The sequence below is a fragment of the Chitinophaga sp. 10T418 genome (assembly GCF_056394125.1).
The window spans coordinates 748,639-806,309 of sequence record NZ_JBFTHG010000002.1 but is presented as its reverse complement, the minus strand read 5'-3'; the positions used below and the strand labels follow the sequence as shown (position 1 = coordinate 806,309).

Below are 57,671 nucleotides of genomic sequence, written 5' to 3'. Positions count from 1 at the left end.
ACTGTTGCTGAAAACGGGGGCATATGGTATTCTTCGTTTTGTATTGCCACTCTTCCCTGCTGCGGCTGTAGAAATAGCACCGATAGCTATGTTGCTGGGTGTAGTGGGCATTCTTTATGGAGGAATGCTGGCATATGCACAAACGGATCTTAAGAGATTAATTGCTTATACGAGTGTAAGTCATATGGGCTTTGTATTGCTGGGTGCTTTTGCATTTAATGAAATTGCTTACCAGGGAGTAGTGATGCAGATGATTACGCATGGCATCAGCACCGGCGCCCTGTTCATTATTGCCGGTGCTTTGTACGAGCGTATTCATACCCGCAACATACGGCAAATGGGCGGCCTCTGGCTGCGTTTACCACTCATGGGCAGTGCTGCTATGATTTTTGTGATGGCTTCGCTGGGATTGCCTGGATTGGGCAATTTTGTGGCAGAATTCCTGGTGTTGCTGGGAAGCTGGCAGGCCAATCATCTGTTGACAGTATTGGCTACGATTGGTTTGGTGGTGGCTACCGCCTATTCATTGCGCATTATGCAGAAAGTTTTTTTCGGGCCCTGCGACCGGCAATATACTATGAAGGATCTCAACGGGCGCGAACTGGTGATTATAGTGGCCCTGGTTATCGTCATTTGCTGGTTGGGATTTCATCCGCAACCGGTACTCAACACTTCCCAAATTATAGATTATGTCGTTCGCTGATTTTTTAAGCCTTGGACCGTTGATTACCCTATGTGCTGCGGCAGTGGGAGCTATGTTGCTGATCGCGATATGGCGTAATCACCGTATTGTATACAGCTTCACCCTCATCGCTTTTATTATGTCGATGATGGCAGTGATACCGGCCATAAAATATATTCCACATGCTTATCCTCCGCTACTGGTGATAGATGAATTCTCCCTGTTTAATACAGGGCTTATTCTGATAGCGGGTTTCATTATCCTGTTGTTGTCGTTTAACTATTTTGAAGAAAGAGAGGAACGTAAGGAAGAATATTATATCCTATTGATATTGGCTACCATCGGCGCATTGGTGTTGGTGGTGAGCCGGCATTTTATGGCATTGTTCCTGGGATTGGAAATACTGAGCATCAGCTTATACGGATTAATTGCGTACCTGCGTGCCCGTGAGCGTTCCGACGAAGCAGGGATTAAATACCTGATGTTGGCAGCGCTGTCTTCTGCCTTCCTGCTCTTCGGTATGGCGCTGGTATATGCTTTTACAGGACATATGGATTTTCCCGGTATAGGTGTGGCTTTGCGGCAGGCGGGTTATTTGCCGGTAAGTGTGATGGCAGGTTTCGGATTGATGCTGATAGGGGTGGGCTTTAAACTCGGTATTGTACCTTTTCATATGTGGGCACCGGATATTTATGAAGGAGCACCATTGCCGGTAGCCGCCTTTATTGCTACTGTTTCAAAAGGCGCCATGCTGGTATTGCTGATCCGTTTTTACCAGGACATTCACGGTAACGACTATCCGATGTTATGGTGGATTGTAGCCATTATTGCGGTGGCCTCTATGTTTGCAGGCAACTGGCTGGCACTGACCCAACAAAATATTAAACGCATACTGGCCTATTCGTCCATAGCTCACATGGGATATATCCTGGTCGCTTTTTTATCGGGTGTACAAACAGGGCTGGAAGCATTGGCCTTTTACCTGGTAGCCTATTTTATTACCAGCATCGGTGCGTTCGGTGTAGTGATTGTGATGTCGAGTAGTTTGCAGGATGCAGAAACGATCGCCGACTATAAAGGGCTGTTCTGGCGCTATCCCTGGGTAGCCACGGTGTTTACCGCTATGCTGCTATCCCTCGCTGGTATACCACTTACTGCCGGATTTATCGGTAAGTTTTATGTGGTGATGGCGGGTGTAAACGGGCATCAATGGTTCCTGTTGTTTATGCTGGTGATCAACAGTGTAATTGGATTATACTATTATATCCGCCTGGTGGCGGCCATGTTTACAGTACCTGCGCAAGGAGAGCAAACAATGGTGGTGCCGGCCCTGCCCATGGCCGGTAATATCACCCTGGTTATTTTAACCATACTTTTAATAGGGCTGGGTGTGTATCCTACTGCTATGATGCAGCTGATACAGCAGATGATGCGGATACTGATTTAACTATCAGCCTGCTCTGTTCTGCTCATCGCTGGTACCTGTTTTTCTTTCCCTGGCGGCTTTGATGCTGGCACTGCCGAATTTATAACTGAAAGAAAGATTCACGGTCCTGAACTGCCAGGTATTAAAAATACTCATGTTCAGGTTGGCAAATTCTGCGGCACCGCGGTAGCTTTCGTTACGTAGTATGTTATTAAAGCTCAGTTTCACAGTAGCATTCTTATCCATGAACATCTTTTGAATGCCCAGGTTCAGGTTATATTGACTGTAGCCCCTGAAAATACCGAAAACAAAGGGAKAATTATAATACCCCATTACTTCCAGCTTAACATCTTTGGGCAGTGTGATCGTGTTGGTACTGCTGATATAGTAATTAACGTTGTAACGGCTATAGGGCTCGTTGGTGGTGGGATCCTCAAATTTGTATTGATTGTAGGAAAGATCCACATTGTTATCGCTGCTCCACCATTTGGTAACCTGTATAGGTAAGGTTAACAGCAGGCTATAGATGTCCGTTTTGTCGTAGTTGCGTTCTGTGCTGATAGAAGCTTTGGTACTGTCATCCTGTGTTATAAATTCTTCCATCATATCTTTTATACGACTGTATCGCAGGGTAGCAATATACTTATCCTTAAAGGTATACGAGACTTCCGCAATGTTGCTGTATTGTGGTTTCAGGTAAGGGTTACCTTTGAAATACGTGTATTTGTCGAGGTAAAACATAAAAGGATTTAACTGTCCGTACTGCGGTCTTTCTATTCTGCGAGACATCGCCAGGCTCACCTTGTTCTTATCATTTATTTTTTGTTCCACATTGATGTTCGGGAAGAAGTCGGTGTAGGAACGTTTTACATAAGTGTCCGTTGTGAACGAATGCCCGGTAGATGCGGTATTCTCTACCCTTAAGCCCAATTGCAGGGCCGTTTTGTGTATTTGTTTTTTATAGGTGGCGTAGGCGGCGTATACATCTTCCTGGTAATTAAACCTGTCACTCAACGTTGGTGATGGCCGGTAAATACCTTTATAGAGAGAATCGAACTGTAATATGTTGGTGGTGGTGACAAAACTTGCTTTGGCACCCGCTTCCAGCTTGCTTTCTTTACCAAGTGGCCAGCTGAGATCGATCTTCAGGCTTTTGATGAGCACCTGGGTACCACCAGTAGTACGGATGCTGTTAGGATTCCGGCTAAGTTTTGAATGTGGATCATACAAGCTGTCGTTCAGTTGCATGAAGCGATGATTATTGAATTGGGCATAATCTGCATCGAAGCTGATTTCGCGGCCTCCGGCAGTGTCAATGATGCCTTTATAGTTCAGGTTAAGGGCTATGTTGTCAAATTTATTGTCATTAACGGTGAGGGAGTTGACAACAGAATCCGGCGGCATGTTGGGTCTGCCCAGGTGGGTGGCGCTATAGATCTGGTTGCTGAAGGCGTTTTTAAAGCCGTTGGCCAGTACCCCGATGGTATGTTTATCGTTGATAAAGTAATCCATACCCACTTTGAGGTAGTTGTTTTTGAAGCGGTTACGCTGAAATACGTCCTGTTGCATGAAAGTGGTGCTGCCATCGCTTTCTTTCACAGAGCGGCTATAGTCGCGGGTTACCTGCCGGGGATAATCGCCCTGGTCGAAATTGCCGAACAGGTTGAATTTTTCGGTTCTCCAGTTAATGTTGCCGGATATGCCATAGCGACCGTATTTCGACTGGGTAAGGGTAGCATTGACGTTGCCGTTTACGCCTGTCATTTTCCCCTTTTTAGTTTTTATGTTGATGATACCGCCATTACCGGAAGCATCATATTTGGCAGAAGGGCTGGTCAGTATTTCTATAGAAGCAATGCTTTCTCCTGGTGTGGTTTTCAGGAGATTGGTCAGCTGTTCACCGCTTAAATAGGTCAGTTTACCATCTATCATCACGGTAACGCTCTGGCCTTTCAGGGTAACATTTTCGTTGTTGTCTACCTGTACGCCGGGGGCTCTTCGGAGCAGGTCCAGGGCGGTATTACCTGCTGCACTTACACTGTTTTCTATATTCATCACTGTTTTACCAGCGGAGCTTTCGATATAAGGCTTTTGGGCGGTTACATTTACTGCCTGCAGGTTTTTGCCCAGCGGTGGCAGTTTCATGCTGCCCAACGCAACGGTTTTGTGGCCGGCATCTACCTGGAATGCGGTACTATAGGAGGTGGTGTATCCCATTTGTGAGGCCTGTATGAAATAGTGTCCGTTAGCAATGCCATCAAAAGCACAGCCGCCATTTTCGGTGCTCATTTCGCCTTTTACGAGGGTGGAGTCTTTTACCTTCCGCAGCATAACGCTGGTAAAGGGGAGGGGCTTACCCGCATTGTCTGTAACTGTTAGTGTAATTTTTCCTGAGGAGTTGGGTTGTTGTGCAAACGCCGTGAAGGTGCAACAAAAAAGCATTCCCAGGGCTACGATGATCGTTTTCATACTATCGTTTCCGTTGTATAAGTTCTCAAAAGCTATAACCAATAAATATGTAGGGGGCCGTACTATTATTTCTTCCTATAGTTATCCTGGATGTATTTAAAAGCCAGGTTCATGACGTCTTTTGCTGTTTCCAGGGGTACTTTTTCTGTTTCATTCGCAATACATGACTGGGTAGCAGGAACGGCAGGTGTTTCCCGGAAATTTCCGAGCGTAATCAGATATATAGGCAGTTCATCCGGGTTTTTGGCCGAAAGGTGGCCATGGCTTGCCATTTTTCCTCCCAATACTAAAATAAGCATCAGAAAGGTACTCAGGCACAAAACGATAGCAACTTTTTTCATACCGCATTTTTACTAAAGACGAACGGGTACAAAAAAAGTTGCATGGGGGAGTCAGATTATTTTGCTGGATAAATTTATTTTTTCCAGAGACGTTGTATGGTAGCGGGAGAACGTTGTTCTAAAAGTATGGTATGCCCATCACTGAGTTCTTCCAGCAGGTTGGTCTGGTAATAACGTACGGTGAGGAGCTCCAGTCCTTCATTATACACGATTTTAAACTGCTGGTGCAGGGTCTTGATCAGGAGTTCTATCTTTTCCGGGTTATTGTCTATACAGCAGGAAAAATTGATCGCTCCGTTCTGCATCAGGTTAATTTTCACCTTCAGTGCGTGGAAGATCTCGTAAATATCACTGATCTTATCTTCTGTAATAAAGGAATAGTCCTTGGAGGTGATATTCAGCAGTACCTGGTTCTTTTTCAGCACAATAATGGGAGGTAGTTGTCTTACATCTGCTGTTTCCTTAATCACGGTGCCGGGCAGGTTTTTATCCAGGAAGCATTTTACCAGCAGTGGTATCTGTTTGTTCTGCAGTGGTTTGATGGTTTTGGGGTGTATGACCTGGGCGCCGTAATAGGCCATTTCAATTACTTCTCCATAGCTGATCTCCGGTATATTCACGGTATTGGGAAACAATTTAGGGTCGGCATTCTTCAGGCCTTCCACGTCTTTCCAGATCGTTTGGCTTTCTGCATCAAGCATATTGGCAAAAACAGCGGCGGAATAATCACTGCCTTCCCTGCCCAGGGTAACGCTTTCGTTTTGGTCGGTAGCGCCAATGAAGCCCTGTGTAATCACGATGCTGATCTTTTCAAAGAGGGGGGCCACTTTTTCAGTTACCTGTCTCTGGGTATATACCCAGTCAATATTAGCATCCCGGAAGTTGTCATCTGTACGGAAAACATCCCGGACATCCAGCCAGGTATTATTCAGGCCGATGCTGTTAAAGAAAGCACTTACAATGGCGGTGCTCAGCAGTTCACCCAGGCCCACCAGCTGATCATAGTAATAATCGTAGGTGCGCAGTGGCTTTTCGCCCAGCGTCCATTCGGCTTCGGTAAAGAATTGCTGGAGTTGCGTAAACAATGGGTGTTCACGGGTACCCAGCAGTGATTCAGCTACATTGATGTGATGTTGCTCGATGTTGAAAAGCAATTGTGCGGCAATTTCCCGTTTCCGGAGAAAAAAGCTTTCTGCTACCTTTTCCAGCTCATTGGTAGTTTTTGCCATGGCAGAAATAACAATGAGGAGTTTTTCGTCCGGAAATGACTGCACTATCTGCGCCACCTGCCGGATACGTTCAACACTTTCTAAACTTGCGCCACCAAACTTGAAAACCTTCATATGATAGTTTATCTTCTTTTAAAAAATTATTTGGCAAAGTAAGACAAGTTTAGAATTGTTTTAAAATCTGTTTATAGATAAATGACAGTTCCCTTAAAATAGTTTCAATTCCTTTAATTTCGTTCGTACAACCTAACGTTATGAATCTTAAGCAAAAAGTAATGACCCTGGATGAATTCACCATTCAGGAGTTGCGGAATTACCCGGGAGCAACCGGTCAGCTATCCGGTTTACTCCGTGATATGGGGCTGGCAGCTAAAAGGGTAAATGTGGAAGTGAATAAGGCAGGTATTGCTGACATCTTGGGAGAAGCCGGCAAGACCAACGTGCAGGGCGAATCCGTAAAGAAACTCGATGAATTTGCCAACGAGCAATTCATCAACTCCCTGGAAACCAGTATTTATTGCTGTGGGGTAGCTTCAGAGGAAAATGAACATTTCATTCCTTTTCGTGATGAGCATTCCAAAAAATCGAAGTACGTGGTACTGATGGACCCATTGGATGGTTCCAGCAATATAGATGTGAATGTATCTATCGGAACAATTTTCTCTGTGTACCGTCGTCTTACACCGGAAGGTACGGAGTGTGAGCTGGAGGACTTCCTGCAGCCGGGCACCCGTCAGATTGCGGCTGGTTATATTATCTATGGCTCTTCTACCATGATGGTATATGCTACCCGTCGCAGTGTGCAGGGCTTTACCCTGGACCCATCTATCGGTGAGTTCTGTTTGTCGCACCCTAACCTGAAATGTCCGCCAGACAGTGATATCTTCTCTATCAATATGGGCTATTATCACTTATATGAAGAAAAGATCCGCAAGTCTGTTGACCATTTTATGGCCAGAAATGAAAACGACCGGATCTACCGCCATCGTTTTGTAGGCTGTATGGTTGCCGAAATACACCGTACTTTAATTCAGGGAGGTATTTTCATGTATCCTGCTTTCGGGAAATATTCATCCGGCCGGTTAAGACTTTGCTATGAATGTAACCCGATGTCTTTTATCATGGAAAAGGCTGGTGGCGTGGCAATGGCCAATGGCAAACAGCGGCTGCTGGAACTGAAGCCGGTACAGCTGCACCAGCGGATGCCTATTTTCATTGGTTCAAAGAACATGATGGAAACCTGGCAGCATATTATGAACGATTAAGAAAGAAAAATATATTACTAAAAACGGTGTATAGGGGATACAAAATATCCACTATACACCGTTTTTAATTTCTGGTATAACAGTTGCTAAACCTATGGTGTATTTAATAGTCTAATTGTTATTCATTATTATTTATTTCTAATTATTAACCATTTTAATTCTATGTTGATTTTGAAGAACCAACGGATCTTTGCGTTATTGGTAGCTGTTTTTGCCTTCTTCCAGGTGAGTGCATGTTCACGTGCCACCACCCGTCAGGCAGATGGCGGTAACACCGGTGGTAGTATGGATGAACAAATCCTTTACTACACCAATAAGTTCCGTCAATCCAAGGGACTGAAGCCTTTGCAGCTGGATGCCACCATCAGCCAGCAGGCCCGCAGTCATAGCCGCGATATGGCTAATGGCAGCACTGGCTTCGGACACGAAGGATTTGAAGAGCGCGTAGCCTACGTTTCCAAGAAAATGGGCCGCGTGGCAGGTGCTGCGGAAAATGTAGCTTATGGTACCCTGGATGCCGAAGCAGTGGTAAATGGCTGGATCAAAAGCCCAGGACACCGTAAAAACATGCTCGGCGATTACACCCTGATCGGCATTGGTACTGCTGGCAAGGGCAGGATCACTTTCTTTACGCAGGTGTTTATTAAGCAATAAAGCATAAAGCTGAAAGCAAAAAGCCATTGAAGCGAATGATAGTAGCGATAACGTAATTAAATAGTCGCTGCTATCATTCGCTTCAATGGCTTTTTGCTTTTTGCCTTCTGCTTTCTGCTCTACTTTTATTAATTTGGCCCCATGGAAAAGAAAAAGATCATTGAGGTAAATAACCTGGTTAAAAAATACGGGGAATTTACCGCGGTAAAAGGAATCAGCTTTGAGGTGTATGAAGGTGAGATCTTTGGCCTGTTAGGCCCTAATGGCGCAGGCAAATCAACGACCCTGGAAATCATTGAAACGCTCCGGGATAAAACGGAAGGGAAAGTGACAGTGGGCGGCTACGACCTCGACAAAGATCCTAATGATATAAAAAAGATTATCGGTGTACAATTGCAAAGCTCCGGTTATTATCCGGGACTGAACCTGATAGAGCTCATCGAAATGTTCGGTGGTCTGTATAATCAGCCCGTATCACCCATGAAACTCCTGGGTATGTTTAACCTGGAAGATAAAGCCAAAGCAAAGTTCAAAGAGCTTTCCGGCGGTCAGAAACAACGTTTTTCCATTGCTACTACGTTGATTAACAAACCACAGATCATATTCCTGGATGAACCGACCACCGGACTGGATCCTCAGGCAAGACGCAATCTCTGGGATCTGATCCTGCAGGTACGCAGCCAGGGTACTACCGTGGTGATCACCACTCACTATATGGATGAAGCTGAGTTCCTGTGTGATCGCTGTGCAATTGTAGATAGTGGCCGTATCATTGCCATCGACTCTCCTGATACGCTGATCGATCAACTGGTATCCTCAGGCTTTGAAAGAGCAAAAGAAGTGAAAAAAGCAAACCTGGAAGATGTATTCATTCATCTCACTGGTAAAGATCTACGGGAAGAATAAATAAACCGGATGGAAGCACTTAAATATCCTATTGGCCGCTTTACAGCATTACCGGAGTATACTCCCGCCATGCTGGAGGGATTCATCAAAGACATTCACTATTTACCCCAGCTGGTGGAAATAGCGGTGCAAGAACTGGATGAATACCAGCTTCAAACGCCTTACCGGCCGGATGGCTGGACGGTAGCACAGGTCGTGCATCACCTGGCAGACAGCCACATGAACGGATATATCCGCATGAAACTCGCCCTCACAGAAGAACAACCTATTATAAAACCATATGAGGAAGGTGAGTGGGCAAAACTGCCGGATGTGAAATTCATACCCATCAATGTGTCTATTACCCTATTACATGCCCTGCATACACGCTGGACGAGCCTGATGGAACATTTAACGGCCACTGACTGGGAACGTACTTTTATACATCCCGCCAACGGTACACAACATAATTTGAAAACCCATGCCGCTAATTATGCCTGGCATGGCAAACACCATCTGGAACATATCCTGCGCCTTAAAGAAAGGATGGATTGGTAAAGCATTGATATTATGAATATGGATTGGAAATTACTGTCTTCGGAATACCTGTTTAAAGACGCCTGGTTAACTGCGCGCGCTGACAAATGTGAAACGCCTGCCGGGAAAATAGTGGAACCTTATTATGTACTGGAATATAATAACTGGGTAAACGGGGTGGCGTTGCGGGAAGACGGACAAGTAATTATGATACGTCAGTACCGGCAGGGTATTGGTAGAACATTACTGGAAATTCCTGGGGGGACTATGGATCCAACTGATCCTTCTCCTTTATTTGCTATGCAACGGGAAATGCTGGAGGAAACCGGCTATGAGTTTAAKGAATGGATATCATTGGGTACCATTGCACCTAACACTGCTTCCAGTAATAACTATACGCATATGTTCCTGGCTACCGGCGGCGTAAAAGTGCAGGAGCAGCAACTGGATCATAATGAAGAAATTGAAGTGGTGATTATGCCGCTGGAAGAACTGCAGCAACTCGTACTTGATAATAAGATTGTACACAGTCTGCATACTACCTGTATCTTCTACGCGTTGCTGCACCTTGGCAAAATGGGGATGAAGTAGTTTACATCACCTCTGCTACCACAAAAAAGCTACCACAAACAAGAATCATATCATCTGGCTGGGCATGTTGCCTGGCTGCTTGCAGCGCCGCCTGCACAGATGCATGCGCGTGACCCTGTAAGCCGCTTGCTGCTCCCATTTCCGCCAATGCTACTTCATCCATGGCACGCGGAATTTGTGCTTTGCAAAAATAATAATGCGCTGTAGGTGGGAATAAAGGCAGTACTTTTTCAACTTCTTTATCTTTTACAAATCCCACTACAATATGTAGCTGCTGATAGTTTACATGGCCCAGTTGCTCCATCACTTCACGGATACCGGCTTCATTATGACCAACATCCAGTACGGTGAGTGGGTGCTGCTGAATCACTTCCCAGCGGCCTCTTAAGCCGGTGAGCTTTTTTACATGTGATAATGCTCCGCTGATATGTTCCCAGGTAATATGCCATCCGTTTTGTTGTAATACTTTGACGGCAGATAATACGCCCATCACATTTTTTTCCTGGTATTGTCCATTCAGGTCCAGCTGTAAACGCCGCATTTGCTGTTGGCGTGTATCCAGTAACGTTATATTCAGATGACTGCCTTCAATAGCGCTGGATGACTCCATCCATTCCTGGTCTGCAAAGTGAATGGGAGCGTTCAGTGAGGCGGCTTTATCTATAAAAACATCCTGTACTTCTGATTGCGTTTCACTGATCACCACCGGTACGCCAGCTTTGATAATGCCTGCTTTTTCTCCGGCAATCAAAGGGAGCGTATCTCCCAGCATATTTTTATGATCAAAGCTGATATTGGTAATCAACGAAAGCTCGGGGGTAATTACGTTGGTACTGTCCAGACGCCCACCCAGTCCCACTTCAATGATGGCAATATCTACTGCTTCCTCCTGGAAGTAGCGGAAGGCCATGGCTACCGTGAGTTCAAAAAAGGAAGGCTGTATGGTGGCAATGTGCGGACGCATCTGCTCCGTAAAACGGATGACAAAATCTTCCGGCACCACTTGTCCGTTTATGCGGATACGTTCCCGGAAATCAAGGAGGTGAGGAGAGGTATACAATCCTGTTTTGTAACCTGCCTGTTGGAAAATGGCGGCCAGCATATGACTGGAAGAGCCTTTCCCATTGGTGCCGGCAACGTGTATGGTTTTAAAAGCATGCTGCGGTTGTTCCAGTAAATCCAGCAATGCAATAGTATTATGCAGATCTGTTTTAAAAGCACTGGCACCCACTTTGGTAAACATGGGTAGCTGTGCATAAAGATAGTCCAGCGTTTCTTTGTAAGAGGCCATATTAGTTATTATTAACGGGGCAGCCCAGTTGGCGCTTACGCATCCGGAAGATGCCACCACCATTGCCATCGCCCCGTTCGAACATGCTTGAATTTAAGCGCAAAGCTACGAAAGCCCCCGCATGATCGACACGTCTTTCAAAAAGGTTGGTAAAAATTGTACTCGAGCCTATCAGCAACGGCCCTATGCGAATACCGGCACCTACATCTGCCTGACCGTTATGATTAATGGTCAGCGGCAGGTAAGCACCAAACACGCGCGTTTCATACCGGGGCGTAATATTGAACTGCGTGAGCGCATAGGTTTTGGTGATATCCCTGCGTCCCGCTGTTAAGGCAATGACCGCATTGGTACTGACGAAAAAACGACCATCTATATTGTAATCACCCATCAGGTTCAGGGCAGTAGGTAAGGTCATGTTAAACGTGGAATCGGTAGCCAGTGGCGTGAAATATTTATTCAGCCGGCGTGCATATTGCTGCAGACTTTCATTTTTCCTGTACTGGATATCATTAGGTACCACATGATCTTTCACCAGGCTGAGATCTGTATTGTTGGCGCCTTTGGTGTATTTGATTTTACCGATATCAGTGATGGAAGCGCCTATACGGAATTTATAATCATCTGCATCAGAACCTTCGTAAGCACCGAAGCCGCCATTGTCAGGGCGGTATTCATAAATCATCCCGATGTCGATTCCAATCCCATTGTTATTAAACAGTTTCAGATTTTTTTGTGCAGGTGATTGCCAGTCATCCAGCTCTTTACTATAGCCATAATACAGTGTGCCGCTGGTGATGCTGGCATCGCGGGAATTATTCAGGCGGAAGTCAGCATTTTTTACGGAAGCATAACCTGCGGCCACACCACTTAACAGTTTCAGCGTAATACCCGCTTTCAAACGGCTGTCGTAGCTTTCTTTTATTACCCGCGCATAGCTGAGCCCCAGCTCATGCCATATGTGAGAGGTAACACCTGCCTGGGGAATACTTAAGTTAACGTTTTTATATCCTGTATTTGGGAAATCTACGCCAAAGAAATTGGCGATAGGAGTGGTTACGTTCCCGCCATTACTGCTGCTCCGCATACGCCATACAAAGGAAAGCGATTGCTTTTCATCAATGGCATACAATACGGAAGGCAATACTATTTCGGCCATTTCCCATCCATTCTGTTTTCTGTTGGCGCCTTCATCAAGAAAGTAATCCTGGTTACGCCGAAGGGTATCCGGCACCTTAAACAGCAATGATTTGGGAACACTTACGTAAGTATTGCCGGCATTGATATCTGCGCCAATAATATTCACATCCCATTTATAACGATAACCGGCTGCACTGGCGGGGTTGGAAAATACGCCATAAATACCTGCATAGTTACTGTTGTTGTAACCCGGGAAAGTTTGTGCCATAGCGGCATACGTCAGTAGTAGCAGTACTGATGTGCTGAAAAGGATACGGTTAAGTCTTACAATCATCGTTGGCGATAAAAAATAGGTTTCTCGAAATGACACAAAATCGTGCTTATATGCTCTTGAAGTCATAGGTAGAGATGTAGGAATTCCTGGTCCGGTTTTCTAAAGCAGGCAGGGGCAGGATAAATTATCTTGCACTCGCCATTTCAAAACGCCGGTTATTGTTGTTACTCTGCTTTGAAATAGAAACGTATGGTCCCGAACTGTTCTTCAGGAGCATCCGGGTTAGCATTGTATTTCAGTTGTCCGCTTCTCGCTGCCTTCTTTGCTATCTCGATCAGTTGTGAATTGCTGATAGTAGACCCTTTCATACTGAAGGTAGCTGATGTCACATTGCCTTGTTGGTCTACTTTTATATTGATGGCTACATAGCCGGTTTCAGTACCATCGTAGGTTACCTGTGGTCTTCCTATCAGGTTTCTGCCATTGAGGTGAAAGTCAGAACGACCTCCACCCAGGCCTCCGCCCGTATATCCTCCACCGTTAGGGTTACCTCCCAGTTGTCCACGATCTCCGGGCTTGCCGGTATTACCTTCTCCGGTAGCATTATTGGAACCATTGGCATTGTTACCACTGTTGGCACTGTTGCCGGTACCACCGGAAAATACGGCTTTGGGCTTGGGAGCAGGGGGGGCTGGTTTCGGCGGCGCTTCTGTTGGTTTTTTTACTGGCTTGACAGGTTTAGGTTCCAGTTTTTTAGGAATCTCTTTTGGTTTCTCTACAGGTTTTTCCGGTTTTTTTATTTCCGGAGCATCCTCTTCATCCTGTGTAGCAATATCTTGTTGTGGTTCACTATTGTCTTTGGCGGCGGTAGCCGGACTTTCTGCCGGTGCGGGCTCTGAGGCTGCGGCACTGGGTGGATTGGGGTTGAGTGGTTGCTCATCACCCATACCATCGTCAGAAGTGCCGAGGTTAACTTCCATCCCCAGATCCTGGTCGGGCAGGGGCGGTGGAGCGGAGAATCCGGTAAATACAAGGGCAACTAACAGCAACGCATGAACGCCGATGGTAATGCCTAATGCCTGAATATTTTTTTTACCGTTTTTTTCCTCCATGATAACCTTATTGAGCGCCTGTTTAGACCAAAGTTAATGTTTTGATCCAGAAAAAATAATCACTCATCAAAAGATGAATTCCGGATCTTTGCAAAAACTGTGCTGTTAATCCGATTTTAAGGAATTTATTTTCGCCAATTTTTTATGAACCTCGTCAGACAAACTATTCGCCTCTATCAGAATGCCTATACAGGTCTTTCACCTGCCACCTGGTGGTTATCACTCGTGTTGCTGATCAACCGGAGTGGTACCATGGTGATTCCATTTATGACGGTGTACCTTACACAACATCTGCACTTCAGCATTGCTCAGGCAGGTTTGGTAATGGCCTGCTTTGGAAGCGGCGCTATTGTAGGCGCATTGCTCGGTGGATGGCTGTCTGATAAAATTGGTTTCTACCAGGTACAGTTCTGGAGTCTTTTCTCTAACGGTTTATTATTCATTTTATTGGGACAGATGCGAACCTTTGAGCAAATATGTGTCTGTGTATTTGTAATGAGCTCTGTGGGGGATGCTTTCCGGCCGGCCAATAGTATTGCTATTGCGGCTTACAGTGCCCCGGAAAACCGTACCCGTTCCTATGCTCTGAACCGTCTGGCCGTGAACCTGGGCTGGTCTGTAGGACCGGCTATAGGAGGAATCCTGGCCAGCTTCAGCTACCAGCTGCTTTTCTGGGTAGATGGGTTTACCTGTATGGCTGCTGCGATATTAATGCGGATTTTCCTGCCGCCGGTAAAGGCACCGGTAAAGGAGGCCAAAACAGTGGTGATAAAGGAAGATAAGGTATGGAAAGATAGCATCTACCTGTGGTTCCTGGCTTTTGCCACTTTAAATGCTATCTGCCTGTTCCAGTTTTCCAGTATTGTGCCTTTGTATTTTAAAGAGGTGATGCACATGGAAGAATGGCTCATTGGGCTGAATATGTCTATCAATGGCATCCTGATCGCAGTGGTGGAAATGGTAATGGTATACCGCCTGGATGGCACCCGGCCTAATCTGGTGTTTGTGGCGCGCGGTGCGCTGATGGTCTGTTCTTCCTATCTGCTGCTTTCTTTCCTGCCACCATTATGGGCAGTAGCTGTTTTATTTATGCTGATCATCACTTTCGGAGAGATGTTTTGCCTGCCTTTCATGAATAGCTTCTGGATTGGCCGGAGCAAAGACCATAACCGTGGGCAGTATGCGGCATTGTACACCATCTCTTATTCATTGGCCAATATTGTGTCCCCGACTACCGGCGCCTTTGTGGTACAGCACCTGGGATTTAAGCCCTGGTGGGCTATTACTGCCGTGGGGTGTATTATATCAGGGAGTGGTTTCTGGTGGTTACAGAAAAAAATAACCGCCGGCAAAGCAACAAGGTCCATATCAGAGCTGGCGTAGGCGGGAAGAGAAGCGGCAAAGAAGGTCCCTGTCATATTCAAAATTGTTAAAGACTTTACAAATATTGTCACCAAAATGCTAATTTCGAGTAAAAATTAGTAAAATTGGTTAATGAAAGTAATTCAATTTACTGTTCCTGTTGCCGATGAAGGAGCTGTAGTTATACAGGAAGACATCCTCCCATACTTCTATAATTACCTGCACAGACATAAAGAGGCACAGGTAACACTCATCATTAAGGGAGAAGGCACCCTGATTGCCGGCAATTACACCCAGCCATTTAAGGCAGGGGAAATTTATGTGATTGGTGCTAACCAGCCCCATATGTTTAAAGGAGATGCCCGGTATTTTGAAAATATACAGGAGAAGAATATTCACGCTATCCATATTTTCTTCGATCATGAACAGGCGTTGCAGGGATTATTTTCATTGAAGGAAATGGAAACGGTCAGGAAGTTTTTACAACTCACCGCCAACAGTCTGCAACTACCATCAGAACATGCAGAAAAAATTGCAACAGACATATTAAAAATCTCCCGTCTCAGCGGTGCAGAGCGATTACTGGCATTTGTAGGAATGCTGGTCTTTTTTTCAAAACAGGTAAAGGAATGGAAGTCATTATCCACGGGCTTCTCCAGGCACTCTTACAGTGAGTCGGAAGGACTGCGGATGAATGATATTTACCAGTATACACTGGAGCATTATGCAGAAAATATTTCCCTTGGACAAATTGCTGCGGTAGCCCATCTTACCACCTACGCATTTTGTAAATACTTTAAGAAACATACCCGTAAAACATACCTGGAGTTTCTGAATGAAATCAGGATCAACGTTGCCTGCAAGAAGATCATCAATGGCGATTTTGATAGCATTGCTGCAGTCGCTTATGCTACTGGTTATAATAACCCAATTACGTTTAACCGGGTGTTCAGAAAGGTAACGGGGATGGCGCCATCGGCTTATGCAAAGCAATATCGGTTCGAAGAAGCGGAAAACTAAAGGCATAAAGCAAAAAGCTATTAAAGCGAATGACCAAAGCGGATATTGATTCCTCGCTTTGGTCATTCGCTTTAATAGCTTTTTGCTTTATGCCTTCAGCCCTTATTAATGGGCGAAGTCGCTCATATAATCTCCTGTAATACGTTCTATCGGTGGATTGAAATAACCGAATTTAAGATCCGGGAATTCCTCCTGTATCAGTTCCTGCAACTGTTTCACGCCTAAGCATTCTCCGGTTTCAGTGACACCCAGTTTACCCAGGTACCAGTCAGGATCAATATTAAAATTACGCCACTGGATCATATTCAGCCCGGTTTCCCTGATCAGTTTACGCAGTGCTTCATACTCATCTGCACTATCTGTCATACCCGGAAATACGAAGTAGTTGATAGAAGTCCAGCCACCAAATTCACGTACTACTTTCAGGCTTTCAACGATGTCGTCAAAAGTATAATTGTTAGGGCGGTAATATGGTGTATAATATTTTTCCTGGGCAGAATTCAAGCTCACGCGGATACTGTTCAATCCTGCTTCACACAAGGCTCTTACCGCATCGGGCTTGCTACCATTGGTGTTGATATTGATGCTGCCTTTAGGTGTATGTTTACGTATTTCAATGATGGATTCGCGGATGGTTTCCCACATCAGTAAAGGCTCGCCTTCGCAACCCTGTCCGAAGCTCACAATAGGGAAGGGGGCTTCTTCAAGGTGTGGTACGGTATATTCCACGATTTCCGCTGCAGTTGGTTTAAAACGCAAACGATCCTGCGTAGAAACAATGCTTTCTTCTTCCGGCTGGAAGGAGATGCATCCTACGCAGTTGGCGTTGCACGCAGGAGAGGAGGGAATAGGGCATTCCCATCTTCCCATAAAATAATTACGTGCAGCAGGGCATTCGTAGGTCAATGCGCAATTTTCTGCCAGGTGCTGTACCAGCCTGTTATGCGGATATGCTTCTACCAGCGTTTTTACGCCTTGTTTCACTTTTTTGTCGTCAAAGCCGGCGCATTCCTGGCGGATATCGGCTTCAATACGGGTGGCAGGAACATAAAACTTACCATCCAGCCAGCCCACTGCAGTATAACAAAACAGCGGCAGGGTAGGCGCATCCGGCATGGTTTCGTAAGCTGCCAGGTAAAAACCGGTATGTGCCGGCGGAATGAAGGCAGCTACAGCCCATCCTTTATCACAAAGCTGCATATCACCAGTGGTAGCGCTGATGCCAATACCACGGCGACCTGGCAACTCATACAAATTGCCTCCTTCCGGTAATTCGATCCACTCCTCTACGTCTACCGGCCACGCATCCCAGCCACTGCGGCCAGTTACGTGCATGCTGGTATCTTCAAAAATATTCCCCTCACCGTCAGAATATAATATGTAAGGTGTTTGTTTTAACATTTTGTGATTTTATGATCTGTTAGGATGAATACTTATTGAACCCTGGTCTGAAAGAAGGTATTTAATACTTCTCTCTGCTCTTTTCCAGGTTCATCCAGTATTTCCAGCTGCAGAATCTTGTTATTCTTAAAGTCTATTGTCAGAAGGTCGTTCCGCAAAATTACGTTATTCAGTTCGTTCCAGCCAACCAGCCTTTTGGAAAAGGTGGTAGGCAGCGTAATACCGGTGATGTCCATCTTTACATACGATGGCTGGAAAATCTTGTATTCCATCCAGCCTACATATGCCAGCCCGCTCCCTGTCAGGAACAACAGCAGACTGGTCAGCGGCTGCAGGTGCGACAGGAAGTATAAGCTGCCGGTAAAGCAGATAAGCGCCTCTATCATACGTGCTACCGTATTTGCTTCACTGAATTGCTTAAACCGCTTCATGGTAAACGGAAAGGCAATTGCCATCAGTCCAACCACCAGGAAAAAKACCACCAGGAACCAGTTAGGCCGCGGACTACGGTATACACCAATCGCATTTATCAGAAACAGTATGCCCGTAAGACCATGCATAACCGGTAATAACCGGATTCTGCTACTGGTATTGGGATGCAGGATGCGCAAACTATGCATGAACCGAAATGTAAGATTAGGAATTAGAACTGATCAACAGATTGCAAAGCTTGAACAACACACGGGCGCCTACGTTGGCATCCCACTCATCGTGTGAAGTGCTTACTTCATTCAGGTCAAATCCAATCAGCTTACGACCACTGGCCAGTACGCGTTTGAAGAGATAATAAATCTGCTCTACTTCAAAACCGCCAGCTACCGGGGTACCGGTATGCGGACATAATTTTGGATCCAGTCCGTCTATATCAAAACTAATGTATACCTGTTGCGGCAAAGTTTCAACAATGCTGTCGCAGATTGCTTTCCAGGTTTCCCCTTCGAATTGTCTTTCTTTGATTTGTTTATCAAAAAAGGTCACTACACGGCCTTCGCTGTTGTTGATATAATCCACTTCTTCTTCGCAGTAGTCGCGGATACCCACCTGTACCAGCTTTGACAGCTGAGGTACTTCTGCCAGGGCATTGTACATAATAGAGGCATGTGAGTATTTGAATCCTTCGTAGGCATCACGTAAATCACAATGTGCATCTATCTGCAGGATACCAAAGTCGCCTTTGTGTTCACCAATTGCCTTAAAGAAGCCCAGCGGGGTGCTGTGATCACCACCTACCAGTCCTACCAGCTTGCCTTTTTCCAGCAGCGCCTTGGTTTGGGTGTATACCCATTCGTTCATGGCCCTGGTGCCGTTGCTTACGTCTACCAGTGTTTTCTTCAGGAATTCATTTTCGGAAATATCTCCCCCTTCAGTCAGGAATTTCAGGTACAGCTCCGCTTCCTTACGCAGGTAATCGCTGCGCAGTAAAAGGTGCTTATCTGGTTCACGCATGTAAAAACCCTGTTTCCAGCCATCTTTCACGTCCGCATCGTAAAGGTCGATTTGGAAGGACGCCCTGAATATACGTTCCGGTCCACGGGCAGTACCATTATTATAGGATACCGTTACTTCCCAGGGCACAGGTAACAATACCAGCCGGGCTTCTTCCTCAGAAAAAGGTAAGCCAAAAACGTTGTTGGACAGCAGGCCAACTGAGTTAGGGTCAAATTGAGATAAATCTGCCATGATAAAATCGTACTTTTCTAAATTCCGCGCAAAGATAGGATTATGTTTACTTACAGCCGTCCTTCTCATAAAAAGAATTGCCTTTTATATAAAAATTGTCCGAAGAAGGTCATTTTGACTTAATTTTGCCGATTAATCGGAAACAAATAAAGTACGGCAAAAAGCAGGGATCGTTAAGGGCGCACTGGTAAAGGGTTTTGCAGCTTGTATCAAATCAATAGGGAAGATAATTTTCATATGAAAAAAACAAATATTATTCTGCTGGTGGTAATTGCGGTAGCAATTGGAGTGATAGTAACAATGGTGGGAGATTTCAGTACCTATGAAACTTTCGCAACGGCCCGTGAAAAGGAAGGAAAAGAATTCCATGTCATCGGGAAACTCGACACTTTAAAGGCGATGAATTACGACCCGATGAAAGATGCTAACTTATTCAGCTTCTACGTCCACGATAAAACCGGTGAATCACATAAAGTGGTATTCTACGGCGCCAAACCTACCGATTTTGAAAAAGCCGAATCTATTGTACTCACGGGTAAAATGGAAAAAGGCGAATTTCATTGCAGCAAAATACTGATGAAATGCCCGTCTAAATACAAGGACGACCAGGTGGCTATCAGCAACAAACAACTTTAATATAATTATTTGAACATTTTGATATTTGGTTATTTATTCCCAGGCAACTGGTAGTAAACGGCTATATCAAAATCGTCAGGTGCCGGAATATTCACATCTCTAGAGGAATTTTATGAAGTTTGTAGGGGAACATTTACTGCCGGGCCAAATAGGCCACTTCTTTGCCATACTGGCGTTTGTAGCATCTATAGTAGCCACTGTAGCTTATTATAATGTAGTTAAATTAAAGGAACCATCCTTACAGGACTCCTGGAAAAGACTGGCACGCTGGTCTTTCATTATACAGTCAGCCGCTGTTATCGGCGTTTTCAGCTGCCTGTACTATATTCTGTATAACCACTTTTTTGAATATAAATACGCGTGGCGCAACACTTCCCGCGACCTGCCTATACAATACTTATTATCCAGTCTCTGGTCCGATCAGGAAGGCAGCTTCCTGCTCTGGAGTATCTGGAACAGTATATTAGGTATTATCCTGATCCGCACTTCCAAAAAATGGGAAGCGCCGGTGATGACTACTTTCTCACTGGCACAGCTGATTATGGCCAGTATGCTGCTTGGTATATTTGTACTGGGCTATAAAGTAGGTAGTAATCCGTTTATGTTACTGAGACAGGCACCTGAAAATCAACTGGCGCCTATTTTCCAGACAGCGGACTATATGCAGCATATCCACGACGGTAATGGTTTGAACGTGACCCTGCAGAACTACTGGATGGTGATTCACCCGCCGGTACTGTTCCTGGGCTTTGCTTCCATGATCATTCCTTTTGCCTTTGCTTTTGCAGGTATCTGGACCCGCGATTATACCGGCTGGGTAAAACCTGTACAACCATGGGGCCTGTTTGCTATTATGATGCTGGGTACCGGTATTATGATGGGAGCTGCCTGGGCTTACGAATCACTCAACTTCGGCGGTTACTGGGCCTGGGATCCCGTAGAAAATGCGTCGCTGGTGCCATGGCTCACCATGGTAGCAGGTGTACACACGCTCCTGGCATATAAAGCTACCGGGCACTCGCTGAAATCTACCATCTTCTTCTTCTTTATCTCCTATGTACTGATTCTCTATTCATCTTTCCTTACCAAGAGCGGTGTTTTAGGAGATACTTCTGTACACTCCTTTACGGATATGGGAATGACCGCACAGCTGCTGTTTGCCATGCTGGTATTTACCGTACCATCTATTGCATTGCTGATCATGCGCAGAAAGGAAATTCCGGCAGTGAAGAAAGAAGAAAACAGCTACTCCCGCGAGTTCTGGCTGTTTGTAGGTTCCCTGATCCTGCTCATCGCAGCCATTCAGATTACCTTCACTACCTCTATTCCGGTATGGAATAAATTGCTGAGTTTCACCGGCCTGAAATCACTGTTCAATATGAACGATATTGCGCCGCCATCAGACAGCATTTTCCACTACAATAAGATTCAGATCTGGATTGCCATCGTACTGGGTGTATTAACAGCAGTTGTGCAATTCATGAGGTACAAGGATACCCCACGTGGAGAGATCACGAAGAAACTTGCGGTTCCCACATTGGTAGCTTTATTATTAACCGGTCTGGTGGCCTGGAAAGGTACTATCACCTATGATAATTATGGCGCCGGCTTCCTGACTGCTATCTACCTGATGCTGTTTGCCAGCATCTATGCGATCGTTGCCAATATCTCTTACATATTCACCGGCCTGAAAGGTAAACTGAAAAATGCAGGTGCTTCTGTAGCACATATCGGTTTTGGAATGGTATTGCTGGGCATCCTGATTTCTTCTGCTAAAATGGAAGTAATATCACTGGATCGTATGAAGATGCTGAACGATGGCTTCTTCAGAAAAGAAAGCAAACAAAATCCGCGTGAAAATATCATGCTGCCAAAGGATGTTCCGGTACAAATGGGTGACTATCATGTAACCTATGCCGGTGACTCCATTGCACAGGGCGATCCTAAAACATATTATAAAGTACTCTACGAGAAAAAAGATAAAGAAAACGGTAATGTGGTGGAGAAATTTACCCTTTATCCGGATGCTTTTGTGAACAGGAAAGAGAATGCGATTTCTTCCAATCCCGCTTCCAGACATTATCTGACCAAGGATATCTTTACCTACGTATCAGCGGCACCTAACAAGGAAGAAGAAGCGAAACAGGATACCACCCCTTATGTAACGCATCTGATGAAACAAGGTGACTCTGTGTTTTTCTCCAGGGGCTTCATTGTACTGAAAGGGTTGAATACCAAACCTGAAAGCCGCAATTACGTTGCACAGAGTGGTGATCTGGCAGTAGGTGCTGAACTGGAAGTGTATACGCAAACAGATGATCACTTTAAATTACAGCCGATTTATTTTATCCGCGACAGCAGTTACCAGTACAGTGTGGAAGATACGCTGGCCCCACTGGGACTGAATGTAAGGTTCTCTAAAATTATGCCTGCGGAAAACAAAATAGAACTGAAGGTAAAAGAAGCCAATGGCTTCAGCGACTATATCGTGATGAAAGCCATGATATTCCCATATATCAACGTATTATGGCTGGGTATCCTCATCACTATACTGGGTACTGCGATGAGCATTTATCAGAAATTGAGAAGAAGATAACTGACAGAAATATTTTAAATGTAGAAATCCTTCAATGGCATCCGCTGTTGAAGGATTTTTTCTTTATTAAATAACCAGGGTGCGCGCAACATCTCAGAATTCTTATCTACATTTAGTGTCATTAAATTTCCTTATAATGCGTAGGTGGTTGCGTATTGCGCTCATCATTATAGCCACACTTTCAGTGGTATACCTCCTTGGACCGAAACCGGCCGATCCGGTATATAATCATCGATTACCGTCCGTACCGGCTACCGGTGCTGCGCTGGATGATTATATCGATGCCAGGGAAGCAAAGCATCACTTGAAGCCAGATAACCAGGCCCGCATTGTATGGTATGATTCCCTGCATCGCAAAACACCTTATGCTGTGGTATACCTGCATGGCTTCTCCGCCAGCCAGGAAGAAGGTAACCCGGTACACCGCAATTTTGCCGCACGCTTTGGTTGCAATCTTTATTTATCGAGATTGGACGGGCATGGAATAGATACTTCAGATCCGCTGTTGCATATGACCGCCGAGGGTTTGTGGAAAGATGCAGAAGAAGCGTTGAGTATAGGCAAAGCGCTGGGCGAAAAGGTGATCCTGATGAGCACTTCTACTGGTGGTACGCTGGCATTGCAGCTGGCTGCCGCTTACCCCAACGATGTTTATGCCCTGATCAATATGTCGCCAAATATTGCTATTAATGATAACCTTGCCTTCCTGGCGAATAATCCATGGGGCCTGCAACTGGCCAGGGCGGTCAGCAAGGGGGATTTCAGGCGTGGCAGTGATAAAGACCCGGAACGGGCAAAATACTGGTACACCGATTATCGCCTGGAAGGGGTGGTACAGCTGGAAAGTCTGCTGGAATCTACCATGACCACACAAACATTTGAAAAGATAAAACAGCCGGTACTGAATCTGTATTATTATAAAGATGAAACACACCAGGACCCTACTGTAAGAGTGGGAGCTATTTTACAGATGCAGGAGGAATTGGGTACCCCTGATATGGAGAAGGAGGCCATCCCCATTCCAGGTGCAGGTGCACACGTGATAGGTTCATCGTTGACTTCGCATGATTTACCGGCGGTTGAAAAGGCGATCAGTGAATTAGCTATCAACAAGTTAAAAATGACCCCGGTACAGTAACATGATTTAGTTAGCGGCAAATCTGAAATCTTTTTTAACTTGTGGTAACATTCTACATTTAAGCAACGTTAAGTAATCTATGCGTCTTCGTTTCAAACAGATCATCGTTTTTGTTTTCCTGGTACTGGGCATATCCCTCTGTCACACAGGTGCGATGGCGCAGGAGGCACATGGTGCGGATGTTATTCCGTTGCATGCAATTGTGGTGGGTAAAGACACCATTCCGGTTATTACGCTCGCTATATTCGATGTGGTGGAAAAAATGCCGAAAGCACTGCGTAAGGAGCGCGAGCGCTGGAGTCGTTTACGAAATGCCGTTTATGTAACATATCCTTATGCCAGATCTGCCGCAAAAGTGCTGAAAGACGTGAACTCCAGCATGGCTAATATGAACAAAAGAGAGCGCAAAGCTTTCCTGGCCACCAAAGAAAAAGAACTCAAAGCCCAGTTTGGCGATAAACTGGAAAATCTCTCCGTATACCAGGGCAAAGTACTCATGAAACTCATCGACCGCGAAACCGGTCAGAATTGCTTTGAAATTATCAAGGAACTCAAAGGCGGATTTAATGCCCGTGTATGGCAAACCGTTGCTTTCTTCTTTGGTGGTAACCTTAAAAGCGAGTATGACAAGCAGGAAGATAAAGACATCGAGGTAATTGTTCAGGAGCTGGAAATGTACCAGCACTACCGCGCCTATAATTAATTCTGCTATCTTCGTAATATTCGCCTGTAAAGAAAAAGGGACTATTATGAAAGCAAGGATCTTACTTATCAGCTTACTGTTTATTTCAATAGGCGCTATGGCGCAATCTGTAGAAGATGATGCCCCGGTGTATGTGCTGGACAGTGTGGTAGTGACCCAGGCAGCCATTGGCCAGGTAACACCGGATCGCATCGGTGTCATCACCATTGCCAAAGGTTCCAAAGCGGTGTTGAAATACGGCAGCCAGGCAGCCAATGGCGTAGTATACATAGAAACCAAACCCTTTGCCCGTAAAAGGGTCAATGCACTGTTAAGCAGCCAATCTCCCGCATACGACAGCCTGTTGCGCAAATACGGCAACGACAGCAGCTTTTATTTTATTGTAAACGGCAAGCCCGTAACGCCCACCAACGAAACCGGTTTAATGACAGTTGACCGCAAAACATTTCGCGCTGTCAGGATCATTGATGAAAAAGAGGTACAGGATAAGTACCAGGTAATGGACCGGAAGGCGGGCGTAGTCATTACCAGCTCAGAAGATTAAATATTTTCCCATCTTTGCACCTCAATTTACAGCATATGAAACTAGATATACTGGCTATAGCTGTGCACCCGGACGATGTGGAACTGGGCTGTGCAGGCACACTGATGGTACATGCGCAACAGGGAATGAAAGTAGGGGTGGTAGATCTTACGCGTGGAGAACTGGGTACCCGCGGTACTCCGGAGCTACGGATACAGGAAGCAGCAGCTGCAGCAAAGATCATGGGACTGGAAGTACGCGAAAATCTCGGTCTGGCGGATGGTTTTTTCAGAAATGACACCATGGAGCAACTGGCGATCATTGCGGCTATCCGTAAGTATCGCCCGGATATTGTACTGGCAAATGCCATTGATGATCGTCATCCGGATCATGGACGGGCCGCCAAACTGATAGCTGACAGCTGTTTTATGGCTGGCTTAAGGAAAATCGAAACATCTTCAGACGGGCAGCCACAGGAAGCCTGGCGTCCAAAGCAGGTATATCACTTCCTGCAGGACCGTTATCATGAACCAGATTTCGTTATAGATATTACACCAGTGATAGACAGGAAACTGGAGGCCATCAAGAGCTTCAGCTCCCAGTTCCTGGCGCCAAAAGACAACGAACCCCAGACTTATATTTCCGGCTCCAATTTTTTTGACAGCGTGGTGTATCGTGCCAAAATGCTGGGCAAAATGGTAGGAGTGGAGTATGCTGAGGGATATACTTCCGCTAAAATGATTGGTGTCCGGAGTTTTGCGGATATGATTAATAAAACTACCTAGCAGTTAGCATTCAGCCGTTAGCTTTTAGCAAAATGCAGCGTATACCAGTCGGGGTACGCTGCATTTTGTTATGTGGCCAGCTTGTCTGGGATCAGGTTGAAAATTTGGTGGATAGTGTAAGTTTTAAGCATAAAACCCTCATCATTATGGTCAACTTACCTTTTCATTATGTACACTCCGCCTAGCCTATGCTTAGCATCCGCTATGCACCTATAGTAGCACTGCAGGGGAGGTGGACTTGACGTGGACTTGACGTGGACTTGACGTGGACTTGATGCGGGGATGACGAAGACCAGATGGAGGTTGGAACCAGCCATAGTGGCTCCGCTAAAGATAATTTAGCGGGTTGAATGGAATATTGAGAAAAGATATTTCCCAATTTTTTAATTTGATCCTTTGTCAGTCCGGTGGGGATATAGAATTTACCTGCTATTTTTTCTATCTTGGTTATATGAAAAAGTTACCCTCCCTGCTACTCCTGCTTCTGGTTGCTTTATCCGCCGGCGCCCAGAAAACCGATAAACGGCTCACTGCTATTTTAGCGCCCCTTCTGGAGGCTTTCCACGGGCAGGCTGGTATTTATGTGCATCACCTTAAAACGGACCGTATAGTGGCTATAAATGCCGATACCACGTTTCCTACAGCCAGTATGATTAAAACAGCGATACAGGTAGGCATTTTTAACAAGTTGGCGAAAGGGGAGCTGCAATATCACCAGCATCTGGTGTACAGGGATTCGTTGTTATACAAGGGGGAAGACATATTAGGGTCTTTCCGGGATAGCGAACAGATTACGCTGGATAAGGCAGTGATGCTGATGCTGACAATGAGTGACAATACGGCCAGTTTGTGGCTGCAGTCACTGGCTGGCGGGGGCCTGGTAATTAATCAGTGGTTGCAGGAGCATGGATTTGAGCATTTGCGGGTTAATTCCCGTACGAAAGGGAGGGAAGCGAACCGGCAGGAATATGGATGGGGGCAGACCAGTCCAAGGGAAATGGCGAGGTTGCTGGAGATGATTTATAAGGGAGAAGTGATTAGCCCTGCCGCAAGTGAGCGGATGTACCGTAATCTCACCCGTAACTACTGGGATGGGGAAGGGGTGTTACAGGTACCCACAAACGTTCGCACCGCGTCAAAAAATGGCGCGGTGGATGAATCACGTTCGGAGGTGATCATGGTAAATGCGCCTCACGGCGATTATGTGTATTGTATTATTACCAAAAACAACAAGGACCAGGGTTGGAACCATGATAATGAGGCATGGCAATTATTGCGGAAGGTGGGTTTTACACTCTGGCAGTATTATGAACCGGCCAGCCAATGGAAACCCGACCCCGCTTTGGGGCAGTTTTAGGAACGGTCAATGGGACCCGCTAAACACTAAATGAACAGATCTCGGGTAGCGTCAAATTCATCGTGTTTGATGATGCTGTTTTTGATAAACGGAATCAAAGCAAGTCCAATCGTTATAACCACCAGTAAAAAGTATTTTTTCTTCATTTCCATGCTATTTGTATTAAAAAAGTCCACTTATATAACTAAATAACGTGCCAAAATGTTACAGAAATAGCATTAAAATGTTAACTCCGGGATATTTTTTTTGATTATATAGGCGATTGTTGTCATACCCCTTGCTGACACAGTGGAAAAGGTGATATATAGAGAAACTCAATGTCACATTTTTAAAATCTATTTGATTACTAATGAATGTAATGTGATCTTTGCGCCGTCAAAGAATAAAAATCATTAGTCTGTAAATCAAAAAGAGAATAGTTATTATGAAAAATGTTATCTTATCCGTAGGGTCAGAGTTTCCCGAATTCAAAAAAACGGCTGTTGTTTCTATCGAAAAAGGTAAAGAATTTTACGAATTGTCTTCTGAAGAACTGAAGAATTCCGGCAAATGGATGGTGATGTTCTGGTGGCCTAAAGACTTTACTTTCGTATGTCCTACTGAAATAGCTGAATTTAACAAACATGCACAGGATTTCGCTGATCGTGATGCTGTATTGATCGGTGCTTCTACTGACAGTGAATTTGTACATGCTGCATGGAGAAGAGATCATGATGATCTGCGTGGATTACAATTTCCAATGCTGGCTGACACTTCCAAATCTCTCGCTACTGAACTGGGTATCCTGGAAGCCAACGAGAAAGTTGCTTACCGTGCTACTTACATTGTAGATCCTCAGGGTATTGTACGTTGGGTTTCTTTATACGACCTGTCTGTAGGCCGTAGCGTAAAAGAAGTTTTGCGTGTACTGGATGCACTGCAAACAGATGAGCTGTGTCCCTGCAACTGGACTAAAGGCGAAGCTACGCTGACTGTTTAATTTATTAAGTCATTTTATTTTATTGTTTGAATATTTTGCTGAGATGGGGTTCCGCTTCGTTCCGGCAAAATATTCAAATAATAAAATCATGGAATAAAAAAAATACATATTATGTTTGCAACTACAAATCAGGATACGGCAGTTCAATTACTGGAAGCAGTGGGTTTGACAGGTGAACAGGTATCCGGCAAATTGCAATCACTGGTAAATGTGGATGCGCGTTACCTGAAAGATTTGAAGATCAATGTATCCAACTCTCTTGCGGCAGCTACGCTGTCAAAGAAAGAGGCTTACCTGATCGGGGTGGCGGTAGCCGTGAATGAGAAGCATACCGACCTGCAGGCGGCTTTTGAAAAGCTGGCTATCCAGGAAGGTGCAGTGGATAAAGATATCGCAGAAGTGATTAGTTGTACTTCCCTCATGAATGCCAATAACGTGTTTTATCGTTTCAGGCATTTTGTGAATAAGGAATTTTACACCACTACACCTGCCGGTATCAGGATGAGCATTATGGCCAACCCGGTATTAGGGAAAGAATTTTTTGAGCTGTTGAGCCTGGTGGTATCTGCACTCAATGGTTGCGAAATGTGCGTTACTTCCCACGAAGAAGCCTTGTTGAAACATGGTACGGATCAGCAAAGGGTGTTGGAAGCGGTAAGATTAGGCGCTGTTTTACGTAGCCTTGTTGTATTATTGTAAAATTATTTTTCAGATAAAAGACAGATGAAAATTTGTCTGATAATCATTTGATTATCAATAATTTGCATTGTGTTCACATTTTAAGTAAAGGCGCTTTATAAGTGACTTTAAATGTACTTGTGAATAAATTCATTTAATAATATTTGCAAAATCCATAAATAAATTGGACTTTTGCATTCCTAAATTTTTAGATCATGGCAAGAGTATGTCAGGTGACAGGAAAGAAGCCGATCACAGGTCACCATGTTTCCTTCTCCAACATTAAGACAAACAGAAGGTTTCTTCCTAACCTGCAAAAGAAGCGTTTTTTCCTGGCAGAAGAAGACAAATGGATATCATTGAAAGTTTCTGCTGATGGTATCAGAACCATCAACAAGAGAGGTTTGTATGCAGTTGTGAAGGAATTGCGTGCAGCTGGTCAGGCAATCTAATTCTAAGACTCACTTAATTTGTAATACACAATGGCAAAAAAAGGCAATAGAGTACAGGTAATTCTGGAGTGCACAGAACATAAGACTTCTGGCAAACCCGGAACTTCCCGTTACATCTCTAACAAGAATAAGAAGAATACTCCTGAGCGTCTGGAGTTGAAAAAGTACAATCCTATTTTAAGGAAAGTAACTGTTCACAAGGAAATTAAATAAGTAATTGTTGATGGTGAATGGCTGTATTTGCATACCAGCCAATTAGCCATTAGACCATAAAAACAATAGATACAATGGCAAAAGTAGCTTCAAAGAACGCGAAAGTCAAAGATACTAAAGCAGCAGCTGAATCAAAAGTATGGACTAAGGTGATCAGAGCAATCCGCTCTCCTAAAACTGGTGCTTATACTTTTAAGGAAGCAATTGTACACAAGGACAAGATCCAGGAGTACATGACACAAAAGTAATTCGGCTTTACTAATAATACTGAAAGGCTGTCCCGTTAAACGGACAGCTTTTTGTGTTGATATAGCTTTTAGCCGTTAGCTTTTAGCTTTTAGCAAAATGCAGCGGGTATATAATTTATGCCCGCTGCATTTTGCTAAAAGCTAAAAGCTAACGGCTAGAAGCTAAAAAGACGTATTTTAGCAACTTGTTGTAAATGATGCTGTGATTAAGCAGCCGGATAACTCAAATAAACCGGGACGACCCGGACCCAATTAAACTAACTATGAGCTTTTTCAATAAACTATTTTCCAGGGAGAAAAAGGAAAATCTGGATCAGGGTTTACAAAAAACCAAAGAGAGCTTCCTGAGTAAAATAGGACGCGCCATTGCAGGGAAGTCAACGGTAGACACCGAAGTATTGGATAACCTGGAAGATGCCCTTATTTCTGCTGATGTAGGCGTAGATACAACTGTAAAAATCATTGACCGGATAGAACAACGTGTGGCGAAGGATAAGTATCTGGGAACCAGTGAATTAAACAGGATGTTGCAGGAAGAGATTGCAGCCATTCTGGTAGACGCACCGGATAGTGGGTTCCGTGATTTTGATGTACCGGCAGGTAAAAAGCCTTATGTAATCATGGTGGTAGGCGTAAATGGTGTGGGCAAAACCACTACCATCGGGAAACTGGCCTATAACTTCAAGAAAGCAGGTAAATCGGTGATGCTGGGTGCTGCGGATACATTCCGTGCTGCGGCAGTAGATCAGCTGACTATCTGGAGCGAAAGAGCAGGGGTGCCCATTGTAAAGCAACAAATGGGTTCCGATCCGGGGGCTGTGGCCTTCGATACAGTACAAAGCGGCACCGCTAAAGATGTAGATGTAATTATTATAGATACGGCAGGCCGTTTGCACAATAAACTCCATCTGATGGATGAGTTGGGCAAAATCAAACGTGTGATGAAAAAGGTAATTCCGGATGCCCCGCATGAAGTATTGCTGGTGCTGGATGGCTCTACCGGTCAGAATGCCCTGGAGCAGGCGAAGCAGTTTACTGCTACTACAGAAGTAACCGCACTGGCTATTACCAAGCTGGATGGCACTGCCAAAGGTGGAGTAGTACTGGCCATTGCCAATCAGTTCAAAATCCCTGTAAAATACATTGGTATCGGCGAAAAAATGGAGGATTTACAAGTGTTTAATAAGGAAACTTTTGTAGATTCACTCTTTAGTGTAAATGCTTGATTATCTGACTAATATAACTGTTATTTCATAATTGGCACAAGGCTTGCTTAATATTTTACTTTAAATAAAAAATCATTGTTCGGGCTCCCTGTACGGAGCCCGGCCGTTTTCATCAACATTCAGCCTGTTTCTTTGTTTTGATACAATAAAACTGCATTTATTACATTTGAATATTGTTCCCTTTTTGTACCCTTTTTAACAATTCGTAAGTATGATAGTACAGCACATAGATCGAGTTGAAGATATTACACCAGCGGAATTCAAGAAGAACTACTACCATCCACGTAAACCTGTTATCATCTCGGCAGGAGGCCTCAGCAAAAACTGGCCGGCTTATACAAAGTGGACGTGGGATTATTTCAAATCGATAGTGGGAGACAAGACTGTGGGGGTATATAATAATGAGCGCGCCGGCGTGAATACCCTTGTTAATGGAGCAGATGATTACATTTCTTTTGGTGAATACCTTACTATGGTGGAACAGGGACCGGTAGCCCTCCGCATTTTTCTCTTTAATATTTTTCAGCACGCACCTCAGCTGGTGGAAGATTTTACCTGGCCGGATAACCTGTCCACAGGTTTTCTGAAAAAGTATCCCATGTTGTTTGTGGGAGGCGCCGGTTCAGTAGCGCATATGCATTACGATATTGACCTGTCCCATATCTTTCATACACAATTCCTGGGCAGGAAACGGGTGCTTTTACTGGAAAATAGCCAGGCGCCGTTTATTTACCGCATGCCTTTTACGGTAGAGAGCGCGGCTAACTTTGTCAACTGGCATGAGAACCTGGATTTTGAACAGTTTCCCGCCCTCAAACATGCCAGGGGCTATACCACTATTCTCAATCACGGAGATACCATGTTTATGCCGGCAGGTTACTGGCATCATATGGAGTACCTGGATGGTGGGTTTGCCATGAGTTTACGGGCAATGGATCCTACCTTACTGGGTAAATTGAACGGATTATATCATTTGGTTGGCCTGAGAGGGATGAATAACCTGATGATTAAGATGGCCCCCAAATGGTGGTACTATTACAAAAGAAGACTCGCCAGAGCGCGTGCAGACAAGGCCTTGCAGGAACTGAGCTGATATAGGATGAATAGATGCTAAGTAGCTAAACAACAGTTACTTAGCATAAATTTCCAATTGTCAATTCTTTTTGCTACCTTTGCACCTTCCTTATTTCAACCCCCACTAAGACTCAAGTCACATACAGTAAGTCTGCTGTTAAATTCAATCAGTGTCTGTGTGTCTTCGTGGCGGTAGCGGTTCAAAGAATGCTTGACCGCTTGTTTAAAACAATTCGCGCTTGAAGACAAAAACTTTAAAGAAAGACAAGGTTAATATAATTACGCTTGGTTGCTCCAAGAATATGGTGGATTCAGAGGTGCTGAGTGGACAGCTCGTGGCCAATGATATCGATGTAGTGCATGAAAGTGCCAAACGCGACCATAATATTGTAGTGGTGAACACGTGTGGTTTTATTGACAAGGCCAAAGAAGAATCGATTAATACCATTCTGGAGCAGGTAGAACTGAAACAGCGCGGTAAACTGGATAAAGTATATGTTACCGGATGTCTGAGCGAACGTTATCGTGGCGACCTGGAATCAGAAATTGAAGGTGTGGACGCCTGGTTTGGTACCATGGAACTACCCCTGATCCTCAAGAAATTTGATGCAGATTATAAAGCAGAACTGGTTGGTGAAAGATTACTGAGTACACCTTCTCACTATGCTTACCTGAAAATTGCAGAAGGTTGTAACCGTACCTGTTCTTTTTGTGCGATTCCGCTGATGCGTGGTACACACGTTTCCAAACCCATTGAAGAGCTGGTGCTGGAAGCAGAGAAACTGGTAAAATCAGGTGTAAAGGAAATCATGCTGATTGCACAGGAGCTGACCTACTATGGTTTGGACCTGTACAAACAACGCCGCCTGGGTGACCTGATGCGTGCGCTGGCAGGTGTAAAAGGGCTGGAGTGGATTCGTCTCCACTATGCTTATCCAACGAAGTTCCCTATGGAAATTCTGGATGTGATGAATGAGTTCCCCAATATCTGCAACTATATTGATATGCCATTGCAACATGCTTCCAATGCCATGTTAAAAGCAATGAAGCGTCAGATTACCCGTGAAGAAATAGAAGAGCTGGTACATAATATCCGGGCTAAAGTACCTGGTATCTGTTTACGTACCACCCTCATTGCAGGTTTTCCTGGCGAAACGGAAGATGATGTAGAAGAGTTGAAAGGCTTCCTGGAAAGAATGCGCTTTGATCGTGTAGGGGTGTTTACCTACAGYCACGAAGAAGGTACCAGCGCGTATGCACTGGAAGACAATATTCCGGCAGAAGAAAAGGAGAGAAGAGCGCAGGAAATTATGGAAGTTCAACAGGAAATTTCTCTGGAAAAGAATCAGGAGAAAGTAGGAAAGATCTTCAAAGTAATAATAGACAAGAAAGAAGCGGGCAGATATTTAGCCCGTACCGAGTTTGATTCGGTGGAAGTAGATAACGAAGTGATTATCGATACTACCAAACGCCTGAAACCAGGCGATTTAGTAGAAGTCCGTATCACCAAAGCATTTGACTACGACCTCGAAGGCGAGCTGGTGTAAATAATATTTCTAACAGCTGATAGCTAATCGCTAAAAGCTATATCCACAGCTCCCGACGGAGCTTGATTAATGCAAATCAATGACTACATTTGAATCACTGGGCTTACAAGAGCCTATCTTAAAGGGAATTACGGACCTGGGCTTCGTTTCCCCAACTCCCATCCAGGAACAGGCAATACCAGTATTGTTAGGAGGTGACCGCGATTTCGTAGGTCTTGCCCAGACGGGCACCGGTAAGACTGCTGCATTTGGCCTGCCTTTGCTGCAGCAACTGGATCTGAAAATTAATAAACCACAGAGTCTGATTTTATGTCCTACTCGTGAACTGTGTCTTCAGATCACAAGTGATCTGAAAAATTTTAGTAAATATCTCGGCGATGTTAGCATCGTAGCGGTATATGGTGGTTCCAGCATTGTACAACAATTGCGGGAACTGAAAAGAGGTGTTCACGTAGTAGTGGCCACTCCAGGTCGTTTACTGGATATTATAGAACGTGGTGCCGTTAATTTTGATAACGTGCGTTACGCAATACTGGATGAAGCAGATGAAATGCTGAACATGGGATTCCAGGAAGATATCAACAGTATCTTGTCTAACACACCGGATAGCAAAACTACCTGGTTGTTTTCTGCAACAATGCCGCAGGAAGTTCGTCGTATCGCCAAGAAATACATGGAAGATCCGTTTGAACTGACTGTTGGTAGCAAAAACAGCGGTAACGTTAATATAGAACACGAATACTACATCGTTCGTCCGCGTGAAAAATATGCGGCCCTGAAACGTATCGTGGATTTCAACCCTGAAATTTTTGGTATCATCTTTACCCGTACCAAAATTGAATCACAGGAAATTGCTGAATCACTGATTAAGGATGGCTACAATGCAGATGCATTGCATGGTGACCTGACGCAGCAGCAACGTGATAAAGTAATGAAGCGTTTCCGCGAAAGAGCACTGCAGGTGCTGGTAGCTACTGATGTGGCAGCCCGTGGTATTGACGTGGATAACGTTACACACGTCATCAACTACGATTTACCGGATGACGTAGAAAACTACACCCACAGAAGTGGTCGTACCGGTAGAGCAGGTAAATCAGGTATCTCTATTGCTATCATCAGCGCACGTGATACCGGTAAAATCCGCCAGATCGAAAGAGTACTGGGTAAGAAATTTGTAAAGGCAGAAGTACCGGATGGTTTCGCAGTTTGTGAAAAACAACTGTTTGGCCTGGTACATAAAGTACATAACGTAGTAGTAAACGAAGAACAGATTGAACCTTACATGGAGCGCATCAACGAAGAGTTTGCGTCTATGACCAAGGAAGATCTGATCAAACGTTTTGCTTCTCTCGAATTCAACCAGTTCCTGGAATATTACCAGGATGCACCTGATCTGAATGCAAAAGACGACAGACGTGCAGGTACCCTTGGAGACGACAGAGGTCCACGCAGAAGCGACGGCAAATTCACCCGTTTATTCATCAACCTGGGTTCAGTAGATGATTTCAACCGTGGCGATATGCTCCGTTACCTGTGCGACAACACTGGCTTACGTGGTAATAAAATCGGTCGTATTGATCTGAAAGGAGTTTATTCTTTCTTTGAAGTAGAGAACGAAGAATTGCCTAAAGTAACAGAAGCTTTCAAGAAAGTGGAATACAACGGCCGCAGCGTAAGGATAGAAATGTCTCAGGATGGCGACAGACGCCCACGCACTGGTGGCGGTGGCGGAGATCGTGGTCCACGCAGAGAAGATGGTCCGCGTAAAAGAAGCTGGAGCTCTGAAGGTGGTAGCAGCCGTCCAGGCGGTAGCCGTACCGGTGGTGGCGACAGACGCGAGTCTTTCGGCAGCGGTGGTAAACCTCCGTACAAAAAGAAATACTAATCCGGTTAACGGAGTAGCGATATCGAAAAAAGCGTCTCAGTAATATTGAGGCGCTTTTTTATTTTAAGGACAATTGGCTCGTTTGATTTATTTAAATGGGCGTATCTGCACGAATAGTGAGCAATTAAAGAGGCTGTCAAAGTACCGGGCAGCCTCTTTTCTTTTAAAATAACTGTTTCCCGGTATCTGCCATTTTCCCAAAATTTAACTACCTTGTTTATCTAGACACCCAATTCACACGTTACTATGATCGGAGATACTAATCGCGCTTTACAGTATGTTGAACCGTTTTCCCTATTTTCTTCCAGTGATATTACCCTCTTTCAGGCCGGATCACATTACCGGCTATACGAAAAGTTTGGTGCACACCCTATGGAATTGGAAGGTGCTAACGGGACTTATTTCGCCGTATGGGCGCCGGATGCTGCATTTGTAGCAGTGATGGGTGATTTTAACGGGTGGGACCACTACAGTCACACCTTGCTGCCCCGCTGGGATAGCTCCGGTATATGGGAAGGTTTTGTACCTGGTGTAAAAGCCGGTTCTCTCTATAAATATTTTATCAGGTCTCATAGTGGGGAAGAGTTGATTAAAGGCGATCCTTATGCGAATTACTGGGAAGTGCGTCCTAAAACGGCTTCCGTGGTATATCCGCTGGATTATGAATGGGATGATAAGAAGTGGATGAGCCAGCGGGCGAAGCGTAATTCATTGGACAGTCCTTTTGCGGTATATGAAGTACACCTGGGCTCCTGGCGTCGTCCGGACCCTTCGGATCCGGAGCGTGTTTATTCTTACCAGGAGATTGCTGACATGCTGGTGCCTTACGTGAAGGAAATGGGCTTTACCCATGTGGAGCTGATGCCGGTGATGGAACATCCTTTTGACGGTTCCTGGGGCTATCAGCTGACCGGTTATTTTGCCCCAACTTCCAGGTATGGTACACCCCAGGATTTCATGGAGATGGTGGAAGCATTCCATCTGGCAGACATTGGGGTGATACTGGATTGGGTACCCTCACATTTTCCGTATGATGCGCATGGGTTATATCGTTTTGACGGATCGCATGTGTATGAATATGCGGATATGCGTAAGGGTTATCATCCGGATTGGAACAGCTATATTTTTAATTATGCGCGTAACGAGGTAAGATCTTTTTTGCTGAGTAATGCGGTGTTCTGGTTCGACCGTTTCCATGCAGATGGTTTGCGGGTAGATGCGATTGCTTCTATGATACACCTGGACTATTCCCGTGATAAAGGCGCCTGGGTGCCGAATGAACTGGGTGGAAATGAAAATCTGGAAGCCATCAGTTTCCTGAAGAAAATGAATGAAACGATCTATGCCCTGTTTCCGGATGTTCAGACCATTGCGGAAGATTCCACTTCACATTATGGTGTGTCCAGGCCTACGTTTATGGGAGGACTGGGCTTTGGCATGAAATGGATGATGGGCTGGATGAATGATACGCTGGATTATTTTAAAAAGGATCCGATACATCGTAAATGGTATCAGAATGATCTTACGTTTAGTTTGGTGTATGCCTTTGGTGAGAACTTTATGCTGCCGCTGAGTCATGATGAGGTAGTGCATGGGAAGTCGCCGATGTTGTATAAAATGCCTGGTGATGATTGGCAGAAATTCGCCAATCTCCGCCTGTTGTATAGTTATATGTATACGCATCCCGGTACCAAGCTGCTGTTTATGGGAGATGAGTTTGGGCAGACTTCAGAATGGAATTACCGTGGTGAGCTGGACTGGCACCTGATGCAGCATACCACGCATAAGGGGCTGAAAGCATTTGTGACAGATCTTAATCAGCTGTATGTCAATACCACCGCCTTGTACGAGCAGCAATTTGATGCGGCCGGATTTGAGTGGATTACGGTGAATGATTATGATAATTGTGTGATCGCCTATGTGCGAAAAGGAAAAGAGCAGGGAGACGTATTACTGGTGGTGTTGAACATGACGCCGGTAGTGCGGGAGAATTACCTGGTAGGATTGCCTGTAGGAGGGGAGTGGGTAGAGGTACTCAACAGTGATGCACCTCAGTATTATGGCAGTGGTGTGGTGAATACAGGTATCTTAAAAACAACGCAACAGATCTATAACGGTAGAGACTATACGCTTTCTTTACGTTTGCCACCATTGGGCGCAACGATACTGAAGCTGCAGTAATACAGATGAACCGTCATGGGGGGCGCAAACGCTTTAGTTATCCATGATCAGCCAAGTATACTATTTACGTTGCTGAAAAAATTTAATGCCAGATAAAGGGGCCGTATCATAATAGAAGTTTGTACTCAGAGTGGGAACTTACTTATTTGTTATTGATCTTTTTTTTAACAATTTTTCATATGCAGGCTCCTCATGCTTTTCCGTACCATCAGAAAGCTTTATTCCGGCTTTCTCAAACTCCCGGATTAATCTTTTATCGAAATCTGCGATGTATGATACGAATGGCAAAGAATCTTTTTCTTCAGGAATTGTCTTAAAAGGAACATGCGATTCTTTAAACCTGTGTAAAGTGGCTTTGGTACTATCGTTGCCTTCAAAAAGTACTGAGTCACCGTAGTATGTAATCTTAGCCGCGTATTGATTTGTAAGGTATTTCAAGGAATCATTTTCTATTTTATAGGGAAGCCTGAACCGACCAACTTTCTGATTATAGAAAACTATGTATTGAGAATCAATATCAAATTCGCTATATCCATTTGCCATTGAAAATCTATGCCATTTTCCGATTAGTGATTTTTTATCACCTTCTATGTTTTTAAGATTCGGTGAATCGCAGGCAGGAAGAGCAAAAATGAAAAAAGCAAGAAAACAAAGTATTGATCTCATCATAACTAATTTGTTAAATAATATTAAAGGGCATTCTCTATCCAGGTTAGTGATAGGAAATATCTGCACTAAATACTGCCCGGCTTTTTGCCAGGCAGTCGGTGTCTGTTATCAATTTAAACCAGTGCTTATTGTGCCCAAATAGTACAGTTAATATTACCATTAGTATTAGAGCCCCATGTCTCTGCCACCATAATAGCGGGAATATTTAACTGACCAAGAGTATATCCTAAACTTACCCACTTGTTATAGTGGTTGGCAAAAGTAATGACGTGATTTTGCCCGGTAGAAACTTTTGTAACTCTGGAGCTATAAATCTGTCTGAATCCATCACCACCATCAATATTTTTACCTGTCACCCAACGGGTCCATACATTATAACCTGCACCATCGCTGTCAAATGTCCCCAGATAAGTGCCGGTATGAGGTGATACTGCGCCCCATGTTTCATTCACATAATACTCATAATAAGGGGCTCTGCTCCATCCATACCAGCCGAAAGTACCACCACCAGAATTTGAATAAGTGCCAAGATTATATCCTATTTTGTAGGATGGGGAACCTACAGAATAACCTTTGCCGCAAGTAAAATTACCATTGAATCCGTTCCAGTTAACGCTGTAATTTCCTCCCGAACCATTTGCGTAATTAACTGTACCGGTAGCACCGTCACTTTTCCAAAGTGACCAAAAGAAGCCGTTATGTGTCCCCGACTGGTAGAATGATTCTTCCGTGGCTTTGCCTTTGGAGCTAGTTGTAACTGGCTTGGGATCCGCCATTGTCTCTTTTTTACAGCTTGTTAGCATTGTAGCGCCTGCAAACACAATGATTGCAGCCGCACCAAGGGTAACCCTCCAGGTTACTCTTGTTAGTGAGGTTTGTTTTTTCATAATGGGAATTATTTGGATAAAGAAGCAAAAAAAGCATATTTAAAAATGGAACATTGCTACTAATCAGCAATTTTGTTACACAAATGTTCAATGCTCTGCTTATTTTAAAACCATATCCAAAGGCATGATACCTGTTCACATGCTGCTTTGTTCCCCAATTGATTTTTTCAAAAACTTATATTCAATAAGTTTAAACCACATTGAATGTAAATTCCTTACTGTCTGTACTGTAGTATCTTAAGTGTATATTTTCTCATTTCATTTGAGATAAAATTGATTCAAAGATCCAAAATCAGGAAAATACGGTACACAGTACCTGGATAGTAATACGCAAAAAGAGGATGATTCATTTTTTTAATAATGATACACGATCATTTTTTTGGATTAATTTTTTGTTCGCTTTAAACTTTCCGCACTTCGCACCATCTATTATCCGGACTGTTCCGGAACAGCAATAATGCCAGGCATAAGGCGTTTTATATAGGACGTGAACTTTCAGCCAGATCGAATCGAACGATACTTTTATTAGACACTTAAAACCATTCATTTATGAAAAACTTTCTCCGTAAGCCGGGGCTTGGTTTAGTGATGGCAGCAATCGTTGCCTTTACTATGATGGAAGCCTGTAAAAAGGATAATTCAGCTTCCGTCTCCAATATTCCACCCAATCAGCAAAAGGTAAGTCTCTTCCTTTCCGATGATCCGGGTTATTTCGACAAGGTATTACTGGATATCCGTAAAGTGGAAGTGCTGGTAGATACGTGTGGTAAAACAGATGATGATGGATGGGATGATAAAGACAGATGTTGGTGGGATGAGGATCACGATCACGACAGGAACCCCAAACCTGATACCTGCCAGTTATGGGATTCATTGGGTATTCATCCGGGCATTTATGATCTGCTGACCCTGCGTAACGGAGCAGATACCTTACTGGCCGGTGGTAATGTACACAAAGGAACAATGGAACGTATCCGTATCACGGTAGGTACCCAGAACTCACTGGTAAAAGATGGTGTTACTTATCCGTTGAAGTCTATATCCGGGCAGTCAAAGATTATTGTAAGAGTGCGTCATAATGAATGGGACCAGCTGAGTACAGATGATCTGCAATTGTGGTTGGACTTTGATATACAGCGTTCTATTATCAGAACCTGGAACGGACAGTTCGTTCTGAGACCTTACATCAATGTATTTACCATTCTTAAAATGGGCAGTCTTTCCGGTAGGGTAACACCATGGGATGCATATCCTGTGCTGTCTGTTTACAACAGCAATAAGGACACTCTATATGCGCTGCCATGGAGAAATGGTGATTATAAAGTGCGTGGTCTTAAAGTAGGTGACTGGAGTATATTTGTGAATGCCTCTAATGGTTACAAGGACACTACTATTACCGGGGTGAAAGTAGAACGCGGTAAAGACACGAGGGTAGGAGATATCAAACTACATAAATAATAATTAATCCGGATGGTGATGCGTTAATAGCAGATATCACCGTCCGGATTTTCAATTATATGTATAAAATATTTAACTTGTGCTAAAGAAACAAAGATGATACAAAAGGGATTTTTATATATGCTGTTGCAAGTTATAATGATTAGCAGCAGTTTTGCACAGGTTAAATCCAATCAACGGGATCAGCAACATCGTAAGCAGGGATACTGGGTGGAGGAAGTGGGAGAAGTCAGAGGAGAACCCGGATATACCTGGGAGGGTACTTATAAGAATGACCGTAAAGAAGGGGTATGGAAGAAGACCACTTCCATTGGCAACCTGATAGCGGAAGAAACGTATAAGAACAATGTACTTGATGGTTATTGTAAGTACTATTATTCCAATGGAAAGCCGAGTGAGGAGGGAGCGTTTATTTCTACTGAGATAGAAGGGCAGCGGGATACGATTATGATCATTGATCCGGTAACGAATGCAGAAACTCCTACAGAAATTATCCGTAAAGGAAATTCTGTGCGCAATGGTGTTTGGAAATTGTATGATGAGGAAACGGGGAAGGCCGTAAAGGAATATTATAAACGTGGTGAAACCGTTACTGCCAGCGAGTTGGGGGATAGTACTGCGGAAGAGCAACCTGCTGTTAAAAAAGCCGTTTTACAGCTACCGCATGAAAATGCTGGAAAGCATAAAAAGAAAGGATAAACACAGAAATAAAAATGAACAGAAAAAAAGCTAAAATGAACAAAAAGATTTGTCCATTTTAGCTTTTTTTCTGTAATTTCATTAAAGGATGTTGATCTTCTGGAACCCCAAGTCCACAATGATTTTTATTGTTTAATCCTTTTAATTATTTGTTTGTATGAAAAGCCTGATTATCAACCACGGGGAGAATCCGCAAGAATTGCATGGAATTGATTATACCACGACCGATAAGATGGAGATTCTGTTTAGGGCAGTTTTTATCTTTTTAGTGTTTTGCGCACTGACATCAATTATATTTCTTTCTATTTTTTACTAAGCATAAGCAATCAATACGTGTTGCAATCATCAACACACAAAAGCGTAAGGCGCAAAGGTGATACATCATCTTTGCGCCTTACGCTTTTATGCCCTTCCGGTTATGCTTGCTAAATTGATTTTCTATGCTGTAACTCTTTACAGTAAAGCATTACCAGCGATTTTATTTTTTAATGTTTGCCAGACACTCTTAATTCAACGTTAATAAGTTATTCATTTTGTTCATTATGCCTTTCCAGACACCAGACATTTTGTACACTCAGATTAAGCATCTAATTTAGTATCTCTAAAGTTGGCATAGGTTATGAAACCGGCGCGAGATCTCTATCTGAAGTGCCTTTTCTTTTTTCCACTTTAGTCCTTGCTCATCTTAATTTCTTCAAAGCTTCTTGGTACCACAAATGACACGGTACTATCTGCTAACAGATTTTCCGGCAATAATACCACGGGTTGCCCGTCTACCAGCAACGATGTAGGTTGAAACGGCAGGCCATGTATGATAATGCGATGGTTCTTATAGGAGGTTTCATAATTAACATAAAACTGCTTTCTGAGATGGAACTGTTGCGGCGTAGAATGTTGCTTGAAGCGGATCACATTATATTGTCCGTTTTTGTAGCCGTAATGATCTCCTGCATCTTCATACAGCACACTCTTCACCTCCTGTTCTCCATAATATACGTGCAACAGCATTTCTGTTACCGGTGTTTGCTGTGTGTATTGCATATCGGGATACTGCGGCAGCACCGCACCTGCTTTCACAAACAGGGGCATTTCATCCAGCGGTGTATTCACAGTTACCTCCTGGGCGCCGGTGTATTTAAGATCATTCCAGAAATAATACCAGTTACCTGCGGGCAGGTAAACTGCTTTTTCTTTCATTCCTTTTTCGCTCACATGGCTGAGCAGCAACGCGTCACCAAACATAAATTCGTGGGAACAGTTGTGGGTAGCCGCATCCTGTTGCGCTACAAAGGCCAGCGGGCGCAGCATAGGTGTACCCTGGTTAGCATACTGCCAGAAGGTGGTATATAAATAAGGAAGCAGCTTGTATCTCAGCTTAATGAACTTAGTCACTACTTTTTCATACTCGGTTCCAAAGCTCCAGGGCTCCTGGTTAAAACCGGTTTCATTGCTGGCGGAGTGTGTACGCATCAACGGATGAAATACTGCCAGCTGAATCCAGCGGGTATACAGTTCTCCATCAGGCTCACCGATGAAACCGCCAATGTCGCTACCAGTAAATGAAATACCGGAAACGGCTAAACGCTGGCATTGCACGCTGGCCAGCCACAGGTGTTCCCAGCTGGATACATTGTCGCCGGTCCATACGGAGGACCAGCGCTGGGCGCCGGAATAGCAGGAGCGGGTAATGAGGAAAGAACGATTCGGCATCAGGTATTTTTTCATACCGGCAGCCGTAGCCTTGCTCATCAGGTGACCATATATATTATGTGCCTTGCGGTGACTTACTTCTTCTCCATCATAGTCGTGGCGCACATCTTCAGGGAAGGAGCCCATTTCAAAAACAGCGGGCTCGTTCATGTCATTCCAAACGCCACGTACACCGATTTCAGCCAGACTTTTGAACAGGCTGCTCCACCATTCGCGTACTTCCGGATTGGTATAATCGGGAAACACACATTTGCCCGGCCATACATCGCCTTCCATCAGGGCGCCGTCAGCACGTTTACAGAAGTAATTGTTTTTCATGCCTTCTTTATATACGGCATAATCGGGATCCACTTTAATACCCGGGTCAATGATCACCACTACTTTGAAGCCTTCTGCAGCCAGCTCCTTTATCAATCCTGCCGGATCGGGGAACCATTCTTTATTCCAGGTAAAGCAGCGGAATCCTTCCATATAGTCGATATCCAGGTAGATGACATCACAGGGGATACCGCGTGTTCTGAACTCTTTGGCAATTTCTTTCACCCTGGTATCGGGGTAATAGCTCCAGCGGCATTGGTGATATCCCAGGGCCCACAGGGGAGGTAGTTCCGGTGTTCCGGTAATTTTAGTATAGGATTCTGCTACTTCCAGCAGGTCCGGCCCGTAAATGAAATAGTAGTTCATTTCACCACCACGTGCCCAGAAGCTGCAGGCATCTTCTCTTTCCTTACCAAAATCGAAGATGGTACGGAAGGTGTTATCGAAGAAAATGCCATAACCGATACCATGGTGCAGTCCATAATAGAAGGGGATATTGCGGTAAAGAGGATCCGTATCTTTCTGATAGCCGTAGGCATCTGTACCATAGTTTTCCAGGCGTTTGCCCCGCAGATTCAGTTCGGTAGGCTTATCTCCTAATCCATAAAAGCATTCTCCTTCCTGCACGAGTTTGCTGCAGTACTGAATTTTACCGCCTTTCAACAGGTAGTGCTGCCAGTGGAAGCCCATTTCGTCCTGGTTAATCACTTTGCCTTCTTTATCAGAAATCGTGATACGCAGGTTATCACGGGCTATAAATACCCGGAGGGCATCTGTATATATCTCAAAAGTTTCTTCCCATTCCTTGATACCGAATGATATAGGTGATTCCTCGAGTGTATCGCTGGTGGCGTAGGAGAAGTCCCTTTGAAAAGTGCCGTCAGCGGCGTATCTGAAGCGAATGATCTTATCGGCAATGACCCTTATTTCGAGAATTGTTTCTGTAGTATAAAAACAAAAATAATTACCTTCTTTTTTCCATTCCCTGATACTGTCGGGATAGTGCTTGGCGCCGTATTTACTTGACGAGGTTTCAACTTGCATAATCTCTTTTTCTGGATGCATGGTAATGCGTTACCATGGTCTTAAATTACATAAAAATTCAGAGTAGTTATAGTCAATTCGCGTTAGATGCTGATATTTCTGCGTTTACCCTTTAAATTCAGTGGTTCGCAAAAAATAACGTAAAGTGATTTAATTACTTATTAACTTCATATTAATAAATTTACTTTTTGCTTTAACCTATTTTAGTAGGTGCACCTTTCCAGGAGCACCTTTTTATTAGTGGTTACCCAGTACCGCAATATCTTTTCGGGCCAGGTATACTTTCGTTCCTTTTCTTGCTCTGGCTACTACATTAAATCCATCACCCACTCTTTTCCAGTTTTTGCCGCCATCTTCCGAAATATCTGTGCCGGACGTGCCGGTAGCTATCAGTATTTTCGGGGAGATGTAGGCCACTCCGGACTTGTATCCACCCGGAGGGGTAACCGGAGCGTACCAGTTTCGCCCGCCATTGCTGGTAAGCATACAGTTGCCTTTTCTGGCAGTATCCACTTTATAGTCGCCTCCTACTGCAATGCCGGTAGCGGCATCCCGGAAGGCAATGGAAAATGCGCCTGTGGTACTGCTTCCCTGTACTACCGGAATCGTATAGGCTTGCCAGTTACCACCGGATACAAAAAGTCGTGCCACATTACCGCCGGTGGCAAAATACACTTTCTTTCCGGGTAATGTGACCAGGCTGGTTCCGCTGGCCGCAAAGATCGCCTCCCCGGCGGCGGCAGCAGGCAATGTAGCTGTAGCATCTCCTTCCCAGGAGCGGCCACCATTGTGTGTACGAATGACAGTAAATTTATTATCCAATGGGTCACCGATGGCAATTCCTTCCTGTTCATTAACAAACTGTATGGCATCGAAGAAAATACCCGGGCGGTTATCGTAGTAAACCTGTTTCCACGAAGTGCCTCCATCTTCCGTTAAAAAAATAAGTGCAGGAGCACCGGCATTTAATACAATCGCTTTACGGGCATCAAAAGCATATAGCGAGCGCCAGTCGCAGCTATCGCAACCTGGTACCACGGTCCATTGCCAATGAGCGCCCCCATCTGTACTTTTACCTACCTGACCTTCCGTACCCGAAGCCCATATAATATCATCCGTTACCACGCTGAGGCCCCGGATGCTCTTCGCCGGCGCAGATGTAATGACGTTTATCTGGTATGCTGTTTCCTTTTTCTGGGCGGTTGCCGGTAAAACAGTATATCCTAAATAAAAGCATATCATGGCCAACAGCCCGGCAGTGCGCCTGCGCCCGCCAGCGATAAACAGCCACTGTAAAGTATCTAAGGCTATTATGCCCGGATTTGTTCTAACTGAATTCATAAAGTATATCATTTATTCCCAATCTGTTACCAGCAAGAAAATTACAAAATTGCTACAAAGTGTGGTACAGATTTATATATTTGCAGATTACCTAACCTGCTTACTTCAATAACATAATCATAGTGCATCAACCGCATCGCTTAAAAATGTTCGTCCTATGTTGCTTATGGGGGCTTCTCCCCGGGGTACTGCATGCACAGGACAAGCCATACATTTTCGACAGCTATAGTGTTAACGAAGGACTTTCACAAAGCACTGTCTTCGATATTACGCGGGATGACCAGGGGTTTATGTGGATTGCCACCAGGGATGGCATCAATCGTTTTGATGGTTATACCTTTAATGAATACCGGTATAAACCAAGTACACTCTACAAAGCCGGAGAAGGCAAGGGGGAACTGGTACCCCGTGGTTCTACCGGCAACCGGGCGGTGATCAACCGGTTTGATCTCAAAGGATATAAAGGTTTTACTTTTTATAAAGACAGCCGTCAACAGATGTTGCTGGCCCATAACAACGGGATCAGTGTGTATGATAAGTATCGTAATAATTTCCGCACCTTACTGGAAGATACTTCTAATGTTAATGCGCAGGAACGCGACAATAATGTGAAGTTCACTATACTGGGGGAGGATACCGCTACCAATTCATTGTGGGTATGGCGACCTATGAAAGGATTGTATGTATTGGATAACACCACCTACGCTATCAGGCGCATTATCCTCTATCCACCACAGTTCCGGCAAAAAGGAGTGTTGCCTACTGCCGTGATGAAAGATGGTAATACCATCTGGATGAATGGGGAACCCGGAGAATTGTTTTCACTGAATATTAAAAATCTACGGCTGGCTACCTATTGCTTACCAGGGGTAGGCAATCAACCAGTGATCCGCAATCTGAACAAAGACTCTATGATCATTGTGAGTGCGGGGCATATTACCATCTTCAATAAACAACGCAATAAGTTCAGCGATCTGACTTTTGATATGCGGAATGAAAAAGGAGAACCCTTTATTCCTGCTGTATCGGAAGTGGATCAGTTTGGAAATGTGTGGATAGGAGGGAATGATGGAGTACTCATCTACAGTATTACCCGCAACGAAATTCTGCGGCATATCGTCAGCTTCAATACATTTGAAACCAGGTCCTTCAACAATGTTTCCTATCTCTACCGTGATATCTCCGACAATATGTGGGTAGGTACAGATGGTGATGGCCTGAAAAAATATTCTCCTCATAAAAAGGTATTTAATCTGTACAGGTCTCCTTACATCACGCATAATATGGTGCAGGCGGTGTATAAGCATGATGACGGCAAACTCTATGTGGGCCTTATGCGCGATGGATTGAATATTTATGAAGATGGTGGCAAATTCCTGGAACGTATTTCCAATGAATTATATCCTGGTAAATTTCCGGGCAATGACCTGGGAGCCATTTGTCGTGAAAATGCGGATCATTTATGGCTGCATTTTGCAAACATGTACATCGGTTTATTTAATGTACAAACCAAATCATTCCTGGACCTCACCAGTAAGGTAACCGCGCTGGGACTGCCAATACAGCGGGATCCATGGCCTTTCCTGTTTAAACGTACCAATGGAGAACTGTATTTCAACTATGGTGGTTATCTGCTCCTGTTCGATGATACCAATAAAGGGTATGAAGTATCGGTGGTCCATAATTTTGCGGATGAATTACTGACTACCTACTATGAAGATTTTATGGGTAACCAGTACGTGGGTACGAAATCTTCGCTGTATGCAAAAAACAAATCTGATTCCCGTTGGAAATCAGTACCGCTGCCATCGGGTACCACCGTGAAATCTATTAATAAGAACGCCCATAAAGAGTTGCTGGTAGCCACTAACAAAGGATTGTTTATTATAGATGAGGCAGGGCGCATCAAGCAGCATTATAACAGTTACGACAATCCGAAACTGATTAACGATTACATGTATGGTGTGCTGCTGGACGACAAAGACAGAATTTGGGTGAGCCACAATAAGGGGCTATCGCAGATTAATCCGTTATCAGGAGAGATCACTACCTATAATTACGAAGATGGCTTACAGTCGAACGAATTTAATACCGGGGCCTTTTATAAATCTATTGACGGCGAATTATTTTTTGGCGGGATCCGTGGGGTGAATGGATTTTATCCTAAAAATTTCCGGGATAATCTCTCTAATGCCAAAGTGATCATACGGCGCATGGAAGTGCTGGATAAGCCTTATGAATCGGATACGGCCATTTCGCTGCTGAAGAAAGTAGAGTTGCCTTACAACCAGAACACGATTGCAATAGAATTTGTACCGCTGGAATACACCAATCCTTTAAAGAACAAAGTACAGTATAAACTGGAAGGAGCGGATGAAGACTGGGTACAGGCAGGGACTTTCAGGATGGCCCGTTACACCAACCTGCATCCGGGCAGTTATACTTTTAAAGTAAGAGGTTCCAATAATGATGATATCTGGAGCACGGTTCCCACCACGCTGGAGATTGTGATCAGAATTCCATTCTGGCAGTCATTATGGTTCCGGTTTTTATTGCTGTTGCTGTTATTGGGTATTGCCTATTATTTCTCTACGCTTTACCTGGATTATAAAATACGGCATGAGAAATTAAAACTGGAGAAAGAGCAGGCCGTAGATCAGGAGCGGGCGCGTATTTCCAGCGATATGCATGATGACCTTGGTTCGGGATTATCTACTATCCGTTTATTGAGCGAAGTGGCGAAACGAAAAATACAGGATCCATCACAAACGCGGGAAGTGGAACGTATTTCCGAAACAGCGGGAGAGATGGTAGATAAAATGAGTGAGATCATCTGGGCGATGAGTTCTTCCAATGATTCACTGGCTAACCTCATCGCCTATATGAGAAGTTTTGCTGCAGAGTTTTTAGAGCATGCGCATATTACACATCAGTTTTATATCCCGGAAAGTATTCCTAATATTAAGCTGAGTGGTGGTACCAGGAGGAATATTTACCTGGCAGTAAAAGAATCATTGCATAATGTAGTGAAGCATGCAAAAGCAACAGAGGTAATTGTAGAAGTGAAGATGCATAAGAACATGACAATAATGATTAAGGACAATGGAAAAGGATTTGACCAGGAGAAAGTAAGATTATTCGGTAATGGCTTGAAAAATATTCAGAAGAGAATGATATCTGTAGGGGGGAATGCGGATATTTCCTCGAACAATGGAACAATAGTTTTTCTCGATATCCCACTAAATTGACATACATTTGTTTTTAATAACATTTAAGTGTTATAATTCCTTTAAACATGACGGTATACTCAAAGAAGAAGTCCCAGGATAACATGGACACTATCACTATTGCGATAGTAGAAGATAATCATGATATCCGCACGGCTATGGAATTGCTGATTAATGGTTCTGACGGTTATGCCTGTGTAGGGACTTTTAATAATGCAGAAACCGCAGTAGAACAGATCCCTCAATTGATGCCAAATGTAGTGCTGATGGATTTCAACCTGCCGGGTGGTATGAATGGTATTGAATGTATTGCGCAGTTGAAACGGGAACATCCCGACATGCAATTTATGATGCTGACCGTTTATGAAGATGATGATAAGATCTTCATGGCGTTGGAAGCCGGTGCGAGTGGATATATTCTCAAGAAAACATCTCCGGGTGAATTACTCGAAGCCATTCGTGATTTATACGATGGCGGTTCTCCGATGAGTTCACAGATAGCCAGAAGGGTGGTTGCGTTTTTCCAGAAACAGGCAAAACCAAATCCGGCACTCGAGGCATTAACTACCCGTGAAAAAGAAATCCTGGATCAACTTTCCAAAGGATATCTGTACAAGGAAATTGCCAGCAATCTGTTTATCAGTATTGAAACGGTAAGACGACATGTACACAACATCTACGAAAAGCTGCATGTACGGAGCCGTACGGATGCAGTGAATAAGTATTACAACAGATGACGAAGAGCATAAGGCAAAAAGCATAAAGCAAAAAGCTATTGAAGCGAATGATAAAATACATAATTATATAATGATTATCATTCGCTTCAATAGCTTTTTGCTTTATGCTTTTTGCCTTATGCTTCTTCGAAGCAGATGCACACTTAACACAACAGCAGCAATCAGTAAGCAGGCGAGTTTAAATAATAAACCAGTTTTCATAGGATAGGGATTATACGGTTAATAGGTTAATACATTTAAGTATAAGACATAATACTCCCTGATGGCTATTGCCAGGCTGATGTGACTAGTTGTGAATATTGTTGTAAAGCCGTTTGTAAAGTTGTAATAAGTTGATTATCGCATCATTTGCCACGAATCAAATTTCCGGATAAGGGTGAGAAATTTGTTGCCGATACGATTATCCTGTTCTTTTTTGATGAAGTAAGTAGCTGCGAGCGCTACCAGAATAACTGCTGATAGCAGGATTAGAAATAGTATTTTCATAAGGATTAGGTTAGGATATCTCTTAAAAGTTGACTTATGTAAATATAATTATTTTATTGATATAAGTTTAATTTCACATAAATTTTTTTTATACCATTTTCATGTGATCTCCCCCGGAAAATGCCCTGAATAGGCGAAAATCTCCCAAAAATATAATTTTCATAAGTCTTAATTTATTGGCTTTCAATAATGTAAGCATAGTGCATAACTTATACTTGGGATGATTCAATGAATCCTTTATTTTTGCCAGCAATCTGATTTTGCTAAAAGATTTAGTATCCTTGCAGATCATTGATTAACCCACGAAATAATAATATTTAGGAAATTTTAATATATTATGGCAAACACGGACAAAACGGATAACAAAGATCTATTTGCTTCCTATACGGAAGACTCCATACGGTCGTTGGACTGGCGGGAGCATATCCGCCTCCGGCCTGGTATGTACATCGGTAAGCTGGGAGATGGATCAAGCATGGATGATGGTATTTATATCCTGCTCAAAGAGGTAACAGATAACTGTATCGATGAGCATACCATGGGCTTTGGTAAACAGGTAGATATCAAGGTTACAGAACACCATGTCACCATCCGTGATTTTGGAAGGGGCATTCCATTGGGAAAAGTGGTGGATGTAGTGAGTAAGATTAATACCGGTGCTAAATATGACAGCAAGGCTTTCCAGAAATCAGTAGGATTGAACGGGGTGGGTACCAAAGCGGTGAATGCACTGTCCAGCTATTTCCGCGTACAATCCGTTCGTGACGGCCGCATGAAAGTAGCCGAATTCGAAAGAGGCGTACTCACAAAAGAACATAAGGAAACTGCTACCACAGAGCCCAATGGCACCCTGGTAACTTTTACACCGGATGATACCGTATTTAAAAACTATCGCTTTATACCGGAATTCCTGGAGAACCAGATCTGGAACTATTGCTTTTTGAATGCTGGTCTGACTGTTAGCTTTAACGGAAAGAAATATATTTCAAAGAATGGTTTGCTGGACCTGTTGCAGCGTAAAACCAATGAAGAAGATCTTCGCTATCCGATCATTCACCTGAAAGGAGAAGATATTGAAGTTGCCATCACGCATGAAAGTCAGTACGGAGAAGAGTATTATTCATTTGTGAACGGGCAGCATACTACCCAGGGTGGTACGCACCTGGCGGCTTTCCGCGAGGCATTTGTGAAAACAGTACGCGACTTTTATAAAAAGGATTATGAAGCTACTGATATCCGGGCGTCTATTTGTGCGGCTGTTTCCATTCGTGTGCAGGAGCCGGTATTTGAATCACAGACAAAAACCAAACTGGGGTCCCAGGTAATTTCTGAAGGTGGTCCTTCCGTAAAGGCGTTTGTACTGGAATTCATGTCCAAACACCTGGATGATTACCTGCACCGTAATCCGGCTATTGCAGAGGCGTTGAAGAAACGTATTGAACAAAGTGAGCGTGAGCGCAAAGAGTTGGCAGGGATTAAGAAACTGGCCAACGAAAGAGCCAAGAAAGCGAATCTTCATAACAAGAAGCTGCGTGACTGCCGCTTACACCTGAACGATGAGCTCACCGGAAAAGATAAAGCAGAACAGGAAGCCCGCCGTTTGGATTCGACCATCTTTATTACAGAAGGTGACTCCGCCAGTGGTTCCATTACCAAATCCCGCAATGTGGAAACCCAGGCGGTATTCAGTTTGCGTGGTAAACCGCTGAACAGCTATGGTCTTACTAAAAAGATCGTATACGAAAACGAAGAATTCAACCTGCTGCAACATGCGCTGAATATTGAAGAAGGGATGGAAGGACTGCGCTACAATAACATTGTGGTAGCTACCGATGCCGATGTAGATGGAATGCACATCCGTTTACTGCTGCTGACTTTCTTCCTGCAGTTCTTCCCCGACCTGGTGAAGAACGGGCACGTATATATCCTGGAAACACCGTTGTTCCGTGTTCGTAACAAGCAACAGACTATTTACTGCTATACAGAAGATGAGAAGCAAAAAGCAGTGAAGAAACTGGGGAACAAACCGGAGATCACCCGCTTTAAAGGTTTGGGAGAAATTTCTCCTGACGAATTTGGCCGTTTCATTGGAGAAGATATTCGTATCGAGCCGATCATCTTATCGAAAGATATTCATGTCCAGAAGTTACTGGAATATTATATGGGTAAAAATACCCAGACCCGCCAGGAGTTTATCATTAATAACCTGCGGTATGAAAAGGATTTAGTTGAAGAAACAGTATAGAAAGGCATATGGGCTTAATACACATTGTTTTTGGTCAGTCTTCGGTTCCTGTGCTGGGTGAAGCGGTAGCGATGGATGAGAAAATGAGCGGAGACATTCTTTGTTTTGAAGATGATCTGTCGGTTGGACCTCTGTTCATACTGGACACCAAAGAGGGGCGGGCCGGGCGTAAACAGTTCTGGCAACAGCTGGCGGGGATATCACCGTTACCAACACCTGCGGAGGAAGAGCCGGTACCTGTAGTGGCGCCTGGCACTGATGAGGATCCGGAAGATGCTGACCGTTTCAACACCCTGAAAGCACAGCTGAAGGAAAACCCCGAACAGGAAGTATGGATCTGGGCAGGACAAAATGCCAAGGATGTATGCGGCTATTACTGGCTGGTGAGTCAGTTGTATGATTTTGCAGGACGCATACATATTATCTACCTCAACAACCTGCCTTTCCTCAATGAGAAGGGGGCCGTGTTTTATCCTACTCATCTGCACCAGATATTGCCCAAGGAATTCCTGAAGGCCAAGAAACTGGCGCGTCCTATTTCACTGGCAGAATATGAGCTGGATGGAGATGAATGGCATCGCCTGATGAATGAAAACGCCGGTATCCGTTTACTGGAAGGTGGTAAAAAGATAAAAGGTGAGCCTACCCTGTTTTACGACAAAGAGTTGCAAACACAGAGCGGAAAAGAATTTGTGAAAGCATGGCGGATTGTACAACAGGTAACCGGTAAACTGAAATACCCTGTGATGGATCAGTTCCTGGGCTGGAGGCTGAAAGAGCTGATCCGCGAAGGTAAACTGGAAAGCAGGGGCGAGCTGAAAACCATCCGTGATTTTGAAGTGAAGTTACCTGGAGAAAGTACAGATAACGCAGCGAGTACGGACAACACCGAAAATCCAACTACCCTATGATAAAGGTAACATCCCTTGACCTGTTGGGAGCTGATGACCGCGGCAGCGGTTATTTCTGGAATTGCAACCGCACAGGAGATTTCCTGGTATGTTACCGTAATGCCGGTAGCAGCAGCGGCCAGCATTACCATGAAGGTAAAAGTGACAATAAGAACCCGGAAGTACTGTATCTTTTTACCGGCAAGGCAGCTATTCACTGGTGCCCGCTGGGAGGAAACGAAATAGTGGTAACGGAAGTAACTGCACCGGCCAGGGTAGAAGTGCCGGTGAATGTATGGCATCAGCTGATTGCTGTTACTGATTGTTGCTTTATTGAATTAAACTCCCTGGAAGATGTACAAAAGGACAGTGTTCGTATATGGAGGGAGGATTTTGAAAAAATGATTAACGTAAAACCGTAAGTGTATTATACATGGACATGGAAAATAAAACATCAGACGAATCTCTGCACAATGTCATCCACGTTGGAGGCATGTATGAGAGCTGGTTCCTGGATTACGCTTCTTATGTAATCCTGGAGCGGGCAGTGCCCAGCATGGAAGATGGGTTGAAGCCCGTACAGCGTCGTATCCTGCACGCCATGAAAGAAATGGATGATGGCCGTTTTAATAAAGTGGCTAACGTCATCGGGCAAACGATGCAGTATCACCCGCATGGGGATGCTTCCATCAGCGATGCTATTGTGAACCTCGGGCAAAAGGATCTGCTTATTGAAACACAGGGTAACTGGGGCGATGTAAGAACGGGTGATGATGCGGCTGCTGCGAGGTACATAGAGGCGCGCCTGTCGAAGTTTGCACTGGACGTAGCATTTAATCCTAAAACGACTTCCTGGCAGCTCAGCTACGATGGCCGTAAAAATGAACCGCTCGCATTACCTATGAAGTTCCCGCTGCTACTGGCACAGGGAGCAGAGGGTATCGCCGTGGGTTTATCTACCAAAATATTACCACACAACTTTATAGAACTGATAGATGCTTCAGTGAAGTATCTCCGGGGCAAAAAGTTTGAACTGTTCCCCGATTTCACGACCGGTGGTATGGTGGATGTAGCCAGCTACAACGATGGTAAACGTGGTGGTAAAGTACGTGTACGTGCGCATATTGAAGAAAAAGATAAAAAGACCCTGCTGATAAAGGATGTGCCTCATGGTATCACCACTACCCAGCTGATGGAGTCTATTGTGAAAGCGAATGACAGCGGTAAAATCAAGGTCAAGAAAGTGGTGGATAATACTGCCGCTGAAGTAGAAATTGAAGTGCAGCTGGCACCGGGTATTTCTCCGGATATTACTATCGACGCATTGTACGCATTCACTGATTGTGAAATATCTATCTCTCCGAATGCCTGCGTAATTGTAAATGATAAGCCACAATTCCTCACCGCTTCCGATTTGCTGAAATCTTCCGCTGAGTATACCAAAGACCTGCTGAAACAGGAACTGGAAATCAAGCTGTCGGAGTTACAGGAAAAATGGCACTACACTTCCCTGGAAAAGATCTTCTTCGAAAAAGGGATCTACAAGGAGCTGGAGCAGAAACACAAGGACTGGGAGGCAGTACTGGTAGCTATTGATAAAGGATTTAACCCGTACAAAAAGCAATTGAAGCGTGAAATTACCCGCGAAGATATTGTGAAATTAACGGAGAAGCCTGTACGTAGAATTTACCGTCTCGATATCAATGAACTGAACGAACAGATCAAGAATATTGAAGCTGAAATCAAGGAAGTAAAGAATCACCTGGCTAACCTGGTGGATTACACTGTCGCTTACTATGATAACCTGTTGAAGAAATATGGTAAAGGCCGCGAACGTAAAACAGTTATCAAAACTTTTGATACCATACAGGTAGCTCAGGTAGCGATTGCCAATACCAAAATATATGTGAACCGTGCAGATGGTTTCATTGGTACCTCCCTGAAGAAAGATGAGTTTGTGGCAGATTGTTCTGACCTGGATAGCATCATTGTATTCCGCCGGGATGGTAAAATGCTGGTAACGAAAGTAGCCGATAAAACCTTTGTGGGTAAGGATATCATTCACGTGGATATATTCCGCAAAAATGATGAACGTACTACCTACAACATGATTTATGTGGAAGGTAAAACCGGCGTGAGCTATGCGAAGCGTTTCAATGTAACGGGTGTTACCCGCGACAAAGAATACGAGCTGGCACATAAAGGAGAGAAAAACTCCAAGGTGCAGTATTTCTCCTCCAACCCTAATGGAGAAGCGGAAATAGTAACGATCAAACTCAGTCCTAACTGTAGCGCGCGTAACAAGGAATTTGACCTGTTTTTCGAAACCATTGCTATCAAAGGACGTAGTTCCATGGGTAACGTGGTAACGAAGTACCCGATCCGTGGCGTGAAATTCAAAGAGAAAGGCGTATCTACACTGGCGGGACAAAAGATCTGGTATGATACAGAAACCGGTCGTTTAAATACGGAAGAGCGTGGTGTATATATCGGTGCATTTGAAGGGGAAGACAAAATCTTTGTTGCCTTTAAGAATGGTAGCTATGAGCTCACCAACTATGATCTTACCAATCGTTACGAATCCGGTGATGTAGTATACATTGAGAAATTTAACCCGGAAAAAACGGTGACCGCCATTTATTTTGATGCAGATAAAAAGCAGTTTAATGTAAAACGTTTCAGGATTGAAACGCAAACATTGAATAATAAATTCCTCTTCATTAAAGAAGGTGCGTCCAACTACCTGGAGATGGTGACCACCCATACCCAGCCTATAGTATTGCTGAAAACCGGCAAGAAACGGAGTCCGGAAGAAGAGGAAATAGACCTCTCCGAGTTTGTGGAAGTAACCGGCTGGAAAGCAGTAGGAACAAGGATTGCAGGTGATGACCTGATTAGTGCAGAATTGTTGTCTGAAGATGAAGATCCAGATCCAAATGAAGAAGGCCCGGCAGGTGGACAGGGAGAATTGTTCTAATCATCAAGTCGGATAAATATATGAGGCGGATAGCAGTTGCTATCCGCTTTTTTGTGCTATGAAGAACAGGTCTTTATTTCCCCGCATATTTTCTCTTAACAATTAAATAAAACAGTATCTTAATAGGGATGTTTAATTTGCGCCTGTCCATATTTTTATTGCTGGAATGAAATACGAAAACTTAGCCGAAACCGAACTATTACAACTTGTTGCAGCCGATGATGGAGCTGCGTACGAAGTATTGTATAACCGGTATTGGCAACCGCTTTTTCTTTTTGCTTATAAACGGCTGAAGAATAAGGAGGAGTCTAAAGATGCCGTGCAGGATGTTTTTATTAACCTGTGGAAACGAAGAAGTGCCCTGCAATTAACCGCATCGCTGCGTACCTATCTTTTTACAGCAGTACGATATGAGCTATTGAAAAAAATAGCAGCTGCCAGGAAGACTTCCGGAAGCGAGGCAATGGATTTAATGCCTCTGCCAGTAGAAGGAGCCACTACAGTGGACTTATTAAGCGAGAAGGAACTGCAGCATGCGTTGTCAATTGCCGTGAATAATTTGCCGGCTAAAATGAAGGAAATTTATTTGTTGAGCCGGCAGCAGCATAAATCTGTTGCAGACATAGCACAGCAACTGGGTTTGTCTGAGCAAACCGTGAAAAACCAATTATCTAAAGCCTTGCTACGCCTGCGTATGCATTTAAAAGAGGCTACCGTGATCCCATTGCTGTTCCCAGGGATCATTTACTTCCTTAACATTTAGTTAACATTCCGGGATGGTACTAAGTGCTTGATTTTGTCGCTTCACTATAGTATGAGTACATCCGAATTCAAAAGTATTGTTGAACGCTATCTGAAAGGAGAAGCCAGCGCTATAGATCAGGCTATGATTGAAGCATGGCTCGCCGCTACGGAAGATAATCCGGTAGACCTTACAGCGGCTGAACTGGAAATGGTCCGGACAGATATGTTACAGCATTTGCGGCAACACAACGGCCATGTACAGGAATCAGGCGGGGAAGAAATTCCCGTTCAGGATCAGGAAGGTTTCCGGGGTCAGATGTATTTGCAACAGCCGGAAGAACAAACCTCAATCACCAGGGTGAGACGTTTAATACCCTGGATTCAGCGTATAGCCATAGTTGTTATATTCTGTATTGGTAGCCTGTCTTTATTTTATTACTGGCAAAGTACTACTGCCAAACGAGCGCCCGTAGCAGCAAATGAGTCATCCCCGGCTATACAATACCGGGTGAGGGTGGAAGCTACCCATGCTATCCGTAAAGTAATATTGCCTGATAGTTCAGTGGTGATGCTCAACCGATCCGGCAGTTTGTATTATAATATGCCCTTTGATAAAAGTGTCCGCGAAGTATTCCTGGATGCCGGAGAGGCATTTTTTG

At 44.2% G+C, this 57,671-nt stretch carries 50 protein-coding genes (2 of these 50 only partly in view); 36 read left to right on the top strand and 14 right to left on the bottom strand.

Features of this window, described 5'->3' with window-relative positions; all coding sequences use genetic code 11:
• Together nuoM and AC1DCV_RS07615 are read left to right on the top strand one after the other, a co-directional pair.
• On the top strand, positions 1-703 hold the final stretch of the coding sequence (gene nuoM / locus AC1DCV_RS07620; RefSeq protein WP_477022629.1) for an NADH-quinone oxidoreductase subunit M. 749 nt of this gene lie to the left of the window's left edge; the window shows 703 of its 1,452 coding nt (coding positions 750-1,452); the start codon falls outside the window, past its left edge; its stop codon occupies positions 701-703.
• On the top strand, positions 690-2,129 hold the full coding sequence (locus tag AC1DCV_RS07615) for an NADH-quinone oxidoreductase subunit N (protein ID WP_477022628.1): 1,440 nt from the start codon (positions 690-692) through the stop codon (positions 2,127-2,129). The genes nuoM and AC1DCV_RS07615 overlap by 14 nt, the downstream gene beginning before the upstream one ends.
• 3 nt (positions 2,130-2,132) lie before the next feature.
• Here AC1DCV_RS07615 and AC1DCV_RS07610 read toward each other — a convergent pair whose 3' ends face one another.
• The 3 genes from AC1DCV_RS07610 to AC1DCV_RS07600 all read right to left on the bottom strand — a co-directional run bounded on the left by AC1DCV_RS07610 (position 2,133) and on the right by AC1DCV_RS07600 (position 6,261).
• Positions 2,133-4,577, bottom strand: a complete 2,445-nt coding sequence (locus AC1DCV_RS07610) for an outer membrane beta-barrel protein (protein WP_477022627.1) — start codon at positions 4,575-4,577, stop codon at positions 2,133-2,135.
• A gap of 65 nt (positions 4,578-4,642) precedes the next feature.
• Complete coding sequence (locus tag AC1DCV_RS07605; RefSeq protein WP_477022626.1) at positions 4,643-4,918, bottom strand: hypothetical protein; 276 nt, start codon at positions 4,916-4,918, stop codon at positions 4,643-4,645.
• A 74-nt stretch (positions 4,919-4,992) separates the two neighbouring features.
• On the bottom strand, positions 4,993-6,261 hold the full coding sequence (locus tag AC1DCV_RS07600) for an aspartate kinase (protein ID WP_477022625.1): 1,269 nt from the start codon (positions 6,259-6,261) through the stop codon (positions 4,993-4,995).
• Positions 6,262-6,401: 140 nt separating this feature from the next.
• On the opposite strand from AC1DCV_RS07600, the gene fbp reads away from it, so the two are divergent.
• The 5 genes from fbp (at position 6,402) to AC1DCV_RS07575 (ending at position 10,079) form a co-directional block, all read left to right on the top strand.
• The gene (gene fbp / locus AC1DCV_RS07595; protein ID WP_477022624.1) at positions 6,402-7,412 is read left to right on the top strand and encodes a class 1 fructose-bisphosphatase; all 1,011 of its coding nucleotides are present in this window, start codon (positions 6,402-6,404) and stop codon (positions 7,410-7,412) included.
• Between the two features lie 162 nt (positions 7,413-7,574).
• Positions 7,575-8,066 (top strand): CAP domain-containing protein, encoded by a 492-nt coding sequence (locus AC1DCV_RS07590; protein WP_441574044.1) that lies wholly within the window; start codon positions 7,575-7,577, stop codon positions 8,064-8,066.
• A gap of 141 nt (positions 8,067-8,207) precedes the next feature.
• Positions 8,208-8,972, top strand: coding sequence for an ABC transporter ATP-binding protein (locus AC1DCV_RS07585; protein WP_441574043.1), 765 nt, complete (start codon positions 8,208-8,210; stop codon positions 8,970-8,972).
• A 9-nt stretch (positions 8,973-8,981) separates the two neighbouring features.
• Complete coding sequence (locus AC1DCV_RS07580; RefSeq protein WP_477022623.1) at positions 8,982-9,509, top strand: YfiT family bacillithiol transferase; 528 nt, start codon at positions 8,982-8,984, stop codon at positions 9,507-9,509.
• A 12-nt stretch (positions 9,510-9,521) separates the two neighbouring features.
• Positions 9,522-10,079, top strand: coding sequence for an NUDIX hydrolase (locus AC1DCV_RS07575; protein WP_477022622.1), 558 nt, complete (start codon positions 9,522-9,524; stop codon positions 10,077-10,079).
• Between the two features lies 1 nt (position 10,080).
• On the opposite strand, the gene AC1DCV_RS07570 is transcribed toward AC1DCV_RS07575, so the two are convergent.
• The 3 genes from AC1DCV_RS07570 to AC1DCV_RS07560 form a co-directional block, all read right to left on the bottom strand.
• A complete protein-coding gene (locus tag AC1DCV_RS07570) occupies positions 10,081-11,370 on the bottom strand; it encodes a bifunctional folylpolyglutamate synthase/dihydrofolate synthase (protein ID WP_477022621.1) in 1,290 nt (429 codons plus the stop codon).
• A 1-nt stretch (position 11,371) separates the two neighbouring features.
• Positions 11,372-12,880 (bottom strand): DUF5723 family protein, encoded by a 1,509-nt coding sequence (locus tag AC1DCV_RS07565; protein WP_477022620.1) that lies wholly within the window; start codon positions 12,878-12,880, stop codon positions 11,372-11,374.
• Positions 12,881-13,008: 128 nt separating this feature from the next.
• On the bottom strand, positions 13,009-13,896 hold the full coding sequence (locus tag AC1DCV_RS07560) for a hypothetical protein (RefSeq protein ID WP_441574038.1): 888 nt from the start codon (positions 13,894-13,896) through the stop codon (positions 13,009-13,011).
• Positions 13,897-14,040: 144 nt separating this feature from the next.
• Here AC1DCV_RS07560 and AC1DCV_RS07555 point away from each other — a divergent pair, with 144 nt between their 5' ends.
• Together AC1DCV_RS07555 and AC1DCV_RS07550 are read left to right on the top strand one after the other, a co-directional pair.
• Positions 14,041-15,279 (top strand): MFS transporter, encoded by a 1,239-nt coding sequence (locus tag AC1DCV_RS07555; RefSeq protein WP_477022619.1) that lies wholly within the window; start codon positions 14,041-14,043, stop codon positions 15,277-15,279.
• 111 nt (positions 15,280-15,390) lie between these two features.
• Entirely contained in the window at positions 15,391-16,278 is an 888-nt protein-coding gene (locus tag AC1DCV_RS07550) for an AraC family transcriptional regulator (RefSeq protein WP_477022618.1), read from the top strand.
• A gap of 105 nt (positions 16,279-16,383) precedes the next feature.
• Here the strand turns inward: AC1DCV_RS07550 and AC1DCV_RS07545 are convergent, their stop codons facing one another.
• From AC1DCV_RS07545 to AC1DCV_RS07535, 3 genes are read right to left on the bottom strand one after another with little or no spacing between them, the layout of a single operon-like run.
• On the bottom strand, positions 16,384-17,679 hold the full coding sequence (locus AC1DCV_RS07545) for a radical SAM family protein (protein WP_477022617.1): 1,296 nt from the start codon (positions 17,677-17,679) through the stop codon (positions 16,384-16,386).
• A 32-nt stretch (positions 17,680-17,711) separates the two neighbouring features.
• Positions 17,712-18,299 carry a hypothetical protein gene (locus AC1DCV_RS07540; protein WP_477022616.1) on the bottom strand — a complete coding sequence of 196 codons (588 nt, stop codon included), beginning with the start codon at positions 18,297-18,299 and terminating at the stop codon, positions 17,712-17,714.
• 16 nt (positions 18,300-18,315) lie between these two features.
• Complete coding sequence (locus AC1DCV_RS07535) at positions 18,316-19,359, bottom strand: agmatinase family protein (RefSeq protein ID WP_477022615.1); 1,044 nt, start codon at positions 19,357-19,359, stop codon at positions 18,316-18,318.
• A gap of 237 nt (positions 19,360-19,596) precedes the next feature.
• On the opposite strand from AC1DCV_RS07535, the gene AC1DCV_RS07530 reads away from it, so the two are divergent.
• The 17 genes from AC1DCV_RS07530 to glgB all read left to right on the top strand — a co-directional run bounded on the left by AC1DCV_RS07530 (position 19,597) and on the right by glgB (position 37,580).
• On the top strand, positions 19,597-19,995 hold the full coding sequence (locus AC1DCV_RS07530; RefSeq protein WP_441574032.1) for a cytochrome c maturation protein CcmE domain-containing protein: 399 nt from the start codon (positions 19,597-19,599) through the stop codon (positions 19,993-19,995).
• Positions 19,996-20,107: 112 nt separating this feature from the next.
• Positions 20,108-22,591 carry a cytochrome c biogenesis protein CcsA gene (gene ccsA / locus AC1DCV_RS07525; RefSeq protein WP_477022614.1) on the top strand — a complete coding sequence of 828 codons (2,484 nt, stop codon included), beginning with the start codon at positions 20,108-20,110 and terminating at the stop codon, positions 22,589-22,591.
• A 136-nt stretch (positions 22,592-22,727) separates the two neighbouring features.
• Positions 22,728-23,729, top strand: a complete 1,002-nt coding sequence (locus AC1DCV_RS07520; RefSeq protein WP_477022613.1) for an alpha/beta hydrolase — start codon at positions 22,728-22,730, stop codon at positions 23,727-23,729.
• 79 nt (positions 23,730-23,808) lie between these two features.
• Complete coding sequence (locus tag AC1DCV_RS07515; protein ID WP_441574029.1) at positions 23,809-24,432, top strand: DUF4294 domain-containing protein; 624 nt, start codon at positions 23,809-23,811, stop codon at positions 24,430-24,432.
• 46 nt (positions 24,433-24,478) lie between these two features.
• Positions 24,479-24,976 carry a hypothetical protein gene (locus tag AC1DCV_RS07510; RefSeq protein WP_477022612.1) on the top strand — a complete coding sequence of 166 codons (498 nt, stop codon included), beginning with the start codon at positions 24,479-24,481 and terminating at the stop codon, positions 24,974-24,976.
• 35 nt (positions 24,977-25,011) lie between these two features.
• Positions 25,012-25,740 carry a bacillithiol biosynthesis deacetylase BshB1 gene (gene bshB1, locus AC1DCV_RS07505; protein WP_477022611.1) on the top strand — a complete coding sequence of 243 codons (729 nt, stop codon included), beginning with the start codon at positions 25,012-25,014 and terminating at the stop codon, positions 25,738-25,740.
• 451 nt (positions 25,741-26,191) lie between these two features.
• Entirely contained in the window at positions 26,192-27,097 is a 906-nt protein-coding gene (locus AC1DCV_RS07500) for a serine hydrolase (RefSeq protein ID WP_477022610.1), read from the top strand.
• A gap of 424 nt (positions 27,098-27,521) precedes the next feature.
• Positions 27,522-28,076, top strand: coding sequence for a peroxiredoxin (locus AC1DCV_RS07495; RefSeq protein WP_477022609.1), 555 nt, complete (start codon positions 27,522-27,524; stop codon positions 28,074-28,076).
• 111 nt (positions 28,077-28,187) lie between these two features.
• Positions 28,188-28,775, top strand: a complete 588-nt coding sequence (locus AC1DCV_RS07490; protein WP_441574025.1) for a carboxymuconolactone decarboxylase family protein — start codon at positions 28,188-28,190, stop codon at positions 28,773-28,775.
• Between the two features lie 194 nt (positions 28,776-28,969).
• Positions 28,970-29,206, top strand: a complete 237-nt coding sequence (rpmB, locus tag AC1DCV_RS07485; RefSeq protein WP_133810272.1) for a 50S ribosomal protein L28 — start codon at positions 28,970-28,972, stop codon at positions 29,204-29,206.
• A 30-nt stretch (positions 29,207-29,236) separates the two neighbouring features.
• Complete coding sequence (gene rpmG, locus AC1DCV_RS07480) at positions 29,237-29,419, top strand: 50S ribosomal protein L33 (RefSeq protein ID WP_133810271.1); 183 nt, start codon at positions 29,237-29,239, stop codon at positions 29,417-29,419.
• Between the two features lie 74 nt (positions 29,420-29,493).
• Positions 29,494-29,667 carry a DUF4295 family protein gene (locus tag AC1DCV_RS07475; RefSeq protein WP_079468085.1) on the top strand — a complete coding sequence of 58 codons (174 nt, stop codon included), beginning with the start codon at positions 29,494-29,496 and terminating at the stop codon, positions 29,665-29,667.
• 263 nt (positions 29,668-29,930) lie between these two features.
• Positions 29,931-30,893: a signal recognition particle-docking protein FtsY gene (gene ftsY / locus AC1DCV_RS07470; RefSeq protein WP_477022608.1), complete on the top strand. Its 963-nt coding sequence runs from the start codon at positions 29,931-29,933 to the stop codon at positions 30,891-30,893.
• Positions 30,894-31,104: 211 nt separating this feature from the next.
• Entirely contained in the window at positions 31,105-31,986 is an 882-nt protein-coding gene (locus tag AC1DCV_RS07465) for a cupin-like domain-containing protein (RefSeq protein WP_477022607.1), read from the top strand.
• 220 nt (positions 31,987-32,206) lie between these two features.
• The gene (rimO, locus tag AC1DCV_RS07460) at positions 32,207-33,514 is read left to right on the top strand and encodes a 30S ribosomal protein S12 methylthiotransferase RimO (RefSeq protein WP_441574022.1); all 1,308 of its coding nucleotides are present in this window, start codon (positions 32,207-32,209) and stop codon (positions 33,512-33,514) included.
• A 79-nt stretch (positions 33,515-33,593) separates the two neighbouring features.
• The gene (locus AC1DCV_RS07455; RefSeq protein WP_441574021.1) at positions 33,594-35,399 is read left to right on the top strand and encodes a DEAD/DEAH box helicase; all 1,806 of its coding nucleotides are present in this window, start codon (positions 33,594-33,596) and stop codon (positions 35,397-35,399) included.
• A 246-nt stretch (positions 35,400-35,645) separates the two neighbouring features.
• The gene (glgB, locus tag AC1DCV_RS07450) at positions 35,646-37,580 is read left to right on the top strand and encodes a 1,4-alpha-glucan branching protein GlgB (protein ID WP_477022606.1); all 1,935 of its coding nucleotides are present in this window, start codon (positions 35,646-35,648) and stop codon (positions 37,578-37,580) included.
• 138 nt (positions 37,581-37,718) lie between these two features.
• On the opposite strand, the gene AC1DCV_RS07445 is transcribed toward glgB, so the two are convergent.
• Both AC1DCV_RS07445 and AC1DCV_RS07440 read right to left on the bottom strand, forming a co-directional pair.
• Positions 37,719-38,249, bottom strand: coding sequence for a hypothetical protein (locus AC1DCV_RS07445; RefSeq protein WP_477022605.1), 531 nt, complete (start codon positions 38,247-38,249; stop codon positions 37,719-37,721).
• 125 nt (positions 38,250-38,374) lie between these two features.
• On the bottom strand, positions 38,375-39,136 hold the full coding sequence (locus AC1DCV_RS07440; RefSeq protein ID WP_477022604.1) for a glycoside hydrolase family 11 protein: 762 nt from the start codon (positions 39,134-39,136) through the stop codon (positions 38,375-38,377).
• Between the two features lie 549 nt (positions 39,137-39,685).
• Between AC1DCV_RS07440 and AC1DCV_RS07435 the strand changes: the two genes are divergently transcribed.
• Positions 39,686-40,594 (top strand): DUF4382 domain-containing protein, encoded by a 909-nt coding sequence (locus tag AC1DCV_RS07435; protein ID WP_477022603.1) that lies wholly within the window; start codon positions 39,686-39,688, stop codon positions 40,592-40,594.
• 120 nt (positions 40,595-40,714) lie between these two features.
• A complete protein-coding gene (locus tag AC1DCV_RS07430; protein ID WP_477022602.1) occupies positions 40,715-41,293 on the top strand; it encodes a toxin-antitoxin system YwqK family antitoxin in 579 nt (192 codons plus the stop codon).
• Between the two features lie 669 nt (positions 41,294-41,962).
• Here the strand turns inward: AC1DCV_RS07430 and AC1DCV_RS07425 are convergent.
• Both AC1DCV_RS07425 and AC1DCV_RS07420 read right to left on the bottom strand, forming a co-directional pair.
• Positions 41,963-44,365, bottom strand: a complete 2,403-nt coding sequence (locus tag AC1DCV_RS07425) for a glycoside hydrolase family 31 protein (protein WP_477022601.1) — start codon at positions 44,363-44,365, stop codon at positions 41,963-41,965.
• Between the two features lie 237 nt (positions 44,366-44,602).
• On the bottom strand, positions 44,603-45,706 hold the full coding sequence (locus AC1DCV_RS07420) for a WD40/YVTN/BNR-like repeat-containing protein (RefSeq protein WP_477022600.1): 1,104 nt from the start codon (positions 45,704-45,706) through the stop codon (positions 44,603-44,605).
• A gap of 146 nt (positions 45,707-45,852) precedes the next feature.
• On the opposite strand from AC1DCV_RS07420, the gene AC1DCV_RS07415 reads away from it, so the two are divergent.
• Positions 45,853-48,954: a sensor histidine kinase gene (locus AC1DCV_RS07415; protein WP_477022599.1), complete on the top strand. Its 3,102-nt coding sequence runs from the start codon at positions 45,853-45,855 to the stop codon at positions 48,952-48,954.
• Positions 48,955-49,001: 47 nt separating this feature from the next.
• Positions 49,002-49,670, top strand: a complete 669-nt coding sequence (locus AC1DCV_RS07410; RefSeq protein WP_079468073.1) for a response regulator transcription factor — start codon at positions 49,002-49,004, stop codon at positions 49,668-49,670.
• 336 nt (positions 49,671-50,006) lie between these two features.
• Here the strand turns inward: AC1DCV_RS07410 and AC1DCV_RS07405 are convergent, their stop codons facing one another.
• Complete coding sequence (locus AC1DCV_RS07405; RefSeq protein WP_441574014.1) at positions 50,007-50,156, bottom strand: hypothetical protein; 150 nt, start codon at positions 50,154-50,156, stop codon at positions 50,007-50,009.
• A gap of 337 nt (positions 50,157-50,493) precedes the next feature.
• Here AC1DCV_RS07405 and AC1DCV_RS07400 point away from each other — a divergent pair, with 337 nt between their 5' ends.
• From AC1DCV_RS07400 to AC1DCV_RS07375, 6 genes are all read left to right on the top strand, one after another.
• Positions 50,494-52,401: a DNA topoisomerase IV subunit B gene (locus AC1DCV_RS07400; RefSeq protein ID WP_477022598.1), complete on the top strand. Its 1,908-nt coding sequence runs from the start codon at positions 50,494-50,496 to the stop codon at positions 52,399-52,401.
• Positions 52,402-52,409: 8 nt separating this feature from the next.
• Positions 52,410-53,312: a DUF1835 domain-containing protein gene (locus tag AC1DCV_RS07395; RefSeq protein ID WP_477022597.1), complete on the top strand. Its 903-nt coding sequence runs from the start codon at positions 52,410-52,412 to the stop codon at positions 53,310-53,312.
• Entirely contained in the window at positions 53,309-53,713 is a 405-nt protein-coding gene (locus AC1DCV_RS07390) for a hypothetical protein (RefSeq protein ID WP_477022596.1), read from the top strand. Before AC1DCV_RS07395 ends, AC1DCV_RS07390 begins: the two co-directional genes overlap by 4 nt.
• 17 nt (positions 53,714-53,730) lie before the next feature.
• A complete protein-coding gene (locus AC1DCV_RS07385; RefSeq protein ID WP_477022595.1) occupies positions 53,731-56,268 on the top strand; it encodes a DNA gyrase/topoisomerase IV subunit A in 2,538 nt (845 codons plus the stop codon).
• Positions 56,269-56,434: 166 nt separating this feature from the next.
• Positions 56,435-57,031 carry an RNA polymerase sigma factor gene (locus AC1DCV_RS07380; protein WP_477022594.1) on the top strand — a complete coding sequence of 199 codons (597 nt, stop codon included), beginning with the start codon at positions 56,435-56,437 and terminating at the stop codon, positions 57,029-57,031.
• Between the two features lie 51 nt (positions 57,032-57,082).
• A protein-coding gene (locus AC1DCV_RS07375) for a FecR family protein (RefSeq protein WP_477022593.1) crosses the window boundary here: on the top strand, positions 57,083-57,671 show its 5' portion. Its footprint extends 521 nt past the window's final position; the window shows 589 of its 1,110 coding nt (coding positions 1-589); its start codon is at positions 57,083-57,085; its stop codon lies beyond the right edge, outside the window.

Coding starts and splice junctions, on each gene's coding strand:
- AC1DCV_RS07465 (WP_477022607.1), top strand. CDS start 31,105: ATGATAGTACAGCACATAGATCGAGTTGAAGATATTACACCAGCGGAA.
- rpmB (WP_133810272.1), top strand. CDS start 28,970: ATGGCAAGAGTATGTCAGGTGACAGGAAAGAAGCCGATCACAGGTCAC.
- AC1DCV_RS07420 (WP_477022600.1), bottom strand. CDS start 45,706: ATGAATTCAGTTAGAACAAATCCGGGCATAATAGCCTTAGATACTTTA.
- AC1DCV_RS07415 (WP_477022599.1), top strand. CDS start 45,853: ATGTTCGTCCTATGTTGCTTATGGGGGCTTCTCCCCGGGGTACTGCAT.
- AC1DCV_RS07440 (WP_477022604.1), bottom strand. CDS start 39,136: ATGAAAAAACAAACCTCACTAACAAGAGTAACCTGGAGGGTTACCCTT.
- AC1DCV_RS07590 (WP_441574044.1), top strand. CDS start 7,575: ATGTTGATTTTGAAGAACCAACGGATCTTTGCGTTATTGGTAGCTGTT.
- AC1DCV_RS07560 (WP_441574038.1), bottom strand. CDS start 13,896: ATGGAGGAAAAAAACGGTAAAAAAAATATTCAGGCATTAGGCATTACC.
- AC1DCV_RS07445 (WP_477022605.1), bottom strand. CDS start 38,249: ATGATGAGATCAATACTTTGTTTTCTTGCTTTTTTCATTTTTGCTCTT.
- AC1DCV_RS07430 (WP_477022602.1), top strand. CDS start 40,715: ATGCTGTTGCAAGTTATAATGATTAGCAGCAGTTTTGCACAGGTTAAA.
- AC1DCV_RS07545 (WP_477022617.1), bottom strand. CDS start 17,679: ATGTTAAAACAAACACCTTACATATTATATTCTGACGGTGAGGGGAAT.
- AC1DCV_RS07570 (WP_477022621.1), bottom strand. CDS start 11,370: ATGGCCTCTTACAAAGAAACGCTGGACTATCTTTATGCACAGCTACCC.
- AC1DCV_RS07405 (WP_441574014.1), bottom strand. CDS start 50,156: ATGAAAATACTATTTCTAATCCTGCTATCAGCAGTTATTCTGGTAGCG.
- AC1DCV_RS07385 (WP_477022595.1), top strand. CDS start 53,731: ATGGAAAATAAAACATCAGACGAATCTCTGCACAATGTCATCCACGTT.
- bshB1 (WP_477022611.1), top strand. CDS start 25,012: ATGAAACTAGATATACTGGCTATAGCTGTGCACCCGGACGATGTGGAA.
- AC1DCV_RS07400 (WP_477022598.1), top strand. CDS start 50,494: ATGGCAAACACGGACAAAACGGATAACAAAGATCTATTTGCTTCCTAT.
- AC1DCV_RS07605 (WP_477022626.1), bottom strand. CDS start 4,918: ATGAAAAAAGTTGCTATCGTTTTGTGCCTGAGTACCTTTCTGATGCTT.
- AC1DCV_RS07410 (WP_079468073.1), top strand. CDS start 49,002: ATGACGGTATACTCAAAGAAGAAGTCCCAGGATAACATGGACACTATC.
- AC1DCV_RS07585 (WP_441574043.1), top strand. CDS start 8,208: ATGGAAAAGAAAAAGATCATTGAGGTAAATAACCTGGTTAAAAAATAC.
- AC1DCV_RS07510 (WP_477022612.1), top strand. CDS start 24,479: ATGAAAGCAAGGATCTTACTTATCAGCTTACTGTTTATTTCAATAGGC.
- rpmG (WP_133810271.1), top strand. CDS start 29,237: ATGGCAAAAAAAGGCAATAGAGTACAGGTAATTCTGGAGTGCACAGAA.
- ftsY (WP_477022608.1), top strand. CDS start 29,931: ATGAGCTTTTTCAATAAACTATTTTCCAGGGAGAAAAAGGAAAATCTG.
- AC1DCV_RS07395 (WP_477022597.1), top strand. CDS start 52,410: ATGGGCTTAATACACATTGTTTTTGGTCAGTCTTCGGTTCCTGTGCTG.
- AC1DCV_RS07455 (WP_441574021.1), top strand. CDS start 33,594: ATGACTACATTTGAATCACTGGGCTTACAAGAGCCTATCTTAAAGGGA.
- glgB (WP_477022606.1), top strand. CDS start 35,646: ATGATCGGAGATACTAATCGCGCTTTACAGTATGTTGAACCGTTTTCC.
- fbp (WP_477022624.1), top strand. CDS start 6,402: ATGAATCTTAAGCAAAAAGTAATGACCCTGGATGAATTCACCATTCAG.
- AC1DCV_RS07615 (WP_477022628.1), top strand. CDS start 690: ATGTCGTTCGCTGATTTTTTAAGCCTTGGACCGTTGATTACCCTATGT.
- AC1DCV_RS07475 (WP_079468085.1), top strand. CDS start 29,494: ATGGCAAAAGTAGCTTCAAAGAACGCGAAAGTCAAAGATACTAAAGCA.
- AC1DCV_RS07425 (WP_477022601.1), bottom strand. CDS start 44,365: ATGCAAGTTGAAACCTCGTCAAGTAAATACGGCGCCAAGCACTATCCC.
- AC1DCV_RS07520 (WP_477022613.1), top strand. CDS start 22,728: ATGCGTAGGTGGTTGCGTATTGCGCTCATCATTATAGCCACACTTTCA.
- AC1DCV_RS07555 (WP_477022619.1), top strand. CDS start 14,041: ATGAACCTCGTCAGACAAACTATTCGCCTCTATCAGAATGCCTATACA.
- AC1DCV_RS07380 (WP_477022594.1), top strand. CDS start 56,435: ATGAAATACGAAAACTTAGCCGAAACCGAACTATTACAACTTGTTGCA.
- ccsA (WP_477022614.1), top strand. CDS start 20,108: ATGAAGTTTGTAGGGGAACATTTACTGCCGGGCCAAATAGGCCACTTC.
- AC1DCV_RS07535 (WP_477022615.1), bottom strand. CDS start 19,359: ATGGCAGATTTATCTCAATTTGACCCTAACTCAGTTGGCCTGCTGTCC.
- AC1DCV_RS07495 (WP_477022609.1), top strand. CDS start 27,522: ATGAAAAATGTTATCTTATCCGTAGGGTCAGAGTTTCCCGAATTCAAA.
- AC1DCV_RS07530 (WP_441574032.1), top strand. CDS start 19,597: ATGAAAAAAACAAATATTATTCTGCTGGTGGTAATTGCGGTAGCAATT.
- AC1DCV_RS07435 (WP_477022603.1), top strand. CDS start 39,686: ATGAAAAACTTTCTCCGTAAGCCGGGGCTTGGTTTAGTGATGGCAGCA.
- AC1DCV_RS07550 (WP_477022618.1), top strand. CDS start 15,391: ATGAAAGTAATTCAATTTACTGTTCCTGTTGCCGATGAAGGAGCTGTA.
- AC1DCV_RS07600 (WP_477022625.1), bottom strand. CDS start 6,261: ATGAAGGTTTTCAAGTTTGGTGGCGCAAGTTTAGAAAGTGTTGAACGT.
- AC1DCV_RS07500 (WP_477022610.1), top strand. CDS start 26,192: ATGAAAAAGTTACCCTCCCTGCTACTCCTGCTTCTGGTTGCTTTATCC.
- AC1DCV_RS07490 (WP_441574025.1), top strand. CDS start 28,188: ATGTTTGCAACTACAAATCAGGATACGGCAGTTCAATTACTGGAAGCA.
- AC1DCV_RS07515 (WP_441574029.1), top strand. CDS start 23,809: ATGCGTCTTCGTTTCAAACAGATCATCGTTTTTGTTTTCCTGGTACTG.
- AC1DCV_RS07390 (WP_477022596.1), top strand. CDS start 53,309: ATGATAAAGGTAACATCCCTTGACCTGTTGGGAGCTGATGACCGCGGC.
- AC1DCV_RS07580 (WP_477022623.1), top strand. CDS start 8,982: ATGGAAGCACTTAAATATCCTATTGGCCGCTTTACAGCATTACCGGAG.